This window comes from Arthrobacter sp. BI5, from assembly GCF_056680065.1.
The window spans coordinates 2,901,157-2,956,735 of sequence record NZ_CM155264.1 but is presented as its reverse complement, the minus strand read 5'-3'; the positions used below and the strand labels follow the sequence as shown (position 1 = coordinate 2,956,735).

Here is a 55,579-nt window from a genome sequence, read left to right as displayed (position 1 = left end):
CATAAACGCCAGTATCTGACAGTTCCATTCAGCTGCCCTGTGAAACTCCGAATTATTGCCAGATACTTACCGCATTCAATGGTGAATATTCATAAGGAGTACGGTGCTTTCTCAAGACTCGCTGGCGGTCCACGCCGGCCGGAACGGCCTCACGGAACTCGGCGTCCACGCCGTCCCGATCGACCTCTCCACCACGGCACCGCTGCCCTCGGTCCATGACGGCGGCCTCGCCTACGAGCAGATGGCCACCGGCGGCCCGCACCTGGACGGGCAGAGCACGGTCTACCAGCGGCTCTGGAACCCCACCGTCGCCCGCTTCGAGGAGGGCGTTGCCGTGCTCGAAGGCACCGAAGAATCGGTGGCCTTCGCCACCGGGATGGCCGCCCTGAGCGCGGTGCTGCTCGCCGTCGTCGCTGCCGGGAAGAAGCACGTGGTGGCGGTCCGTCCGCTGTACGGCGGCAGCGACCACCTGCTGGCATCCGGGGTGCTGGGCACCGAGGTCACCTTCACGACGCCGGAGGGCATCGGTGCCGCCCTGCGCGCCGACACCGGGCTGGTCATCCTGGAGACGCCGGCCAACCCGAGCCTGGAACTGGTCGACATCGCCGCCGCGGCGGCCGCGGCGGACGGCGTGCCGTTGCTGGTGGACAACACCTTCGCCACCCCGGTCCTGCAGCAGCCCTACCGGCACGGCGCGGCCCTGGTGCTGCACAGCGCCACCAAGTTCTTCGGCGGCCACGGCGACGCGATGGGAGGCGTTGTGGCGGCTGGCCCCGACTGGGCGGTCCGGCTGCGCCAGATCCGGGCCATCACCGGGGGCATCCTCACGCCCTGGCCGGCCTACCTGCTGCACCGCGGGCTGGCCACGCTGCCGGTGCGGGTCCGGGCGCAACAGGCCAGCGCGGAAAAGGTCGCGGCCGTTCTCTGCGGGCACGAGCTGATTCGGCGGGTGTACTACCCGGGCCTGCCGGAGTGCGATCCGCTGGGCCTGGTCGGAACCCAGATGGCGGGCCCCGGCTCGCTGCTGGCGTTCGAGCTTGCCAGCGCCGGGCACGCCGAGCGCGTCCCGGCGGCCGTCACCATGATCACGCACGCCGTCTCACTCGGCGGCATCGATACGCTCATCCAGCACCCGGCCGGTCTGACCCACCGGCCGGTGGCCGCGGAGGCCAAACCGCACGCGGGCCTGCTGCGGGTCTCCGTGGGCCTGGAGGACCCGGCGGACATCGCGGCGGACCTGGTGCAGGCCCTCGAGGCGACCCGCTAACGCACCGCTGCCCGCAGCGGGGCGGTGTTGTGGGCGGCGGCGTCCCCTGCACCTCCGGGATGCACGACGGCGGTGATCACCGCCGTCGTGCAGGCCAGCCCCATCACGGCGAGGGCGAGGGCTGTCCAGCCCAGCGACTGGAAGAGCAGCCCGCCGGACCAGCCGATGACACTGGAGCCCAGATAGTAGGCCAGGTTGTAGAGCGAGGCGGCCTGCGCACGTCCGGTGCTCGCGATCACGCCGGTCCAGCCGGAGCCAATGCTGTGGGCCGCGAAGAAGCCGCCGGTAAAGAGCAGCAGGCCGGCCAGGATCAGGGCCAGGAGCTGCGTCAGGGTCAGCGCGAGCCCGGCGACCATCAGGGCCGTGCCCGCCACCAGCACGTTGCGCCGGCCGAATCGCAGCGTCAGCCCGGCGGCCCAGCGGGCGGAGACAGTACCGGAGAGATAGGCCAGGAAAATCAGGCTGATCAGCGTGGCCGGCAGGCTGAAGGGCTCGCCGGAGAGCCGGAAGCCAAGGTAGTTGTAGACCGCTACGAAGCCGCCCATCAGCAGGAAAGCCTGGACGTAGATGGCGAGCAGCCGCGGGTTCCGACCGTGACCGGCGAGGGTGGCGAGGGCGCCGCGGAAGCCGCTGGCGGCCGCCGCGGTGAAATTCCGGGCCGGCGGCACCAGGACTAGGAACAGGACGGCAGCGGCCGTCGCCATCACGGACACCGCCAGCGCCGCGCTCCGCCACCCCCACAGGTCGCCGACCGGGCCGGCGACCAGCCGGCCGGCCAGGCCGCCCAGCGTGGTGCCGGCGACGTAGGTGCCGGCCGCCAGTGCGGCGTGGGCCTTGTTGACTTCCTCATTCAGGTAGGCGATCGCGATGGCCGGGATGCCGCCCAGGGCCATGCCCTCCACCATCCGCAGGCCCAGCAGGACCGGGAGGCTGGGTGCCAGCGGGGCCAGCAGGCCGAGCACGGTGGCCGCGGAGATGCCCCAGGCCATGGCGCGCACCCGGCCGATCCGGTCAGCCAAAAAGGACCACGGAAGCACCGTCACGGCCAGGCCCACCGTGGCCAGGGAGATGGTCAGGGCCGCCTCTGCGGCCGTCACCTGCAGGTCAGCCGCGATGAGCGGCAGCACGGCCTGGGTTGAATACAACTGGGCAAAGGTGGCGACGCCGGCAAAGGCCAGGCCGGCGAGGATCCGGCGGTAGGCCGCCGAGCCCTTGGCATGGCCGGCCGGTGCGGAAGTCCCGGCCTGTGCCGCTGCGGCCGGATCCGGGTCAGCGTTTCCGGAAGTCGCGGCCGCACCGGGGGTGGCAGGGAGTTCGTGGGGCGGTAGCTGCGGCATGCCCCCAGAATAGGCTTCCAAAAGCCATGCTTCCAATGCATGATTCTTATAGCATTCATAGCAAATTCGGAACGAATTAGGGGTGGGCCATGGACGTGGAGCACAAACAGCTGGTCCAGTTGCTGCCGTTGCTGCCCCTGTTGGCCGAACTCGGCCGCACCCAGCACATCACCGCGGCCGCCGAGGTGCTGGGGCTCCCCCAGTCGACGGTCAGCCGCGGAATCGCACGGGCCAGCAGCATCATCGGCACGGAACTGCTGATCCGAGACGGCCGCGGCGTGCGCCTCACGGCGGCGGCCAAGGCGCTGCTGCCGCACATCGAGGCCGCGCTCGGCGAGTTTCAAAGCGGCCTGGACCTGGTGCGGCACGAATCCGAGGTGGTGCGCGGGCGGATCGCGGTGTCCTTCCAGCACACCTTCGGTGAGGCCATGCTGCCGCTGCTGATCAGTGCTTTCCGGAGCCGGCATCCGCACCCGGCCTTCGATCTGAGACAGGGCGCGCGGGACGGCTGCCTGGCCGAACTGGCCGCAGGGGAGGCGGACCTGGCACTCACCGCCCCGATCGCGGCGCCTAGCCGGCTGATCTCCTCGGCCGCCCTGTACCGGGAACCGCTGCGGCTGGTGGTCCACCACCGGCACCCGCTCGCCAAGCGCCGCCGCGCCCGCCTCGCGGAGATCCGGCAGGACCCGTTCGTGGCGATGGGCCCCGGCTACGGCATGCGCTCGCTGACGGACGCTCTGTTCCGGGAAGCGGGCTTCCGGCCCCGCATCGCCTTCGAAAGCCAGGACTCCCATACCGCCCGGGGCCTCGTCTCGGCCGGGCTCGGGGTCAGCATCCTGCCGCCCGGCGGTCTGGCCCCCGGACGCCACACCCCGGCGCAGCCCAGTGACCTTGGCTGGGTGGAGCTCGCGCTGGATTCCGGCCTGGCGTTCCGCGAGATCGGCCTGGCCTGGCGGGAACGGCGCGGGGGAGCGGACGCCGAGCCGGACCCGGTGCGGCTGTTCCGGGAGCTGGTGCTCAGCGAAGGTCCGGCCCTCCTGGCCGGCTTCGTCCGCGGACGCTCCGGCAACTGACCCTGCCGCGCCGCCCCGGCACCCGGGCGGGCCCTGGTCCCCGGTCAGTCCAGTAGCCCCGCCAGGACCTCCGCCACCGACCCGGCCCGCGCCTGCTGCCAGCCGGTCCCGGCCCAGAGGTTCAACCGCTCCGCATCCCCGGCGGCGGCCGCGGCCGCGCGCAGCGGGGCGGTGAGGTGGTGCACGGCCGGGTAGGCCTCGGGTGCGTCCGGGTGGTCCCGGACGAATTCGTTGACCAGCGCCCGGGCGGTCCGGCCGGTGAAGGCCCTGGTGGGCGCGGTCTGCGTGAAGTGCGGACTGGCCAAGGCGTCCTTGTGCAACTGCCGGGCGCCGCTCTCTTCGGTGCGCAGAAGTGCCGTGCCCAGCTGGGTGGCCTGGGCTCCCGCAGCCAGCACCCGCCGCAGCCCGGCACCGTCCATAATCCCGCCGGCGGCCACGAGCGGGAGCCCGACGGCGGAACGCACCGCCGCGATCAGCTCCGCCGTCGAGCCGGGCACCGCGGGCCCCGCGGGGGAGTCCGGCAGGAACGCCGCGCTGTGGCCCCCGGCGCACCCATGCTGCACCACCAGGGCATCCACGCCCTGGTCCGCCGCAAGCGCCGCCTCGGCTGCGGTGGTGACTGTGGCCAGCACCGCTGACCCCGCCCGCTGCAGGGAGCGGACCACCTCCGCACCGGGGAGCCCGAAGGTGAAACTGACCAGCTCCACCGGATCCGCCAGCAGGGCCTCGACCTTGGCCTCCCACTCGTCGTCGTCATCGAGCCGCAGGGGCGGGACCTCCACTCCATAGCGCAGGGCGTCGGGGCGCAGCCGCAGCCTGTACTCCTCCAGCCCGGCCAAGGCAGCCGCGGATGGCGCCAGCTGGGCCGGATCCGGGACGAACAGATTCATGCCGAACCGCGCGCCGGCTTCCCGGACAGCGCGGATGTCCGCCTGCATCGCAGCAACGCTCTTGTAGCCGGCGGCCAGGAAGCCCAGGCCGCCGGCCTCATGCACGGCCGTAACGAAGGCCGGAGTAGACGTCCCGCCGGCCATCGGCGCGGCGATCACCCGGGTCCCGAAGATGTTGTGCGGCATTGCTCACTCCTGTCGGTGATTCAGTAGGCTGTTCCGGTGACTCATTCTGACATTCCCGCCCCGCCCGAGGCGGCGTCCGCCACCGCTGCCGGCGCCGTGATCGGACTCGATATTGGCGGCACCAAGACCCGCGGCGTCCGGTTCGAGGCCGGCACCCCCGTGGCCGACGAATCGGTGGGCAGCGCCAACGTCCAGAACGTCACCCCCGAAGAAGCAGCCCGCAACCTGGCCGAACTCTTCGCCCGGATCGGCGGGGGAAAGATCGCCCAGGTCTACGCCGGCGCCGGCGGCATCGACACCGACGACGACGCCGCGGCGCTCGCCGCGCTGATCGCCCCGCATGTGCCCGGCGCCAAAATCACCGTGGTCCACGATTCCCGGCTCCTGCTGGCGGCAGGCGGTGCCAGCACCGGCGTCGCCGTGATCGCCGGAACCGGCTCGGCCGCGTGGGGCAAGAACAGCCGCGGCGCCGAAGCGCGGGCCGGCGGCTGGGGCTACCTGCTGGGCGACGAAGGCAGCGGCTACTGGCTGGGCCGTGAAGCGGTCCGGCACAGCCTGCGCCGGATGAACCAGGGGCTGGAACCGGACGAACTCACCTGGGCGCTGCTGGACTCGTGCGGCACTGACCACCCGAACAAACTGATCGCGTTGTTCCACTCACCGTCAACCGGGCGCCGCTACTGGGCGCAGCGGGCGCGGCTCGTCGTGGAAGCGGCCGACGCCGGCCATGCGCCGAGCCAGGCCCTGATCGACCAGGCCGGCCGCGACCTCGCCGCCATGGCCGAGCAGACACTCCGGCAGCTCGGTATCGAGGGGCCGGTCATCCTGGGAAGCGGGCTCGGCATGAACGTATTGCGGCTGCAGGAATCGTTCCACGCGGCACTCGCGGCCGCCGGCATCACCGACGTTCGGGTGCTGCAGCAGGAACCCGTGTTCGGAGTGCTCCAGCTCGTCGCCGAGCAGGACTAGGCGGGATTCACTGCCGGCGCCGCGGCCGCAACGGCACCCCGGGCAGCGGTGGCGCCGGGATCCGCCCGGCCTCCGGTCCGGCGTCGGGACCGTGCCCGCGTACCAGACCGAACCGCGCCCGCGGGGCGTCCTCGTCGGGGAGCCCGGCCTGGGCCTCCCAGTCCAGGCGTGCCTGCGCCACTTCCTCATGGCTGCGGCCCACGAAGTTCCACCACATCAGCAGTTCCTCCTCGAACGGTTCACCGCCCAGCAGCACAAATCGGGTGCCCGGAGCCGCGTCCAGTTCCAGGCTGCCGCGCCCGGACCCGAGGTAACCCAGCGGCCCCGGCAGCACCTCCTGGCCGTCCAGCGCCAGGCCGCCGTCGAGCACCAGGACAGCGTGCTCGAAGTCCGGCTGCAGCGGGAGGCTGATCGGGCCGGAGCAACTGATGTCGGCCCCCACGATCGGGGAGTATATGGTGGCCGGCGAGGTGGTGCCCGCCAGCGTCCCCACCATGACGGTTGCGGTGAAGCCGTCGCCGCGGACCACGGGCAGCTCGCGGTGCTGTTCGAAGGCCGGTGCCCGGTGCCGTGCGGCGTCCGGCAGCGCCACCCATAACTGGAGCCCGCGCTGCAACGGCAGCTCCGGCGTCGGCCCGGCCGGATCCTCATTCGCCGGAAGCACCGCCACCGGAAGCACCGCGAATTCGGAGTGCGAAACGCCGCGGCCCGCGGTCATGATGTTCAGTTCGCCCGGGCGGACGATCACGTCGCTGCCTACACTGTCGCGGTGCCTGATGTTGCCGGCCAGCGGCCAGGTGACGGTCTGCAGCCCGGTGTGCGGGTGCGGCAGCACGGACATTGCCACCCGGTCCGGCCCGAAGCTGTCCAGGAAGCACCATGCGCCTACCGTCGGCAGTCCGCGCTGCGGAAGGGTCCGGGAGACGTTCATGGCACGGACCCCGCCCAGCGGGACCTCCCTGGCCGGCCACAATTGCAGGCACGGGCCGCTGGCGGTAGCCTCCACGCTGTGCGCGGCGGGGCAGACTTCTTCGGGTGGGAGGACTTCGAGGTTGGTCACCCTCAAACTCTAGGGCCGAACCGGGCGATCCGGCAGGGCTGATGCTGCGCCGTTACGCTGGATCAATGACGCTGCCATTCGACACCCGCCCGGCCGCTTACGGGCTTATTATCCGCGATGACCACTTGCTGCTGGCGTACTGGAAGCAGGGCGGACGCGAGGGCTGGACGCTGCCGGGCGGCGGCCTGGACCTCGCCGAGCACCCGGTGGACGGGTGCCGCCGGGAGATCTATGAGGAGACCGGTTACCACGCGGAGATCGGCGCGATGCTCGGCATCGACGTCGGGCACTGGCCCGCCGAGACCCGGCTCGACGGCGGCCAGCGGGATTTCCAGTCCCTGCGGCTGGTTTACGAAGCGAGCATCACCGGCGGTGAACTGCGGCACGAGGTGGGCGGCAGCACCACACACGCGGCCTGGATCCCCCTGGCCGAGGTGGCGGGCCTGAACCGGGTGTCGCTCGTGGACGCCGCGCTCCGGCTCCACCGCGAGCGGCCGCTGGACGGCAAGCTCCCCTGACGAATCCCTAGCCAGCCGGGCCGCGGGCGGTTACCCTAGAAAAACCGCGGCCCGAACGGCCGCCCGAAGAGCCAGCGGTGAGCCAAACAACCCGGGAGGTGGAAGCAATGAATGCAACGGTCTTGCGCGCGCAGCGCACAACTTCACGCCACATCATTATTCCTGCCCCGGCTCTCCGCATCTCCTGACCCCTTACAGCTGACCGGCCCCAGTGGCCGCAGCGGGCAATGCGCAGCCGGGGCCCAGCAAAGGGCTTCCATTGAATCTTCAGCGCAGTCAACATACCGGCCTCCTGGGGCCGGCCCGTTTCGGTTTTACCGACTCCGTGTCGGAACTTTTCTTCACCCATCCCGTGCCCGGCGGCACCAGCGCCGGACGGGTGGTCCGCGTGGACCGCAACCTCGTGCTGGTAGCCGGTGCCGACGGCCAGGCGCATCTGCCCTATCCGCGGACCGGGCCCGTTCCGGCTACCGGAGACTGGGTCTGGATCGGCAGCAACCCGGTCGGCGAACCCGCCATTCTGGGCGTGCTGCCGCGCCGGTCGGAGCTGAGCCGCAAGCGCGCCTTTGACGCGTCATCCGACGCGCAGGTACTCGGCGCCAACATGGACATCGTCGGCGTGGTGGTGCCGGTGGACCGGCCGCTGACGCACAACAGGCTGGAACGGACGCTCGTCGCGGCCTGGGATTCCGGCGCTACTCCGCTGGTGGTCATCACCAAGGCGGACCTCGCCGCGGTGGCAGACGACGTCGTCGGGCAGGTCATCGTGCAGGCCGCCGGTGTTGACGTGGTCACCACCTCCGCCGAGCAGGGCGACGGCCTCGACGAGCTGCTGGGGCACCTCCCGCCGGGCGGGACGATCGTGCTGCTGGGTCCCTCCGGTGCCGGCAAATCCACCCTGATCAACGCCCTCGTCGGGTTTGAGGCCCAGGAGACCGGTGCGGTCCGGGCCGGTGACGGCAAGGGCCGGCACACCACGACATCCCGTGAGCTGGTTCCGTTGCCCGGCGGCTCGGTGCTGATGGACACACCCGGGGTCCGCGGCTTCGGATTGTTCGATGCTGACGACGGTATGGACGAGGTGTTCGGCGACCTTGAGGAGCTCTTCACCCGGTGCCGGTTTGCCGACTGCGCGCACAGCCGGGAACCAGGCTGCGCGGTGCAGGCCGCGCTCGCCGAGGGTTCGCTGGATGAACGCCGCTGGGCGAGCTACCTCAAGATGCAGCGCGAACTGGCGGCCCTGGCCCGGCGCCATGACGCTGCCGCCCGGCGGGCGTACCAGCGGGAGTGGCACCAGAAGGTGGCGGTGGCCAGCCGGAGCCAGCGGGCGGCCGAGCGGCTCAGGAACGAGCCGCCCCCGAAGGGGAACGGCAAGCGAAACGGCAAGGGCAAGGCGCGGTGACGCCGGCCGGTCCCGCTCCTGGGGCCGGGCGGGACCGGCCGCGAATCCGGCACCCATCCAAAAGCGCTGCCGTGCCGAATGCCCCAGGGTGGCCCCGGCGCCGCTGCCATTCCCGGGCCCGATTCTTCGATGCGGTGCTCCGGGATGGTCGGGGGTGGCAGCTACGCTGGGTCATACCCGCTTTACAGCCAAAAATCAGCATGCATATGATCAGTTGGCTGGACCGTCCCATGTTGCCGCCAACAGTTAGGTAAGCCCGGAATGGCAGAGGCCATGATCGAGTTCCAGAGCGTCACCAAGCAGTACCAGGGCGGCCAGGCCGCCGTCGACGATCTGAGCATGTCCATCGACAAGGGCGCCATCACGGTCTTCGTCGGACCGTCGGGCTGCGGCAAAACCACCTCGCTGCGGATGATCAACCGTATGGTCGAGCCGACCTCGGGCACCATCACCGTGGACGGGCAGGATGTCACCTCTGTCCCGGCCGCGCAGCTGCGCCGGTCCATGGGCTACGTCATGCAGTCCTCCGGGCTGATGCCGCACCGCTCCGTGCTGGACAACATCGCCACCGTCCCGCGGCTGAACGGCGTGTCCAAGGCCGCGTCCCGCAAGCGCGCGCAAGAGCTGCTCGACGTCGTCGGCCTCGCCTCCGGGCTCGGCCGGCGCTATCCCTCGCAGCTTTCCGGTGGCCAGCAGCAGCGCGTGGGCGTGGCGCGGGCCCTCGCCGCGGACCCGCCCGTCCTGCTGATGGATGAACCCTTCAGCGCCGTGGACCCCGTGGTGCGGGACGAACTCCAGAAGGAACTGCTCCGCCTGCAGCGCGACCTGGCCAAAACCATCGTGTTTGTCACCCACGACATCGATGAGGCCACGGTGCTGGGGGACAAGGTGGCAGTTTTCGTCGGCGGCGGGAAGCTGGCGCAGTACGCGACGCCGGAAGAGATCCTGCGCGCCCCCGCGAATGACTTCGTCGCCTCCTTTGTGGGCCGCGACCGCGGCTTCCGGCACCTGGCCTTCAGCCCCTCGGACGGTGTGACGATCCATCCGGCGAACACCGTCCGGACCGGCGAACTCGATCCGAGCGCGGGCCCCGGGGCGGGCGAGTGGCAGCTTGTGGTCGACGCCGACCGGCGTCCGCTGGGCTGGAGCGCGCCCGGCGCAGGCCCCGCGACCGTCCCGGGCGGTTCGCTCTTCCGCAAGGGCGAAACCCTGCGCCGTGCGCTGGACGCGGCCCTGTCCTCCCCGTCCGGACTCGGCGTCGCCGTCGACGCCGACGGTCGCGTGGCCGGTGTGATCACGGCCGAAGAGGTGCTCGCCGTCATCGAAGCGGACCGCCGGGCCCGGCAGGGCGTGCGCTGATGGAATGGTTCCTGGCCAACAGCGGGTACGTCTTTGGCCTGGCCGGCCAGCACCTGGTCCTGGCGATCCTGCCGATGGTCTTCGGGCTGCTGATCTCCATCCCGCTGGCCCAGCTGGCCAGGCGGAACCGGACCCTGCGCGCCGTCGTCCTGACCGCATCCTCGCTGCTTTACACCATCCCGTCGCTGGCGCTCTTCATCATCCTGCCCACGATCCTTGGAACCAGGATCCTGGACCCCGCCAACGTCGTGGTGGCGTTGACCATCTACGCGGTTGCGCTCCTGGTCCGCGCCGCCCTGGACGCGTTTGACTCGGTGGACGAGGACCTCCAGCAGGCCGCCGTCGCCATGGGCTTCAAGCCCCTGGCCCGGTTCCTGCAGATCGACCTGCCGCTGTCCCTGCCGGTGCTGTTCGCCGGGCTCCGCGTCGTCTCGGTCAGCAACATCTCGCTGGTCAGCGTCGCCGCCCTGCTCGGCATCGGCAACCTCGGCATGCTCTTCACCGCCGGACTCCAGCGCGATTTCGTCACCGAAGTGCTGGTGGGCATCGTGGCCATCCTGGTGCTGGCACTGCTGATGGACGCGGTCCTTGTCCTGCTTGAACGGCTGCTGACACCCTGGACCCGGGCCGCTGCGGGGGCGTCCGGCGAACCGGCCGCCCGGCAATCCTCCGATTCAACGGCGGTGGCACAGGCATGAGCAACGTCGTTACCGACACCTTCGCCTGGCTCGCGGATCCGGAGAACTGGGCCGGCAGCACGGGCATCCCGGTCCGCCTTGCCGAGCACCTGCAGTACACCGGCCTCGTGATGCTGATTGCGACGGCCATCGCCGTCCCCATCGGCCTCTATGTCGGGCACACCGGACGCGGCCGTGTGGCCGTCGTGGCCCTCGCCGGTGCGCTGCGTGCCCTGCCGACCCTGGGCCTGCTGACGCTCTTCGTCCTGCTGGCCGGTATCGGGCTAATGCCGCCGGTCTGGGCGCTGGTGATCCTCACCGTGCCGCCGCTGCTGGCCGGAACCTACGCCGGAATCTCCAGCGTCGACCGCAACGTCGTGGATGCCGCCCGGGCCATGGGCATGACCGAACTCCAGGTGCTCTTCCGCGCCGAATTCCCGAATGCCCTGACAGTCATGTTCGGCGGGTTCCGCACCGGCGTCCTGCAGGTGATCGCCACTGTCTCGGTCGTCGCGTACATCAACCTGGGCGGCCTGGGCCGCTATCTTTTTGACGGCCTGGTGCTCTCCGACTTCCCCCAGATGCTCGGCGGCTCGCTGCTCATCGCCGGGCTCGCCATCGCCGTCGACCTGGTCCTCGTCCTGTTCCAGCGGCTCTTCCTGACCCGGGGAGCCGCCCGCAAACCAAACCGGGGCCAGCAGGCCGCGGTTGATCTCACAGACCCCGCGACCGCGGAGACTGTTGTCCAAGGAGGTACGTCATGAAGGAAATCCGCCAACGAGCACTCGGCAGGCGCGCATTCGGCGGCCTGGCCGCCGGCGTCGGCCTGGCCCTGGCCCTGTCCGCGTGCGGAGGCTCGTCCAACCCCCTGTCCTCGGCACCCGCCAGCGGCGGTTCCTCCGGCGGAGCCGGCGGGGCGCTCGTGATCGGCTCCGCCGACTTCACCGAGAGCCAGATCATCGCCGAACTGTACGCCGGGGCGCTCAACGGCGCCGGCGTCACGGCGACCACCAAGCCGAACATCGGTTCCCGTGAGGTTTACTTCAAGGCCGTGCAGGACGGCTCGGTCGACGTGATCCCGGACTACAGCGGAAACCTGCTGTTGCACGTCAACAAGGACGCCACCGAGATCTCCGCCGACGACATCGCCAAGGCATTGCCGGGCAAGCTTCCCGAGGGCCTCGCCGTGTTGGACGCTGCCAAGGCCGAGGACAAGGATGCCATGGTGGTCACCAAGGCAACCGCGGAGAAGTACAAGCTGAAGTCCATCGAGGACCTGGCCAAGGTCTGCAGCGAGATCGTGGTCGGCGCGCCGGCGACGTTCGCCGAGCGTGCCTACGGCCTGCCGGGCCTGAAGAAGAACTACAACTGCGAGCCCAAGAAGCTGGAACCGTTCAGCGACGGCGGCGGACCGGTCACGGTCAAGGCCCTGCTCTCGGACCAGGTCCAGGTGGCGGACATCTACACCACCACCCCGGCCATCGCGGACAACGACCTGGTGGTGCTGGAAGACCCGAAGAACAACTTCATCGCCCAGCAGGTCCTGCCGTTGTACAACAAGGCCAAAATGACCGACAAGGCGAAAGAGGCGCTCAACGCCGTCTCCAAGCTGCTCACCACCGAGGACCTCATCAACCTCAACCGTGCGGTCGGCGGCAGCGAGAAGCAGAACCCGAAGGATGCCGCGGCAGCGTGGCTCAAGGAAAAGGGCCTGGTCAAATAAACCAGAGGCCTTGATTGTTCGACGGCGGCTGCCGGCCCGGGTTTTCCCGGGCCGGCAGCCGCCGCCGTTCTGTCGCCGTTCCATCCTGCGGCGGCCCGGCCGGCCCGGCGGGCGGCCGTATGACGCGGACTTCCGCTGTGAGACAAGTCTCAGGGGAAGTACATCCGCCATATGGCATATTTGATGAATGGCAGAATTCAAGCAGTCCACCAAGCTTAATAATGTCCTCTACGACATCCGTGGACCGATTCTTCAGGCCGCCCAGCAGATGGAGGCAGAGGGTCACCGGATCCTCAAACTGAACATCGGAAACCCGGCCCCCTTCGGGTTTGAAGCGCCGGACGCCATCCTGGTGGACATGATCCGCCACCTGCCGCACGCCCAGGGCTACAGCGATTCGCGGGGTATTTTCTCCGCCCGCACCGCCGTCTCGCAGTATTACCAGACGCGCGGGATCCAGAACATCCACGTCGACGACATCTACCTGGGCAACGGCGTCAGCGAGCTCATCACCATGTCGCTGATGGCCCTGCTGGACGACGGAGACGAGGTCCTCATCCCCACCCCGGACTACCCGCTCTGGACGGCGTCGGTGGCCCTGGCCAGCGGGAAGCCGGTGCATTACCTCTGCGACGAGGAATCCGGCTGGCAGCCCGACCTGGACGACCTCGAAGCGAAAATTACGCCGCGGACCAAGGGCATCGTGGTGATCAACCCCAACAATCCCACCGGCGCCGTGTACCCGGAGGAAACGCTCAAGAAGATCGTGGCGCTGGCCGAAAAGCACGGCCTGGTGCTGTTCGCCGACGAGATCTACGAGAAGATCCTGTACGAGGACGCCGTCCACGTGAATATGGCCAGCCTCACCGGCGACGACGTGCTGTGCCTGACCTTCAGCGGGCTCTCCAAGGCCTACCGGGTCTGCGGCTACCGGGCCGGCTGGATGGCCATCTCGGGTCCGAAGAAAGACGCCGCGGACTACCTTGAAGGCATCAACCTGCTCGCCAACATGCGGCTGTGCGCCAACGTGCCGGCGCAGCATGCCATCCAGACGGCACTGGGCGGTTATCAGAGCATCAATGACCTGATCCTCCCCGGCGGCCGCCTGTTGGAACAGCGGAACAAGGCCTACGACATGCTGAACGCGATCCCTGGCGTCAGCACCCAGCAGGCCCGCGGCGCCATGTACCTGTTCCCGCGCCTGGACCCCGAGGTTTACCACATCCGCGACGACGAGAAGTTCGTCCTGGACCTGCTGCGCCAGCAGAAAATCCTGGTCTCCCACGGCCGCGCGTTCAACTGGGTCCGGCCGGACCACTTCCGCATGGTGACCCTCCCGAACGTCAAGGACCTGGAGGAAGCAATCAACCGCATGGCGGACTTCCTGAGCCGGTACCAGGGCAACTAGGATTCGGGACAGCAGCGCCGCGGGTCGAACGGCACGCCGGCAGGCTGCCCGAACCGGAAAGAGGCTGTCATGGCAGACGTCGTGGACTTCGACAAACACCCCTCCGAGACCCTGCGGGCAGGGAAGAAGTTCAGTCTCCGCGACCTCGACCCGGGCTCGACGCCGGGTTACGCCGGTGACAAGGCTGCCGGCGAGACGCTGCTCAGCGAGCTCGACGGCAAGCTCACGCGACTGCAGGAGCAGCTCTTTGCGGAGTCCAGGACCGGCGGCAAGAAGCGCGTCCTGCTGGTCCTGCAGGCGATGGACACCGCGGGCAAGGGCGGGATCGTCAACCACGTCATGGGACAGATGAACCCGCAGGGCGTACAGCTGAAGTCGTTCAAGGCGCCCACGCCCGAGGAACAGTCCTACGACTTCCTCTGGCGGATCGAGAAGGAAGTGCCCGCGGCCGGAATGGTGGGGGTCTTCGACCGTTCCCACTATGAGGACGTCCTGATCCACCGGGTGCACCGGTGGGCGGACGCCGAGGAACTGGACCGCCGCTACCGTGCCATCAACGAATTCGAGGCCCGACAGACGGCCGCCGGAACGAAGGTCGTCAAGGTCATGCTGCACATCAGCCGCGACGAGCAGCAGGAACGGCTGCTCGCCCGGCTGGACGACCCGGAAAAACGCTGGAAGTACAGCAGCAACGACCTCAAGGAGCGGGCCTTCTGGGAAGACTACATGGACGCTTACCAGACCGCTTTTGAACAGACCAGCTCCGAGCACGCGCCCTGGCATGTGGTCCCGGCGAACAAAAAATGGTACGCCCGGATCGCGGTCCAGCAGCTGCTGCTGGACGCCCTGGAGTCACTGGCGCTGGAGTGGCCCGTCCCGGAGCTTGATGTGGACATGGAGCGCGAGCTGGTGCGGCGCTCCTAGCCGGCCGGTTTAGCTCAGCTGTCCTGGCCGGCCTGGTCCCGGGCCGCGGCAAGGCGCTTGCGGGCTCCTTCGAGCCACTGCTCGCAGCGCTTGGCGAGGGCTTCGCCGCGTTCCCAGAGGGCGAGGGACTCCTCGAGGCTGGCGCCGCCGGCTTCAAGCCTGCCCACCACACCCACGAGCTGTTCGCGGGCTTCCTCGTAGCTGAGTCCGTCAATGTCGGTGTTCGGCGCGGGGGCTGCCGCGTTTTCTGCTGCCATGCTGATTGCTCCTTGGATGAGTGCGGTATTAAAACCGCTGTTGGTGGCCGCCGCTGCGGTCCGGGGAAGTGGGGAGTGGCCGGGACTGCCGGGGAGGGTCAGGCCCCGGCGGTCTCCTGGCCGCCGGTGGACTGTGCCGTGAACCTGCCGCCGGCCACCCGGACGGCCAGCGCTGTGCCGGCAGGCACCTGGTCCGGGTGCCGCACCACCTCGTGGCGGGTTCCCGGAACGGTGTTGCCGTCGTCGAGCTGGACGACGGCGTAGCCGCGGTCCAGCGTTTTCTGCGGCGACAGGGCGCGCACCTGGGCCTTGAGGTGGACCAACTGGTCGGCGGCCCGCATGACGGCGGTGTTAATCGCGGCGTGCGAGCGGCCCTTGAGCCGTTCGACGTCGTCGTGCCGTGCGGTGACCATGCCCTCCGGCGCCGCCAGCACCGGGCGGGAGCGGAGCGAGGCGAGCCGGTCCGTTTCCCGCTCGACGAGGCGGGTGGCCCCGCGGCGCAGCTGGTCGCGGGCCTGCCGGACCCGGGCCAGTTCCTCCACCACGTCGGGCACTATCCGCTTGGCCGCGTCGGTGGGCGTCGAGGCGCGCAGGTCTGCGACGTCGTCGAGGATGGGCCGGTCCGCCTCATGGCCGATCGCGCTGACGACCGGCGTCGCCGCGGCGGCGACCGCACGGATGAGGTCTTCACTGCTGAACGGGAGGAGGTCTTCCAGGGCGCCGCCGCCGCGGGCGATCACAATTACGTCCACGTCCGGACGGGTGTCCAGTTCCTGCAGGGCGCCGATGACCTGGGCCACGGCGGTGTTGCCCTGCACGGCGACCTCGCGGATTTCGAATTCGACGGCGGGCCAGCGCAATGCCGCGTTGCGCAGGACGTCCTTCTTCGCATCCGAGTCGCGTCCGGTGATCAGGCCGATCCGGTGGGGGAGCAGGGGCAGGCGTCTCTTGCGGGAGTCAGCGAAGAGCCCCTCCGCGGCAAGGGCCTGGCGCAGCCGCTCAATTCTGGCCAGCAGGTCACCGAGCCCCACCGGCCGAATGTCTTTGACCGACATGTTCAGCCGGCCCGTCTTCAGCCAGAATTCGGCCTTGATCAGCGCCACGACCCGGGAGCCGCGCTCCAGCGGGGTGGCCTGCCGGTCCAGGACGTTGGTCCAGACGGACGCGGGCAGTGAGATCTCCGCGTCAACGTCCCGCAGCGTGAGGTAGGCGTTGGTGCCGCGGCGGTTGAGTTCGATCACCTGGCCCTCGATCCAGGCCGAGGGTGCGCGGTCGATATGCATCTTGAGCTTCTGCGAGAGCAGCTGTAGCGGCCAGGGGTTGTCCGGGCTGGTGTCTGCCGCGGTAGCCGGCAGGGTGCTGGTGGCGGCGGTGTCTTCAGCCATGCCGGTGGCCGCCGGCGGGGAGTGCCTGGTGCTGGTGCATGTGGGGAGAAGTCCTTTGGTGGATACGGGTCTGCTTCAACTCTATCCATAGCTCTATCAGCGGGCCCGGACGTTTTGGGCCGCTGCTTTCGGGTTCGCCGTTACCCCACCGTAGGATGGCTCTACTCCCAACCCTCCTAGGAGACTTTCGTGCGCACTTTTGTCTCGGCCGTTGCCGTGCTGATCGGCCTTGCCATGGCGGCTGTAGCCGTCCCGGCCATGTGGGTGGACCGGAATATCGTCCAGGAGGACGGATTCGTGGCCCTCTCCGCACCGCTCGGCAAGGACCCCGCCTTCCAGCGGCGGCTGGCCACGGCTGCTGTGAACGGCATCGCCTTTGGCGACCAGCAGATCCCCGACGCGCTGGCTGCTGTGGTCAAGCCGATCCTGCAGGACGCCGCCCAGTCACTGACGTCGATGCCCGGGTATTCAGATGCCTGGGCGGAGACGCTGCGCAAGAGCCACCGGCTGAGCTTCGCCGACCCCCGCACCCTTCCGGCGGACGCGAACGGCACCACCTCCCTGACCCTCGACGTCGCCCCGCTGGTGGGGCTGGTGGTCAAACGGATCTCGGAGGCCTCGCCTGTGCCGTTGAAGGCCCCGGCGGAGGTGCGGATCGCCATCGGCCAGTCCGACCAGCGGCAGCTGATCGAACGTGTCTCCGCCTACGCACCGATGGGCTCCGCCGTCGCCGTGGGCTCGGCCATCGCCTTCCTTCTCGCTTTGGTCGCCGCCCGGCGTAAGTGGACGGTCCTGGCTGGAATCGGCGTCGGTGCCCTCATCCTGGCAGGGGTGTGGAAACTGGGTGCAGATACCGCGGGAACGATTCTCCAGGGCGCCGGCAGCGGGAACGACGTGGCGGAAATCTTCAAGCGGGAGTTCGTGACGGCCTCCACCGCGGGCTTCGGGCAGTGGATTGTCGCGGCACTCGTGGCAGGGGTGCTGCTCCTGGTTTCGGGGCTGGTGCTCCGGGTGGCCGGTGCCCGCCGGACCGCGGCACGAAACCGGTATTAGCGAACACCGGTAGCATTGGGGCATGACCACCACCGCTGTCTCCATACCGATGCCCTCCGTTCCGCGCCGGCGGCGAACGCCGGAAGACGTGCTGGCGGCGGCACCGGTAACCGGGCCCAAAAAGGTGCTGCTGGCGGCCCCCCGCGGCTACTGCGCCGGCGTCGACCGTGCCGTGATCGCGGTGGAAAAAGCCCTTGAGCACTACGGCCCGCCCGTCTACGTCCGCAAGCAGATCGTGCACAACGTCCACGTGGTCAGCTCCCTGGAGGAAAAGGGTGCGATTTTCGTCGACGAAACCGATGAGGTCCCCGAGGGCGCCCTGGTGATCTTCTCGGCGCACGGTGTTTCGCCGGCGGTCGTGCAGTCCGCGGAGGACCGAGGCCTGCGGACCATTGACGCCACCTGCCCGCTGGTGACCAAGGTGCACAAAGAGGCGGTCCGCTTCGCTAAGGACGACTTCGACATCCTGCTGATCGGCCACGACGGCCACGAGGAAGTCGAAGGGACGGCCGGTGAGGCGCCCGAGCACATCCAGATCATCAACGGCCCGCACGAGGTGGACAAAGTCACCGTCCGCGACCCGGAGAAAGTCATCTGGCTCTCGCAGACCACCCTCAGCGTGGACGAGACCATGGAAACGGTCCGCCTCCTGAAGGAGCGTTTCCCCACCCTGCAGGATCCGCCCAGCGACGACATCTGCTACGCCACCACCAACCGGCAGGTGGCCATCAAGAAGATCTCGCCGCAGGCCGACCTCGTGATCGTGGTTGGATCCGCGAACTCCTCGAACTCGGTGCGCCTGGTGGAAGTGGCGCTGGAGTACGGCGCGAAGGCCTCCTACCGGGTCGACTTCGCCAACGAGGTGGACGAGTCATGGTTCGAGGGCGTGGCCACGGTCGGCGTGACCTCGGGGGCTTCCGTGCCGGAGGTGCTCGTCAAGGACGTGCTCCGGCTGCTGGCCGACTACGGCTACGGTGCCGTCGAGGAAGTCGTCACGGCGGAGGAGGACCTGCTGTTCTCGCTGCCGAAGGAGCTGCGGGCCACGCTCAAGCAGGCCGGGGACGTCTCCCGCGCCCTCGGCGGCCGCAGCGCCCGTTCCGCGGAAAAGTCCTAAGCTCCCGGCCACACCGCCCTAGGCGGCGGATTCTTCCGACTCCCCGCGGTCACCGGGCTGTCCCGCGGCAGCTTCCGCGGAACCGATTGCCTGTTGCAGTTCCGGGGCTGCCACGGAGCGCGGCGTCGCCTCGACGGTGACCGGCGTCGCCAGGCCCGCGCCGTCCATGGCGTTAAGCTTCCGCGCGGTGGGCAGCACCCTGGCTTCCAGCGTGCCGACCAACGAGTTGTAACGGTCCACCGACGTCTTCAGCGATGAGCCCAGCTTGGAGACGTTGTCGCCCAGGGTGCCCATCCGTTCATAAAGCTGCTGCGCCAGCTCGAAAAGCTCCCGCGCGCTGTCCGTCAACACGTCCTGCCGCCAGGTGAACGCCACGGATTTGAGCACCGCCAACAGCGTCCCGGGCGAGGCGAGGACGACGTTCCTGGACAGCGCATAGTCCAGCAGCGCCGGATCTGCCGTGAGGGCGGCGGCCAGGATCGACTCCGCGGGCAGGAAACACACCACCAGTTCCGGAGCGTTGCCGGGGATGTCCCAGTACTTCTTGTTGCTCAGGGCATCCACGTGGGCCTTCAGCGCCTTGGCATGGGCTGCCAGCAGCGACTGCTGGCCGTTGAGTGTTCCCGCTCCGGGGGCCCGGCCGCCGGCGGGCGAGCCGAGTTCCTGCGCCTCCAGGTAGGCCGTCAGCGGCACCTTGGCATCCACCACGAGCTGCTTGTCGCCCGGGAGCTGAACCACGAGGTCGGGCCGGACGGTGGCCTCGGACCCCGAGCCTGAACTGTGCAGCTGCTCGTGGAAGTCGACGTGCCGGAGCATCCCGGCCGCTTCCACCACGCGGCGCAGCTGGACTTCGCCCCACTGGCCGCGCGCGCTGTTGGACCGCAGGGCCGACTCCAGCGCGTGCGTTGACCGCAGCAGCTGCTCGTCCGAGAGCCGGGCCTCCTGCAGCTGCTGGGCGAGCTGGCCGTACTGTTCCAGCCGGTCCCGCTCCAGCAGCGAGACCTGTTGCTGGACGGCGGTGAGCTTCTCGGCCACGGGTGCCAGCGCGCGGAGCACGCTGCCGTCCTGCGTCCGCGCGTCGCCCAGCTCCCGGTTCTGCGCCGCGAGCAGGCGGCGTTCGGCGTCGGCGGCGGCGAACTGGGCACTGACCTCGGAGAGCCGGGCGGAGATGCCGTCGAAGTCGTGTTCGAGGGCGGCGCTGCGGCGCCGGGACACCACGAAGGTGAAAGCGGCGCCGGCCACGGCTCCGATGAGCAGCATCAGCAGGGCAAGAATGAGTGCGAAAGCGTCCATGCCTTCACTCTGGCACGCAGCCCTGACACTTTTTGCCAGGGACGCACGGGACGCCTGATCCGCGAGCGCCGGCCGCCCGGGGCAACGCCGACGGCGAACGGCGCCCCGCCGCCGCAGGGGGAGGAGGCGTTTACCGGTAGAATCAATACTCGTGGCTCTTACTATTGGCATCGTCGGACTGCCCAACGTCGGCAAATCAACCCTTTTCAACGCACTGACCCGCAACCAGGTGCTCGCGGCGAACTACCCGTTCGCCACGATCGAGCCCAACGTCGGCGTCGTGAACCTGCCGGACCCGCGGCTCGAGAAGCTGGCCGCCATCTTCGGCTCCGCACGCCTGCTCCCGGCTGCCGTGTCCTTTGTGGACATCGCCGGCATCGTCAAGGGCGCCTCCGAGGGTGAGGGCCTAGGCAACCAGTTCCTCGCGAACATCCGGGAGGCCGAGGCGATCGCCCAGGTCGTCCGCGTGTTCGATGACCCCGACGTCATCCACGTCGACGGCAGGGTCGATCCCCGCTCGGACATGGAGACCATCAACACCGAGTTGATCCTGGCCGACCTCCAGACCATCGAGAAGGCCGTCCCGCGGATCGAAAAAGAAGTCAAGATCAAGAAGCGCGAAGCCGCCGAGCTGGCCGCCGTCAAGGCTGCCCAGGCGGTGCTGGAGCGCGGCGACACCATCTTCTCCTCGATCAAGAGCGACAAGCTGGAAATGGAACACCTCAAGGAACTCGGCCTGCTCACGGCTAAGCCCTTCATCTACGTCTTCAACGCGGACGAGGGCATCCTGGGCAGCCCGGAGAAGCAGGAAGAGCTGCGCGCCCTGGTGGCCCCGGCCGACTGCATCTTCCTCGACGCCAAGCTGGAATCAGACCTCGTCGAACTGGACGAGGAAGAAGCCCGCGAAATGCTGGAAATGAACGGCCAGGACGAGTCCGGCCTGGACCAGCTGGCCCGCGTCGGCTTCCACACGCTGGGCCTGCAGACCTACCTGACCGCCGGCCCCAAAGAGACCCGCGCCTGGACCATCCACCAGGGCGACACGGCTCCCCAGGCTGCCGGTGTCATCCACTCCGACTTCCAGCGAGGCTTCATCAAGGCCGAAGTCGTCTCCTTCGACGACCTGATCGAGGCCGGTTCCATGGCCGAGGCGAAGGCCCGCGGCAAGGTCCGGATCGAAGGCAAGGAATACGTTATGGCCGACGGCGACGTGGTTGAATTTAGATTCAATGTGTAGATTCTTCGCCTGAATCAGTAGAAATGCCGCCCTCCGTGAAAACGTACGAGGGCGGCATTTCTTCTAACAGAATTGATAGTCGTAGCATCAAAAACCTTCGGACGGAGTCCCGGTGCATAGGAAATTTCGGGCTTTTTCCTCGGATACCCAATGACCTGCGACTCCAACGCGAGGCGATGCGGGTCTTTCCCTTGCCAGCGCTCACGAGTCATTTCACAGCTAACCCCTTGATACCGACCGGGGAGGGGGCCATCTCGGTCGTTTCCTTATGGCCCGAGTCCGTCGGAGGCAGATCCGGTACGCTCCGTGGACCTGCAGTCCACTCCCGGTCCAGTATTCCGAAGACGAACTCACTTCCCCACGTACCTTTGAAAAAGACGTTTTCGTGGAAGTGGGCTTCCCTCCGCATTCCCACCCTGTCAAGAAGCCGGGCCGCAGAATCGTTGAGCGCGTCGGTGACAGCTAGTATGCGGTGGAGATGCAACTGCTCGAAGGCGTAGCCGAGGAGCCCCAGAACCGCCTCACGGCCATACCCGTGCCCCTGGTGCTCGGGCGCTAGCGTAAATCCCAATTCCGCCTCGCTCTTTTCAGTGTCGTTCACCTTTAATGCAACATCGCCGATGAGAATGCCGTCGGCACGTCTTTCGAGGGCGAACTGGTACCACTCTCCCGGTATGCCGGGCTGGATGTTTTGCATCGAGTTGATGAGGGTGCGACCTTGTTCAAGGGTGTAATTGCTCCAGCTTTGGTACCGCTCGACCTGGGGCTGGGCGCGATAGGCGGCAAAGGCTTCTGCATCTGCCGGATGGAATGGGCGGGCGTGAAGGCGCGGTGTTTCGAAATGGGCGACAACGGGTCCTGTTTCGGGGCTGTTGAAAGTCGGCATTTCGTTTATTCTCCTTGTCGGAACTTTGGATTTGTTTCGGGAGAGCTGCGGCCCGTCCGCACGGTGGTGAAGCCTGCTGGCTGCCATGGAAGGGCTGCGGATGCCGGACGCGGCTTCGCCGCCGCGACGGACGGCTCGGTGCGGCACTGTTCGGCCACAGCTGTCGCGCTCGGGAGTATATCAGCGGAGCGCTATCCGGAGCGCGATACGGAGCACCCGTGCCCGGGCCTGCGCCGGGTTCGCCGGAAGCGTGCCGGTTCGCCGTCCGTGGCGGAGAATCACGGCGATGACTCCAATGAACGGGCTCTGCCTTCACTATTGGCCGGGGACCTTTCACAGTGAGAACTGCAATCTAGACGTCTCATTCGGGCAAACGCCGGCTTGCCTTGTCTGCCTCCAGACGCTGGCGTGCGGTGTTGAGTCCTGCTCCGACCGGGACGTGGCCGGTAGCTGATGCCAGCCCGAAGACCGGCATGTCGCTGTACATGCTTTCCCTGCCACCCGGGATCGTCTCGTAGGTCTCGTGCCACACCCCGACGTCGCCAGTGCCAGCTGATTCGCGCATGAACCGGCGCCAGGGCTCAAGGTGCGGCGCGGACCGGTCCGCCGCGAACCGCTGCAGATGCTCCGGGCTCTTCCAGTAGGTGACCATGATGGTGGTCCGGCCGAACCATTGCTGGTAGCCCAGCAACCCTGCATCCGGCGTCTTGGCCAGGTAGGCAAGCATCTTGGGCATGGACGCCCCCACCTGTGCCACCTTCCCGAATTTCCACCAGCGGTTCGCGCGCATCCCAATCAGGAAGACTGTCACCGGTCCTCCGGGAGCGGCAGTGAAACGCCCTGTGTGAACTTGGTCAGCCATTTCTTTTCCTTTCATAACAGTGTTACAGAACAGTGTTATGGAATACTTGCTGTATGGCAAGACCCGTAGTCCACGACGAAAACCTGCGCCGCAGGCTGCTCGACGCCGCAGCCTCCCTGATCGCCCGCGACGGCGCCGCCGTCGTATCGCTGCGCGGCCTTGCCGCTTCCGCGGGGACGTCGACGACGGCGGTGTATTCACTCTTCGGGGGGAAAGCGGAACTGCTGAGTGCCGTGCTCGACGACGGCTTCGCGTCCTTTGCTGCCTCCCAGCAGGACGCAGCCGATGGCGGGGTCGAAGCATTGGGGCTGGCCTACCGAGCCTGGGCCCTGGAGCATCCGGTTCTCTACGGCCTGATGTTCAGTGGTTCGCTGGCCAGCCAAGTACCCTGCCGGCCGACACCGGGAGCCGCTGAACCAGCAATAGGGCCGCTGTTCGCCGCAGTTGCCGCAGCGATGCCAGGAGCGCCGGAGGATGAGATCGCCTCGATGGTCGGCGTGGTGTGGGGCCAAGTCCACGGGATGGTGTCACTGGAACTTGCCGGGGCGCCAGCGGCTGGCTGGACGTGGGAAGCGGCCTATGATGCCGGCCTTCGGCAGATTGGCCGCTCGCTGGGACGCCAGGGAAGGACTTTGACCCCAAGCGAAGGGAGATCAGAAGTGGAGGTCTGACGGCCGTCGGTCCGGATCCGCAAGTCGTCCACATACGGCAGGATTCTGATCCGCACAGCCTGCTGTCCGTTCAGTATTGGTCCCATGGGAATCCGATACTACGCCTACGCATTTGACAGTGATCAGGCCGGGAAAGCACTTGCTGATCCACGCACCATGATCGGCCCCGACCCGCTCGCGGATGCGTTCGGCCTTGAGCCTGGCTTTGTTCAGGGCGTCACAGACCTCCGGCAATCTCTCCCGGAGCGTGACCTCCTCTACCTCGACAAAGCATGGCCGTATTTGCAGCGGCTCACTGCTCCGCGCTCGTCGGGTTCTGCAGCCAGAGCTTCCTACCGGATGTTCGAAGGGCATGTGACACATGCCGACGATGGTTTCACCTGGCAGCCGTGGGTGCGCGCACTTCCGCCGCACGAGGTCGCACTGATTGCCCGGGACCTTGAGGCGATCGACGACCACGACATCAACGCCGTCCTGGGCGGGTCCCGCTCGTCCGGCCAGTCGCTGGAGTCCGAGGTGGCCTATGCCGCCGCTTTCCTTGATAGAGCGAAAGATTTCGTCCGCGCGGCGGCCTCGAACGGGCGCGGATTTGCTTACATGATCGGTTGACAGAGGTTCAGCAGCAACGGGCCGACGTTAGAGGTGACCATGACGGCGTTCGGCGGGCGAGTGCCAACACGTTATTCCGAGACGGAACGTGGTTGAGTTCCGGTTTAACGGTTAGCCCACAGAATTTTGAGACGGCCCCAGATGCTTCCGCATCTGGGGCCGTCTCCGTTGGCGCGGTGGGAGCCTCGGTGGGTTCTGGGTGCCGAGTGTGCAATAGCCGGTGTCTCGGATGGCCGCCAATGGCGGTTCCCAAGAGTGCGCAGGAATCCGACCCGCGCTGGGCTACCTGCAGCACGTGGCCTAGGATCTACCCATGACGACTCTTCAGGGTGCAGTTGTTCTGGTAGTCGGCGCCACCGGCGGACTCGGTTCGCGCATCGCCGCTCAGCTGGAGAGCAACGGGGCCGTCGTCGTCCGATCGTCAAAGTCTGGTGGGCATGATCTGCGCATACGCTCCGTGATCCAGAAGGTGCTGGATGACACGAATGCGCAGTACGGACGTCTCGACGGGCTAGTGGTTGCATCCGGGGTCGTCGCCTTCGGCGCCGCATCAGACCTTGAACCGGCCACGGTGGACGAACTCTTTGCTGTGAACACGACCAGTTCGATCCAGCTCATTACCCAGAGCCAGCCCTACCTCGCGGCCTCGGCACGTGAGGGCCGGGAGCCCTTCGTGGTCACACTGAGCGGTGTTGTCGCCGAGGCACCCGTCGCCGGTCTGGCGGCATACTCGGCGTCGAAGGCTGGGCTCGCGGCCTTTGTTGTCGCAGCGGCGCGTGAGTATCGCCGCGCGGGCATCCGAATCGTGGACGCCCGCCCAGGCCACACCGGCACCGCGCTGTCCAAGCATCCGATCGCCGGGTCAGCGCCGCGATTCGGAGCGGGGCTGGATCCGGACATGGTTGCAGCGCGGATTATCACCGCGATTGTCAACGGCGAGAAAGATCTGCCCGGCACTGCCTTCTAGACTCGGTCAGATGTTCATTTGCAGGGCCCATGGGCATCAGCCAGAGGGCCGGCCGATTGTGTAGTGCTGACGATCCGCGGTGATCCCGGCCGGCAAGCGCGTCATGCGATAGTTGGAAAAGTCCGCCACCGGCATCTCCGGCCCGTTAGCAATACACAGAGGAACACCCATGGTGAACGTCCAGACCGAAATACTGATCGGACGGCCCCGCGACATCGTGGCCAGTTATGCTTCCGACCCGGACAACGCGCCAGCTTGGTACGTGAACATACGATCTGCACAATGGCAGACTCCGCGGCCCTTGGCGGTCGGATCCCGGGTTGCCTTCACCGCGCGATTCCTGGGCCGAAATCTGGATTATGTCTACGAAATAAGCGAGCTGGTCCCTGGCTGCAAGCTCACTATGCGGACCAGTCAAGGTCCTTTCCCGATGCGGTCCAGCTACAGCTGGTCCGATGAGAACGGCGCGACCCGCATGACCCTCCGCAACACAGGTGAACCCTCCGGATTCTCAGCACTTGCCGCCACCTTCATGGCCCCAATGATGCGCAGGGCCATGCGCAAGGACCTGGAGAACCTCAAAAATATCCTCGAAGCCCACTAATCCACCAGGGCCCTCGCGCTTCCCGCGCCAGTGCGGCCCCTCGCTCGATCCGGAGCAGAGAACACGTGGGCCGAGGCACCCTTTTCGTCCTCCCGATCGGCGTCTTTCAGCGGCGCATCTCTGGAGTTGGCTGGACGTCTGTTTCCCTGGTCTGTACACGAATACCGACTCACGGGAGACTGGCGCCATGCGGAAATTGACCTTCGGCATGAACCTGAGCCTGGACGGCTACGTCGCCGCGCCCGGCGGCGACATCGGCTGGAGTGTACCGAGCGATGAGCTGTTCCAATGGTGGTCCGACCGGGTGGCGGCGACCGGGCTGGCGCTGTACGGGCGCAGATTGTGGGAGACGATGAGCTCCCACTGGCCGGCTGCCGACCAGCAGCCTGGCGCCACAACGGCTCAGAAAGAGTTCGCCCGCCGCTGGCGGGACATGCCAAAGGTGGTGTTCTCCTCGACGATCAGCACGGTGGATTGGAATACCCGTCTGGTCGCCGGCGACGCGGTCGCCGAGATCACCAGGCTCAAGGCCGACGGCGGCGCCTCGATGGACATCGGCGGTGCCACACTCGCCGCGGCGGCCATGCAGGCCGGGCTGATCGATGAGTACGCAATCGTCACCCATCCGGTGCTGGTGGGCGGGGGCACGCCGTTCTTCACAGCCCTGGACAACCGCGTGGACCTGAGCTTGCTGGAGACCCGGATGTTTCCCGGCGGTGTGGTTCTTAACAGGTACGAGACCCGGCACTGAGTGCCCGCCGACACGGCGGAATGCGAACCCTGGCCACTATCGCTTCTCTAGAACAGCGGCCAGGGCACCGCCGGCATCTCACCTCGCGGAGCCGGAAACCGCCCTGCCAGGCGCAAGCGGGCGCAGCGCGAGGCGAGCGCTGCGATTTCGTCGGCGCTGAGCAAGTCCGCCAGGTCTCGGCCCAGCCCACCGTGCAGTCCTTCGCTGACACGGTCGAGGCCGTCGCGTTCCTCGGCGGTCAGCGCGTCTCCCAGCCATCCCCACAGCACCGTGCGCAGCTTGTGATCAGGGTGAAAGGTGAGCCCATGGTCCACGCCGTGCCGGTGTCCGTCCGTCATGGCAAGAATATGGTCGCCTTTGCGGTCGGCGTTGTTGACGATGATGTCGAACACCGCCATGCGCCTGAGCGCCGGCGAGTCTTCGTGAACGAGGGTCACCATTCGTCCGTTCTCATCTCGTCCCTCGAGGACGTGTTTCCAGCCCGTCTCCGGCACCCGGTCCGTCGCGACCAGGTCCACGGCGCTTTGGGCGGGGTCCCTCTCCTGCCAGAGCTGCACCATTCCCTCGCCCATCGGACCATCGCGTAGCCAAGTGTGCGGCACAACGTCCCAGCCGAAGACCTGGGAGACCAGGTACGCGGCCACTTCCCGGTGAGCCAGGGTGCCGTGGGGAAAATCCCACAGCGGCTTTTCGCCTGCTATCGGCTTGTAGACGACCGCCAGGTCACCGATGCTGCCCAGGAATGTGGCGTTCGAAGCAGTCGTGATGCGGCCGGTAAGCGTCAGCTCGGCGGTCACCAGGTCCGTCGCCGGCATCAGGCCTCGGGGAGGGTGCAGATGTGCCCGTCGGCGTCGATGGGGTAACCGCAGAGCGGGCACGTCGGACGCCCGGCGCCCACTATCTCACGGGTGCGTTTGGCGAATGCGCGGGCGGTGCCGACCGGTATTCGCACCAGCAGCATTTCGGGTTCCGCAGTGTCGTCCTCTGCAAGCAATGGGTCGTTGTCATCGGCGTCGACGTCGGTGATGGGGTAGGCCTCAATGACGACCTGGGCCGTGGTGGGGTCCCAGCCCAAGCTCATGGCCCCGGTGCGGAACTGCTCCTGCACCGCCTCGAGCTGGTCATTGTCGACAAGTTCAATGGGAGTGCCGGTGGGAACGCTGAAGGGGTTGCCCTCGACTGTGAGGAGCTGGTCGAGAATTTCGTCGACCTTCTCCGCGAGCAGAGCAGCCTGCTGCTTCTCCAAGGCAATACTCACGATCTGCTTCCCTGCGCGCACCTGCAGATAGAACGTACGTGCCCCCGGACGGCCAATGGTGCCAACGACGACCCGATCAGGCCAGGCAAACTCGTGAACACGTGTAGGCATGTCAGTATTTTAGGCACATGAGGTTCATGGCGTCGCCTGCCCTGCACCGCCGCCCACCGGCGCATCGCCGGAGTGGATGCCGTTCGACAGCCACGACAGATCACCCGCATCGGTGTTGGTCGCGTAGACGCTCGGCCGACTGGCGCCGTAGCGCACGATCGATATGGAGGCGGGGCCCACATTAATACGCTGGAACAGGTCGAGGTGCATGCCGAGCGCGTCGGCGAGGACCGACTTGATGATGTCACCGTGACTCACCGCCACCCACACGGCCCCTGGCCCGAACTCGGCTTCGAAGGCTGCATCGTGGCGTCGAATCGCTGCCACGGACCGGGCCTGCATCCCTGCCATCGATTCACCGCCGGGAAAGACGACGGCGGACGGTTGCGACTGCACGACCGGCCACAATTCCTCGGCCGCGAGATCACTGAGCGTACGGCCCTGCCACTGGCCGTAGTCGCACTCGGTGAGAGCCGGATCGACCGGCGCATACGGCGTGCCAGCCTGGCGATCGAGGATGAGCTGGGCAGTCTGTTGGCAACGCTCGAGAGGACTGGATACCACCCCAACTAAGGGCACGGCCGCGAGCCGGTCTCCGGTCAGAGCCGCCTGGTCCCGCCCGATCTGGTCCAGGCTGACGCCGAAGGCCCGCCCGGCCAGCAGTCCGGTGGCATTCGCGGTGGTGCGGCCGTGCCGCACGAGGATAACTGTCGCCATCCACCCAGCCTAACCACCCGGTCGATGGCGGATCGCACCGAACCGGGCCGCGTCGAACGGGCAAACGATGCACTGTACGCATGACGTCGTTGATGGAACACTGCGGGATGAACATCTTTGAGTGGTGGCCCCTGGTCGATGCGGAAACACGCGGCTGGCTCATTTTGCACAACGGTGAGTCGCTGCCGCCGCGTGTGTTCTCCAACATCATGGCGGTCACCGGCGGCACGGCCGATTCCGACTGGTGGGCTGGCGAAACTGCAGACGGTCCCCAGCTTTCCGATGAGGCTGTGGACTGGATCGAGGCTGCCGCCAACGATGAAGAGCCGTAACGCAGGCGGGACAGGCGCCCCGGTGCCGAGTAGGCGGCCGGGTTGTTAGGATCGGGCCGACCGTCCTGACCGTATGCGTCTTTCCGAAAGCGGGGATCCGTGAAAGCCGACCATTATGACAATTTTGCCGAGAGCTACTCGGCGGAGAACGAATCCAGCCTCCTCAACGCCTACTACGAGCGGCCGGCAATGATCGGCCTCGCCGGCGACGTGACCGGCCGCCGGATCCTGGACGCCGGGTGCGGCTCCGGGCCCCTGTCCGCGGCGCTGAGCGCTAAAGGCGCGATCATAACGGGCTTCGATTCCAGTCCAGCGATGCTCGACCTGGCAAGACAGCGACTGGGCGCAACCGCTGACCTGCACGTGGCAGACCTCGGCAAACCGCTGCCTTTCGCGGATGGCTCGTTCGACGACGTCGTCTCGTCCCTGGTTCTGCACTACCTCGAAGACTGGTCGGCACCGCTTTCCGAACTGCGGCGCGTGCTGAAGCCGGGCGGTCGCCTGATCCTGTCGGTCAACCACCCCACGGTCACCGTGGTCACCCAACCAGCCGAGGACTACTTCGCCCTCCGGCAGTACTCGGAGGATTACGAGTTCGACGGCGAGCCTGCGGTCCTGACTTTCTGGCACCGGCCACTCCACGCGATGATCAACGCCTTCATCTCGGCCGGATACCGCGTAGCCGCCGTGAGCGAACCGGAGCCATCTCCGGATACACCGCCTGAACTGCTTCCGCCGCGCATCCTCAGCGGCGAGAAGACAGCGTTCCTGTCCTTCATCTTCTTCGTCCTCGAAGCCGACTGAGTGTAGAAGTGGGATGTGGGCCCATGAGCCGACGCGAGGGATGGGGTGCGGCGCTCCTGGCGGCGGCAGCGCTGGCCGGGTGGGGCGGAAGTGCAGTGTCGGAGGCCGCCAAGGTTGCCGCCAGTTCGCATCTCGTCCTTTTCGTCGCTGTGCCAGCCGAATGTATTGGCGCGTGGCTCGTGGCTACGGCTCTAATAGCGGCCGTTGCCGCGGTGATCCTTCTGGTGCCGCCAATGATCAGAAGGATCCGCCCCCGCAAGCTGAGTCTTGCAGCCGCGTGGACCGCTGGTCTGGCTGCGGCCGCTGCGGTGCCCTACCTTGCACTCCTGTTGTTCTTCGCCGTCCTCACAGCTGTCGTGTCTGCTGACTATGTGAGGCTTGAAGCCGCTGACGGCCAGTCGGTGCTCATCACCCAGGACCAGTTCGACGGCGAGGCAGTCGACATCTATGTTCGGCACGACGACACCCACTACCGGTGGAGCCGCAGCGCGCCCGAGCTTGCCGGCTGGCCGCGCGTAAAGGATCAGAACTGCAGGCTCGACCCGGTCGGCGGCGGGCTTCAACTGGTCTGTAACTCCGGCACCCTGGCAATCGGTCAGAACCTATAACCTCGGTCGACGCGCCGTCGCTGGGCCCCCGCCGGGCCGGTAATGGCCGATTAACTCGAAAAGCCCCGATTCGCATGAATCCGGCCTTTTTGATGCGTTTCGTCCCTATCTTGCGGTGTCCCATCCGTCAATGAATTTCGACAAAATTTACTTAACGGCCCCGCCAATTGTTGCAGCTCGATAACGAACTATACCGAGGGTCAACTTTCGTGCCCTTCTGACCCGTCGCGGGTTTACGCTTCATGCCATGTGAGACGCGCCACACTGCCGCTGGGGGAGTGTGGACGTCTGGCGGGTGCCTACGGCGCCGGTCTCATCCACACCACAGAAACAAGGAGGCGGAATGCGCTTCGGTCGTATTTCCAAAGCAGTGGGGGTCGCGGCGGCAGCGGCGCTCGCACTGAGCGCCTGTGCAGGCAACAGCGGCGGGTCAACCCCCTCGACTGCTGCTGCGGCAGGCAAGTCAGGCGGATCGGCAACGGTCGTCGAGGTTAACGCGTTCAACACGTTCAACCCGAATACCGCGGACGGCAACACTGACATCAACTCGAAAGTCAGCTACGCCACCCACTCCGGGTTCTTCTACATCGACAACAAGCTGAACGTTGTGCGCAACGAAAAGTTCGGCAAGATGGAAAAGGTCTCAGACAACCCACTCACCGTGAAGTACACCATCAACGACGGTGTTAAGTGGTCCGACGGCACCCCCGTCACGGCAGCCGACCTGGTCCTCCAGTGGGCCGCATTCTCCGGCTACTACAACGACGCAGACGCCGAAGGCAAAAAGGGAACCACCTACTTCTCCTACGCCGGTGACCCGACCGGTATCGCGCTGACCGATTTCCCGGAACTCGGCGACGACAACCGTTCCATGACCATCAAGTACTCGAAGCCGTTCGCTGACTGGGAAATCGCCCTCGGCGGCCCGGGCATCGACATCCCGGCCCACGTCCTGGCCAAGAAGGCGGGCCTGGCCGACGCCAAGGCCTTCGTCGACATGATCAAGGAAATGCCCCGCGGCGACGCCAAGAACCCGAAACCCGCCAACAAGCAGCTCAAGGCCATGGCTGACATGTGGAACACCGGCTTCGACACCAAGACGCTGCCGGCCGATCCCAGCCTCTTCCTCTCCAACGGCCCCTACGTCGTGAAGGCGATGAACCAGGACCAGTCCCTGACCATGGTCAAGAACAAGGACTACACCTGGGGCCCGGAGGCCAAGCTGGACGAAATCACCGTCCGCTACATCGGTGAGGCTCCGGCCCAGGTCCAGGCGCTGAAGAACGGCGAGGCCGACATCATCGCCCCGCAGGCTTCCGCCGACACGGTGGAGCAGCTCAAGGCCCTCGAAAGCCAGGGCGTCACGGTGGAGGTGGGCAACCAGCTCTCCTACGACCACATCGACCTGAATTACAGCGGCCCGTTCGCCGACAAGAATGTCCGTGAAGCCTTCATGAAGACGGTTCCGCGCAAGGACATCGTGGACAAGATCGTCAAGAAGCTTGACGACAAGGCCGCCCCGCTGGATTCCCAGCTCTTCGTCCCGGATCAGGCCAAATACGCCGACTCCGTCAAGGACAACGGCTCCTCCGCGTACCAGGACGTTGACATCGAAGGTGCAAAGAAGCTGCTGAACGGTGCCACGCCGTCGGTCCGCATCATGTACAACAAGGACAACCCCAACCGTGTTGACGCCTTCTCCCTGATCCGCGAGTCCGCCGGCAAGGCAGGCTTCAAGGTCGTCGACGGCGGCCTCGGCAAGTCTGACTGGGGCAAGGCCCTCGGCGACGGCAGCTACGACGCCACCATCTTCGGTTGGATCAACTCGGGCGTCGGCGTTTCCGGTGTTCCGCAGATCTTCAAGTCCGGAAACGACTCGAACTTCAACAAGTTCAGCGATCCCGAGGCCGACAAGCTGATGGACGAACTGATCGTCACCACCGACAAGGCCAAGCAGGATGACCTCATCCAGCAGATCGACAAGAAGATCTGGGCCTCGGCCTACGGCCTGCCGCTCTTCCAGGCGGTCGGCGTGGACGCATACAGCGACCGCCTCACCGGTGTGAAGTACATGCCGAACCAGACCGGTGTCTGGTGGAACTTCTGGGAGTGGGCACAGAAGTAGCCCGCAACCGCAAGTGACACTTGCTAGCTGAAGGCGTCGGGACCACGGCTTTACGGTCCCGACGCCTTTCTAGCGACCCTCCCCGGCGATGTCTCGGCGCTAGGCCGCATCTTCCGGGGAATCCGGCCTAACTCTGCGACCGGTCCGGGCGATCCCTGGGCCCGAATACCGAGGTTCTATTCCCCATGGTGACCTACATAGTCCGGCGGCTCATGACTGCCGCCCTCATTCTTCTCGGTGCATCCTTCCTGGTGTATCTCCTGACAGCGGCGTCAGGGGATCCCCTTGAGGAATACCGGGCCATCAACGCAGCGAACAAGCAGCAACTGATGGACGCCCGCACCGAACTCCTGCAGCTGGACGTCCCGCCGCCGCTGCGCTACTTCAAGTGGCTCGGCGGTGCGGCCCAGTGCCTCATCCCCTTCGCCGGCTCCTGCGACCTGGGCAAGAACATCGTCGGCCAGCCCGTCACCGACGCCCTGGGACACGCCCTGGTCCAGACCCTGACGCTGGTCACCGGCGCCACAGTGCTGGCCATTTTGATCGGCATCACGCTGGGCATTGTCACGGCCCTGCGCCAGTACAGCGCGTTGGACTACGGCGTGACGTTCATGGCATTCCTGTTCTTCTCGCTGCCGATCTTCTGGGTCGCCGTCCTGCTCAAGGAATTCGGCGCCATCGGCTTCAACAACTTCCTGCGCAATCCCGAAATCCCGATTCCGACTGCCATCGCCATCGGCGTGGTCTTCGGTGCCGTGATCGCGGTGGCCGTGGGCGGCGAGCTCAAGCGGCGGGTGCTCACGGGCGGCGTCGTCTTCCTCTTTGTCACCGCCATCCTGGTCTACTTCTCCGCCACCGAATGGTTCAAGACCCCGGGCCTGGGGCCGGTGCTGATCGCGATCGCCGGCGTCGGCCTGGCCTTCGCCGTCACCCTGCTCACCGCCGGCCTGAAAAACCGCAAGGCCCTGCAGTCCGCGCTGATCAGCGTCGGCGTCGGCGTCGTGCTGTACTTCGTGGTCGAGCCCCTGCTGGACCAGGCCACCTTCCTGATGATCGTGCTGCTGGGTGTCGCCACCGTCCTGGTCGGCCTGGGCATCGGCTACCTCGTGGGCGGCTACGACCGCGGGCAGTCGATGCGCGCGGCCGCCATCACCTCGTTCCTGGTGGGATTCCTGATCCTGCTGGACCGGTTTATGCAGGCCTGGCCGACGTACTTCAACAACAGCCGGGTCCGCGGGCGCCCCATCGCCACCATCGGGGCGAGCACCCCGAACATTGAAGGCGATTTCTGGGTGCTGGGCCTGGACTCCTTCACCCACCTGATCCTGCCGACCCTGGCCCTGATCCTGATCTCCCTGGCCAGCTACACCCGGTTCACCCGGGCCTCGATGCTGGAAATCATGAACATGGACTACATCCGGACCGCCCGGGCCAAGGGCCTGACCGAACGGACCGTGGTGATGCGCCACGCCTTCCGCAACGCGCTGATCCCGATCGCCACCATCGTGGCCTTCGACATCGGCGGGTTGATCGGCGGCGCCGTCATCACCGAATCGGTGTTCTCCGTCCGTGGCATGGGTTTCCTCTTCCTGGACGGCATCTCGCACGTGGACCCGAACCCTGTCATGGGTGTCTTCCTGTGCGTCGCCATCACAGCCATGGTGTTCAACCTCATCGCGGACCTCGCCTACTCCGCACTTGATCCGCGCGTAAGGGTAAAAGCATGAGCCAGCCAAGCCAGCAGGACGAAATCATGGCCGAAGAGGCCGCACTGCAGCCCACGCCCGCGGCCGGCATCGAGCCCGTCCTCGAGGCGAAGGGACTAAGCCAGGGCCAGATTGTCCGCAAGCGTTTCCTCGGCCACTCCGGCGCCATCATCGGCCTGGTGGTCTTCGCCTTCATCTTCATCCTCGCGTTCACCTCCGTCGGTTACTGGGGCATCCCGGGCTGGTGGAAATACAACCACGAGCAGGTCTCACCGCTGGTCAACGACGGCGCGCCGACCTCCTCGCTCTGGCCGCTGGCCTGGGGCGAGCACCCCTTCGGGCAGGACCGGATCGGCCGCGACCTGTTTGCCATGACCATGCGCGGGGCGCAGCAGTCCATCACGGTCATGTTCGTCATCGGCCTGATCGCCGGCCTGATCGGCGTGGTGGTCGGGGCCGTCTCGGGCTACTTCCGCGGCTGGGCCGAAGCAATCCTGATGCGGCTGACCGACGTCATCATCATCGTTCCGGCGCTGCTGCTGGCCGCCGTGATGGCACAGATGGCCGGCCGGCGTGACTCGGGCAGCTGGTTCTCCGCCTTCGCCAGCACCAACGGCGTCCTGGCCCTGGGAATCTTCCTCGGGCTGATCAGCTGGGTGAGCCTGGCCCGCCTGATGCGCGGCGAGTTCCTGTCCCTGCGAGAGCGCGAGTTCGTCGACGCGGCCCGGATCTCCGGGGCGAGCAACGCCCGGATCATCTTCAAGCACATCCTGCCGAACGCCGTCGGCGTGCTGATCGTCAACGTCACGCTGACCATGTCTGCGGCGATCCTCACCGAGACGGCGCTGAGCTTCCTCGGCGTCGGCGTCAAGGCCCCGGATACCTCGCTGGGCCTGCTCATCTCGCAGAACCAGCAGGCCTTCTCCACCCGGCCCTGGCTGTTCTGGTTCCCGGGCCTGTTCATCGTGCTGATCTGCCTCAGCATCAACTTCATCGGCGACGGCCTGCGGGATGCGTTCGATCCGCGGCAGAAGAAATTCAATGCCAAGAAAGCGCAGGACACGGCCGGCCGGGCCCCTGAGGCCACGCCGGTGACCGCCCTTGACGGACCCAAGGACCACTAGATGCGCGGCAGCTCCTTCGCCGCCGGCGGCAAGCTACTGGGCGGCCACCGCCCAGTAGCTTGCAGCGAGCAGCAGCACGACGCCGGCGATCGGCGCCCAGCGCGGCGTGACGGTCACAGCCGCCGCGTCGGCGTCGCCTGCGGCGAGGGCACCGCTTTCCACCAGCTCCCGCCAGCGGGTCCGCACCAGGCGTGCTGCCTGGCCGGAGTCGGTGGTCTTGAGGTCGCCGGGCCGGACCGACTGTCCGGGGCCGTAGCTGGTGTCCGGCAGCCCGCGCAGGTCCTCGGGGCGGGCATTGCGTCCGCCCCAGATGCCGGGGGCCGGTGCGGCCCAGGCCGCATAGCTCTTGTCCGCCGTCACGAGGGTGAGGGCGTAGCGGGTGTCCACGTGCACCAGGGCCACCCACGGCACCAGCACGGTGCGGAACGGGTTCTCCAGGGTGACGCCGCCGTCGTGCACCACGACGGCGGGCATCCAGAAGAACTGCCAGCCCAGCAACGCGACCAGCAGCAACGGCGCCGTGGTGGGCAGCGCCGCGGGGCCGGACGAGGAGACCGTCACCACCAGGCCGACGACCGCCACGGTCCAGGCCAGCCAGGCGAACCATTTATTCGTCCGGGCCTTGAAGACTTCAACGTTTCCGGCAGAGGGCACAGTGCTCATGCCCCCCATAATTCAGTATTCCGAGTTCCAGCACTAATCACCGGTGCGGCGGCGGCTCGGGTGGAAGGAAAAACCCATCATGACTGACTTCATCACCCTGGATCCGGCCCCGGCTCCCGCGCCCGGCAAAGGTGGCATGGTCCTGGAGGTCCGGGACCTCAGCGTCGACTTCGGCGTGGACAAAAAATGGGTTCCCGCCGCGATCGGCCTGAACTACGAGGTGCGCGCCGGCGAGGTCCTGGCGATCGTGGGGGAGTCCGGCTCCGGCAAGAGCGCCAGTTCGATGGCGCTCCTGGGCCTGCTGCCGAGCAACAGCCGGGTCAGCGGCAGCGTGAAGCTCGCCGGTAAGGAACTGCTCGGCGGCAACGAGGCGAACATCCGCAACGTCCGCGGCAAGGACGTCGCGGTCATCTTCCAGGAGCCCATGACCGCCCTGAACCCGGTCTACACCGTGGGTGCGCAGATCGTGGAAACCATCCGGCTGCACAACGAGGTCTCACCGGACCAGGCCAAGGAGCGTGCCGTGCGGATGCTCGAACTGGTGGAACTGCCGGACCCGGAAAAGGCCTTCAAGTCCTACCCGCACCAGCTCTCCGGCGGGCAGCGGCAGCGCGCCATGATCGCCCAGTCGCTCTCCTGCGACCCCAAGCTGCTGATCGCGGACGAACCCACCACCGCCCTGGACGTCACCGTCCAGGCCGAAATCCTGGACCTCATGCGCAACCTGCGCAACAAGCTGGACAGTGCGATTGTGCTGATCACCCATGACATGGGCGTCGTCGCGGACCTCGCGGACCGGATCGCCGTGATGCGCCGAGGGCTGATCGTGGAGACGGGCACCGCCGAGGAGATTTTCCACAACCCGCAGCACGAGTACACCAAGGCCCTGCTCGCGGCCGTCCCGCACCTGGGGCAGGGCGGCACGGCCACCGACGACGTCGACGTCACGGCCGCCCTCGCCGCGGCAACGCACGCCGAGCTCGACGCGGTCCCACGGACGGAGCTGCTCCGGCGCGAACGCGAAAACGCCGCCGCGCTGGCCGCCGCCGCGGCCGGACCGGCGACGCCGCTGGGCGAACCGGTGCTGGAACTCACCGACGTCGCGATCGAGTACCCCAAGCAGGGTCGGGTGCCGGCCTTCCGCGCCGTCGAGGGCGCCAACCTCGCCATCTACCCGGGCCAGGTCGTCGGCCTGGTGGGCGAGTCCGGGTCCGGTAAGACGACGATCGGCCGGGCCGCCGTCGGCCTGCTGCCCGTCGCCGCGGGCACCATGAAGGTCGTGGGACAGGACATCTCCGCCGCCAAGAAGAACGGCCGGCAGCTGCACGAGATGCGCCGGCACGTCGGTATGGTCTTCCAGGACCCGTCGTCCTCGCTGAACCCGCGGCTGCCGATCGGCGAAAGCATCGGCGAACCGATGTTCCTCGCCAAGGTGGCCAAGGGCGCCGAACTCCAGGCCCGGATCGAGGCGCTGCTGGACCAGGTCGAGCTGCCGCGGGACTACCGCAACCGCTACCCGCACGAGCTCTCCGGCGGCCAGAAGCAGCGCGTCGGCATCGCCCGGGCGCTGTCGCTGAAGCCGAAGCTGATGGTGGCGGACGAACCCACCTCGGCCCTGGACGTGTCGGTCCAGGCCAAGGTCCTGGAACTCTTCCAAAACCTGCAGAAGGAGCTTGGCTTCGCCTGCCTGTTCGTCACCCACGACCTGGCCGTGGTGGATGTCCTGGCCGACCGCATCTGCGTGATGCAGCGGGGCCGGATCGTTGAGCAGGGCACCCGCGACCAGATCCTCCGGAACCCGCAGGAGCCCTACACGCAGCGGCTCCTGGCCGCCGTTCCGCTGCCGGATCCGGAGAAGCAGCGCGAGCGGAGGGAACTGCGCGCCCAGCTGCTTTCGGGCGCGAGCTAGGGGGCCGCGGGGGAGGGTTTCGGTTAACGGACCGTAACCCGGTGCCGTGCGGAAGGCGTATGCTACCAGCGAGTAGTCTGTGACTTGAAATACGTTTCGATTGACGCTAGCCGTCATGAAGTTGTCGAGTCACGGTTTGGCAACGGAGTTCCACCATTCGGACTTCTTGCGGTTAGGCTACTTGCATATGTAGGCCACGTCACAGGGATATCCCTGTGCCCGGGCCTGCCGGGAAGCACAAGTCTCTCCCGCACGAACTCCCACAACTCTTAGGAGGCGGAATGCGTTTTTCGCGCACTTCCAAAGCACTGGGCATGGTGGCGATCGCCGCTCTGGCCCTGACCGGTTGCGGCGGCGGCGGTTCCAACACCGCCGGCGGCAGCACCGGTGGCGACACCAGCAAGGTCATCATCGCCGACGGCTCGGAGCCGCAGCGCCCGCTGATGCCGGCCGACACCAACGAGGTTGGCGGCGGCAAGGTCATCGACATGATCTTCGCCGGCCTGGTCAGCTACGACCCCAGCGGCAAGCCCGTGAACGAACTCGCCGAGTCCATTGAGGGCAAGGACGGCCAGAACTTCACCATCAAGATCAAGAAGGACCAGAAGTTCACGAACGGCGAGGCCATCACGGCCAAGACCTTCGTCGATTCCTGGAACTTCGGTGCAGCCGCGAAGAACGCCCAGCTCAGCGGCAGCTTCTTCGAAAGCATCAAGGGTTACGACGAGGCCAGCGCCGAGGGCTCCAAGGTTGAGACCATGTCCGGCCTGAAGGTCGTCGACGACCAGACCTTCACCGTCCAGCTCAAGCAGCCGGAATCCGACTGGCCGCTGCGCCTCGGCTACAGCGCCTTCGTGCCGGTTCCCTCCGGCGCGCTGAAGGACCCGAAGGGCTTCGGCGAGAAGCCGGTCGGCAACGGCCCGTACAAGCTGGCCGACGGCGGCTGGCAGCACAACGTGCAGATCCAGCTGGTTCCGAACCCGGAATACAACGGCCCGCGCAAGGCCAAGAACGCAGGCGTGACGTTCAAGATCTTCCAGAACGACGACGCCGCGTACCAGGACCTGCTGTCCAACAACCTGGACATCCTGCAGACCATCCCCACGAGCGCCCTGAAGAACTTCAAGTCCGACCTGGGTGAGCGCACCATCAACAAGCCGTACGCCGGCAACCAGACCATCGCGATCCCGGAATACCTCCCGGAGTGGAGCGGTGAAGCCGGCAAGCTTCGCCGCCAGGCCCTCTCCATGGCCATCAACCGCGACGAAATCACCAAGGTCATCTTCAGCGGCGCCCGCCAGCCCGCCAAGGACTTCACCGCCCCCGTCCTGGACGGCTACAGCGACTCGATCCCGGGTTCCGAGAACCTGAAGTTCGACGCCGAGAAGGCCAAGGCCACCTGGGCCAAGGCTGACGCCATCCAGAAGTGGGACGCGAACAAGACCTTCACCATCGCCTACAACGCCGACAAGGGCGGCCACAAGGCATGGGTCGAGGCTGTTGTGAACCAGCTCAAGAACACCCTCGGCATCAAGGTTGAAGGCAAGCCGTACGCCACCTTCAAGGAAGCCCGCAACGACGCCACCGCAGGCACGCTGACCGGTTCGATCCGCGCCGGCTGGCAGGCCGACTACCCGTCGCTGTACAACTTCCTCGGCCCGATCTACAAGACCGGCGCCGGTTCCAACGACGCCCGCTACGCCAACCCGGCGTTCGACAAGGCCATCTCTGAAGGTCTTGCCGCTTCCTCGGTCAGCGAAGGCAACAAGGCCATGAACAAGGCCCAGGAAATCCTCCTGACCGACCTTCCGGCCATCCCGCTGTGGTACCAGGTCGCCCAGGGTGGCTGGAGCGACAAGGTCACCAACGTTGACTACGGCTGGAACGGCGTTCCGCTGTACTACAACATCACCGGTAAGTAATAACTGAACGACGGCGGGGGCAGCCAGGATGGGGCCCCCGCCGTTGTTTTGCTTCCACCCAATTTCTAAGCACCGGCTCCGGCCGGTGTACTTCGCAGCCGGGCCTGCGTGATCCGCACCGGCAACGGCTGCACCCTTAGTGAAAAGGTTCTTCGATGAACAACTCCGCCGCATCCTTGGACAGGATGCCTGCTGACGGGGGTGTCGTTCGCTGATGGCGACTTACATCCTCAAGCGTTTCCTGCAGCTGATCCCGGTCTTCCTGGGCGCCACGCTGCTCGTCTACTTCCTGGTGTTCAGCCTGCCCGGGGACCCCATCGTGGCCCTCTTCGGCGACAAGCCGGTCAACGAGGCCGTCGCGGCGCGGCTCCGGGAGCAGTACCACCTGGACCAGCCCTTCTGGATCCAATACCTGCTCTACCTCAAGGGGATCTTCACCTTTGACCTGGGCCAGGACTTCTCCGGACGCCCGATCGCCGCCGTGCTGGGCGAGGTCTTCCCCGTCACGGCCCGGCTGGCCGTCATGGCCCTGATCTTCGAAGCCGTCTTCGGCATCATCTTCGGCCTCATCGCGGGCCTGCGCAAGGGCAAGTTCTTCGACGCGACCGTCCTGATCGCCTCCCTGATCGTGATCGGCATCCCGATCTTCGTGCTCGGCTTCCTGCTGCAGTTCACCATCGGCGTCCAGCTTGGCTGGGCCAAACCGACGGTCAGCTCGGCCGCCACCGTCCAGGATCTGATCCTGCCGGCGATCGTCCTCGGCCTGGGCTCCTTCGCCTACGTCCTGCGCCTGACCCGGACCAGCGTGATCGAAAACATGAACGCCGACTACGTCCGCACCGCGACTGCCAAGGGGCTGTCCCGGTTCCGCGTCGTCCGCGTGCACATCCTGCGCAACTCGCTGATCCCGGTGATCACCTTCCTCGGCGCCGACCTCGGCGCCCTGATGGGCGGCGCCATCGTCACCGAAGGCATCTTCAACGTGCCCGGCGTCGGCAACCGGCTCTACCGCGCCGTCACGCAGGGTGAAGGCCCCACGGTCGTCTCGATCGTCACGGTGCTCGTGCTGATCTATGTCGTATCCAACCTGCTTGTAGACCTGCTGTACGCCTGGCTTGACCCGAGGATCCGCTATGACGCCTGAGAACATGACCCCCGAGACGCGCATCGCGTCGCCGGCCAAGCGGCACGTCGAACACTTCGTCGCCGATTTCGCCGAGACACCGCTGCAGGCCACCGACAAGGTCAAGGAAGACCAGGCCCCGCTGAGCCTTTGGGGCGAGGCCTGGAAGAACCTGCGCCGGCAGCCGCTCTTCCTGATCTCCGCCTTCCTGATCCTCGTCGTCGTCGCCGTCTCCCTTTTCCCGTCGCTTTTCTCCGGAATCGACCCGGCGTCGGAGGCGTGCCAGCTGGCCAACTCCGACGCCGGACCGGCGGCCGGGCACCCGCTCGGCTTCACCCAGCAGGGCTGTGACGTGTACGCCCGCGTCATCTTCGGCACGCGATCCTCGGTCACCGTGGGCCTCTTCACCACCCTTGGCGTGCTGCTGATCGGCGGCGTCATGGGCGCCCTCGCCGGCTACTACGGCGGCTGGGTGGACGCCATCCTGGCCCGCATCAACGACATCTTCTTCGCGCTGCCGCTGATCCTCGGCGCCATCGTGATGATGCAGCTGCCGGTGTTCCGTGCCAACCGCACGGCCTGGACGCTGGTGCTGATCCTGGTCACCTTCGGCTGGCCGCAGATCGCCCGCATCACCCGCGGCGCCGTGATCGAGGTCCGCAACGCGGACTTCGTGACGGCGGCCCGGTCCCTGGGTGTTTCCAAGTTCGGCGCGCTCATGCGCCACGTCATGCCGAACTCGCTCGCGCCGATCATCGTGGTGGCCACCATTTCGCTGGGCACCTTCATCGTCGCGGAATCCACCCTGTCCTTCCTTGGCATCGGCCTGCCGCCGAGCGTCATGTCGTGGGGCAACGACATCCAGGCCGCGCAGGCGTCCCTGCGGTCCAACCCGATGCCGCTGCTCTGGCCGGCCATCGCGCTGTCCATCACCGTCCTGAGCTTCATCATGCTGGGCGATGCCCTGCGTGATGCGCTCGATCCCAAAGCGCGCAAGCGATGAAAGGGGACGCCATGAACGCCTCTGTCGAAATCCACGAAGCCGGTGCTCCCGCCGGTCGGCCGCTCCTTGAAATCAAGGATCTGGCGATCAGCTTCACCACCAGCAATGGCGAGGTCAACGCGGTCCGCAATGCGCACCTCACGGTGATGCCGGGCGAGACCGTCGCCATCGTCGGCGAGTCCGGATCGGGCAAATCGACGACGGCGCTGGCCGCCATCGGCCTGCTGCCCGGCAACGGCCGGGTGGCCGCCGGCCAGGTGATCTTTGACGGCGAGGACATTGCCCGCGCCTCGGAGAAGCGCATGATCGAGCTGCGCGGCAACAGCATCGGCATGGTGCCGCAGGACCCGATGTCCAACCTCAATCCGGTCTGGAAGATCGGCTACCAGGTGCGGGAAACCCTCAAGGCGAACGGACTGCCCAGCGGGCCGGACGACGTCGCGAAGGTGCTCTCCGAAGCCGGGCTGCCGGACGCTGCCCGACGCGCCGGCCAGTACCCGCACGAATTCTCCGGCGGCATGCGCCAGCGCGCCCTGATCGCCATCGGCCTGTCCTGCCAGCCGCGCCTGCTCATCGCCGATGAGCCGACGTCGGCCCTGGACGTGACCGTGCAGCGCCAGATCCTGGACCACCTGGACAAGATGACCACCGAACTCGGCACGGCCGTCCTGCTGATCACCCACGACCTGGGCCTGGCAGCCGAACGCGCCGACAAGGTCGTGGTGATGTACCGGGGACAGGTCGTCGAAGCCGGCCCGTCCCTGGAGCTGCTGCAGAACCCACAGCACCCGTACACCCAGCGGCTGGTCGCCTCGGCTCCCTCGCTGGCGTCGCGGCGGATCCAGGCGGCCAAGGAACTGGGCGTCGAGTCGGACGACCTGCTGGCACCCGCCGAGGACGTCGTCGTCGCATCCAGCATGCCCGACGAGGTACTGCAGATCGAGAACCTGAGCAAGGTCTTCAAGCTGCGCTCCGGCTTCGGCCGTTCCACCGACTTCACCGCGGTGGACAACGTCTCCTTCAGCGTCAAGCGCGGAACCACGACGGCGATCGTGGGGGAGTCGGGTTCCGGCAAGTCCACGGTGGCGCAGATGGTGCTCAACCTGCTGCAGCCCACCTCGGGCAAAATCGTGTTCGACGGCGTCGACACCTCCACGCTGAACAGCAAGGAGATCTTCGCCTTCCGCCGCCGCGTGCAGCCGATCTTCCAGGACCCCTACGGTTCCCTCGACCCGATGTACAACATCTTCCGGACCATCGAGGAGCCGCTGCGGACCCACAAGATCGGGGACAAGGCCAGCCGCGAGAAGAAGGTCCGGGAACTGCTGGACCAGGTGGCGCTGCCGCAGTCCACCATGCAGCGCTACCCGAACGAGCTCTCCGGCGGCCAGCGCCAGCGCGTCGCCATCGCGCGGGCCCTGGCGCTGGACCCGGAGGTGATCATCTGCGACGAGGCCGTCTCGGCACTCGACGTGCTGGTCCAGGCGCAGGTGCTGAACCTGCTCGCGGATCTGCAGTCCAGACTGGGTCTGACCTACCTGTTCATCACCCATGACCTCGCGGTGGTCCGGCAGATCGCCGACCACGTGTGCGTGATGGAGAAGGGCAAACTGGTCGAAACCGGCTCCACCGACGAGGTCTTCGACTCGCCGCGGCAGGACTACACCAAGGCCCTGCTGAACGCGATTCCCGGTGCCAAGCTGATGCTTCCGCCCGAGGCGGCCACGGCCTAGCACCCGGCTGCCGCGCCGGCACTGAAGCGTCTGCACCGCCGCTTAACGAGCGAGCCGGCGTCCACCTGTTGGTGGGCGCCGGCTCGCTTTGCTGTCCGGGGCCTTGCGCTGCTCTGGTTTTGCGATGCTTGTTGTGCGCTCCGGGAGCCGTCCGGTCCCTAGATGAGGCCGAGGGCCTCGAATCGCTTCTCCAGCTCGACCGCCGCCACCTCGTGGCCGTCCGGGTCCAGGTGCCGGTCATCAGCCAGATGCTCGGCGAGGCCGTAACGGGTCAGCCAGTCGCCCACGCTGACGAAGGAGAGCCCGTACTCTTTGGCGACCGCGCCGAGCAGCGAGTCCACCTCAGTCCGGCGTCCGCCTCCTGCCTGCGCGCCCCGCGCGAGCGTCCCGACCATCACGACGTCGGCCGTGGGGTACCGGTGTTCGACGGCATCGATCAGGCGTTCGGCGTTCTCCGCGATCTCGGTATCCGAGGCACCCTTGGTCGCATCGTTTCCGCCGCCCTCGATCACGACCACCGGTGGCGAGCCGTAAGGCAGGTGCCAGTCACCGTTTTCCAGCGCGTCGATGTAGTTGCCGCGGACGCCGTTGCTGGCCACAAAGCCGGTGCCGCCCCCGCCGCAGAAGACGACGTCGTAGCCCAGCCGCCCAAGGGCCAGCCTGGGCCAGCTCCCCTCGGGCTCGGACTGGGAATCGCCGATCAGCACCGCAGTGTGCTCGATGTCCTCCACGATGATTTCGTCCCTGCCACTGGCCGGGTTCCGGTACAGCGAGCCGGCGGGCAGGCTGTGCGGGTCGACGGCGGTTTTCCTGCGGACGGACCCCGCCGCGGCAGGCTGGCCGGGACCTGCCGCTGCGGCCGCCGGGACAGCCTTCACCCGGTCCGAAGTGTTGGGCGGCGCCGCCGATTGCAGGGCCGGTGCACACCCGCCAAGGGCGAGTGCCGCGGCGAGCACGGGCGGGATGATACGGGCCATCATCGGGGCATTTAGCATCTGGGACTCCCCGCGCGCTCGTAGTTACTCCAGCAATAGTGGGGCATCCCCGCACGGAATGCCAGTGACTTTGGTCACATCTTGGCCCGGCGGGTTCACGATTCGGTAACAGGGCGGGGGAGGGGCGCTTCCGGATTTTAGGCCAATAAATGCCCTAGCGTCTAGAATGGATGAAGGCGCCCTGTGTCAAAGGGCCTTGTCCGTCGTGCGTTCCGGTTGGAAATGTCGCGATACAACAGCTGACTTCACCACTGAATCGAGCAATAACGCATGTCTGAAACCACCACCAACACTGCGGTAGCCACTGCATCGCGCAGTGACCTGCGCAACGTCGCGATCGTGGCCCACGTTGACCACGGCAAGACCACTCTGGTCGACGCCATGCTCAAGCAGACCAACTCCTTTGCCGAGCACAACCACCTCGAAGACCGCGTCATGGACTCCGGTGACCTGGAACGCGAAAAGGGCATCACCATCCTGGCCAAGAACACCACGGTGGCCTACAACGGTCCGTCCTCGCACGGCGAGACCATCACCATCAACGTGATCGACACCCCCGGCCACGCCGACTTCGGCGGTGAGGTCGAGCGCGGCCTGTCCATGGTCGACGGCGTCGTCCTGCTTGTCGATGCCTCCGAGGGTCCGCTGCCGCAGACCCGCTTCGTGCTGCGCAAGGCTCTCGCCGCGCACCTCCCGGTGATCCTGCTGGTCAACAAGACCGACCGCCCTGACGCCCGGATCGAAGAAGTCGTGCACGAGTCGATGGACCTGCTCCTGGGCCTGGCCTCCGACCTCGCGGACGAAGTTCCGGACCTGGACCTGGACAAGATCCTGAACGTTCCGGTTGTCTATGCCGCCGCCAAGGTCGGCCGCGCTTCCCTCGAACAGCCCGCCGACGGCACCGCCCCGGAGAACGAGGACCTGGAGCCGCTGTTCCAGACCATCATCGATCACATCCCGGCCCCGACGTACAACCCGAACGGTGTGCTGCAGGCCCACGTCACCAACCTCGACGCCTCGCCGTTCCTCGGCCGCCTGGCCCTGCTGCGTATCTACAACGGCACCCTGCGCAAGGGCCAGACCGTTGCCTGGGCGCGCGCCAACGGCGAGCTCAAGAACGTCAAGATCACCGAACTGCTTGCCACCAAGGCGCTGGACCGCGTCCCGGCCGAGTCCGCGGGCCCGGGCGAGATCGTCGCCGTCGCCGGCATCGAGGAAATCACCATTGGTGAGACCCTGACCGACGCCGAGAACCCGCAGCCGCTGCCGCTGATCACGGTGGATGATCCCGCGATCTCCATGACCATCGGTATCAACACCTCGCCGCTGGCCGGCAAGGTCAAGGGCGCGAAGGTTACGGCCCGCCAGGTCAAGGACCGTCTGGACAAGGAACTGATCGGTAACGTCTCCATCAAGGTGCTCCCCACCGAGCGTCCGGACGCCTGGGAAGTCCAGGGCCGTGGCGAACTGGCGCTGGCCATCCTGGTCGAGCAGATGCGCCGCGAAGGCTTCGAGCTGACCGTCGGCAAGCCGCAGGTTGTCACCAAGACCATCGACGGCAAGGTCCACGAGCCGATGGAGCACATGACCATCGACGTGCCGGAAGAGTACCTCGGCGCCGTCACGCAGCTTATGGCCGCCCGCAAGGGCCGCATGACCAACATGGCCAACCACGGCACCGGCTGGTGCCGCATGGAGTTCATCGTTCCGGCCCGTGGCCTGATCGGCTTCCGCACCAAGTTCCTCACGGACACCCGCGGCGCCGGCATCGCAGCGTCCATCTCCGAAGGCTACGAGCCGTGGGCCGGCCCGATCGAATACCGCACCAACGGTTCGATGATCGCCGACCGCGCCGGTGTGGTGACCCCGTTCGCCATGATCAACCTGCAGGAACGCGGCTCCTTCTTCGTCAAGCCCACCTCCGAGGTCTACGAGGGCATGATCGTCGGCGAGAACTCCCGCGCCGACGACATGGACGTCAACATCACCAAGGAAAAGAAGCTCACCAACATGCGTGCCGCTTCCTCGGACACCTTCGAGAACCTGACGCCGCCGCGCGACCTGACCCTCGAAGAGTCCCTCGAATTCGCCCGCGAAGACGAGTGCGTCGAGGTGACCCCGGATGCGATCCGCATCCGCAAGGTCATCCTGGACACCAACGAGCGTGCCAAGGCCAACCGCGCCCGCGCCAAGGTCTAATACGGGTCCCCGGGCTTCGGCTGAGACGTGACTAAGAGAGCTGCCGGCAGGGCAGGCGGTATTGCCGCCGCCCGGCCGGCAGCTCTTTTTGTTGCCCTGGCCGGCACCGCGCTGCACCGGCAGCGACTTCCGGTGGGCGGCGTCGAGCTCCCTTGGGGCATTGTGGCCGCGCTGCTGTTGCTGGCGTCGGTGGAGCTGCTGCTGGGGGCGGCGTTCCGTTCGCTGCTCCCGACGGCGGTGTGCGGCGCCGGCTGCTACGCACTTACCGGCTGGTGGGCCACCCTGGATCCGGGCAAGCGGCTGATCCTCGGGGACCCCGCCGGGTACGTCTGGATGTTCGGCATCGCCGCGGTCTCCGTGGCCATGCTCGCCTGGTGCCGCCGCTACACCGGGCGAAAGGCCCAGCCGTAACCCGCCCCCGCCGAGGGACATGCTCATTTTTCGCAACCCCCGTGGGACATGCTCAGTCTTCGCGACATAGCGTGAACATATTGGCACCATGTCCACCGCTCAAGCCCGGCACCGGACATGTCCGGTCCTGAGCGATGGGTATGTCCATCCCGGACACCCTGGGCCTGCACTTGTGCACATAGCGCAGGCTCAGGGTGTACGGGCCTGGCACGGATCCGGACCATAGGCGCATGGTCAAAGTCAGTGAAGTAATTGCCAACTACGAGGGCGTGGCCCGCGCCAAGCATCTCGCGGCTGCGGGGGTGTCAGACTTCCAGCTTAGGGAGGCCCTTGCCAGCGGCGTTGTCGCCCGGGTGGCCCGCGGCGTCTACTCAACACCCAACGCGGATCCGCAGCTTGTTGCCATCCGTTCCTTGCCCGCCGAGCCCGCCTGCGTCAGTGCGGCCCAGTTTGCCGGGCTCTGGGTGCTTGGCACGGCCGAACAGCCGCACGTTGCGGTGACCCATAGCCGCAGCTACCCCGGTTATGTCTGTCATCGCATGGCGGCCCCGCCGACCCTGTTGGACACCGTGGTCCAGAGCCTGCGCTGCCTGCCGGAGCTGGACGGCCTCGTGATTGCCGAATCCGCCGTCGTCCTCAAGGGCCTTCCACTGTCAGCCCTCCGACAGCGCCTGGCCGGCAGAAGCGACGCACGCGAACGGCGAATCGCCGCAGCCATCGTTCCGCAGTCGCAGTCGGCCATTGAATGCATGGCGCGGTTTCTGCTCCGGCGGGCGGGCTTCCATGTCGAGTCGCAGGTGAACATACCCGGAATGGGCCATCTGGACCTCATGGTGGACGGCCGGCTTGGAATCGAGGCCGACGGGGCCGGTTTCCATATGGACCGGGCGAGTTTCGAAGAAGACCGACGGCGGTGGAACGTCACCACGCGGCTTGGCGTGCCCACGCTGGTCGTAACTTACGCGCTGCTCAAATACCGCCCGCACGAATTCATCGCCATTGTCCGAGAGGCGTTGAACCGGATTTCTGCGGCCGCCTGAGGACGGGTATCCAGGCGTTGGAGCCGCCGTTAGAGGCCGCGCGAGAGTCGGTGTCTAGCCGGCGTCTGTATCGCTGGTCATGCGCCGTCCCTGCACCCTCCAAGGGGCATGTGCCGAGTACGCCGCCAACGATGGACATGCTCCGCGGCCGGGCCCAGCGGGGAGGGAGCATGCCCCGCCCGTGCGGCCAAGGTTGGACATAGGGGCACTATGTCCATTGCTCAAGGCTCAGGGAGGGCATGTCCCGCGGGGCGGGCTAGGGGAGGGCATGTCCCGCGCAGGGGGATCTCCGCCCGGGATGCCGCCCGCCAACGATGGACATGCTCCGCGGCCGGGCCCGGCGGGGAGGGAGCATGCCCCGCCCGTGCGGCCAAGGTTGGACATAGGGGCACTATGTCCATTGCTCAAGGCTCAGGGAGGGCATGTCCCGCGGGACGGCGCGGCGGGGCGGGCGGCACCGCCTTGGCCGCCACCACCAGCCGCAGCGGGATGACGACGTCGGCGCGGCGGGTGCGGACGGTGCAGCCGCCGTCGGCCCTGTCCACGAGTTCGCCGAGCGCATCCGTGAGGAGGCCGCCCTCGATCCGGTAGCGCACCACCACACGGGTTCCCAGCGGGGCGTCGGAGAGGAACTGGTGCGGCTGCGGGATCAATGAACTCACCAATTCATAGTAGGACGCGCGGGCTCTGTGACGCCCGGCTAGGTTCGCGGGATCAGACTGGGAGATAATAGGCTCGGAAGTCAGCAGCCCGGCGCTCAGGCCGGGAGCAAGAACCGGCGGGATGCCGGAACCAACGTGGAGAGGCCAGGGACGTGACGTACGTAATCGCGCAGCCGTGTGTAGATGTCAAAGACAAGGCATGTATTGAAGAGTGCCCCGTCGATTGCATCTACGAAGGTGAGCGCTCCCTGTACATCCACCCGGACGAGTGCGTCGACTGCGGCGCCTGTGAGCCGGTCTGCCCGGTGGAGGCCATCTACTACGAGGATGACACCCCCGAGGAATGGGCCGACTACTACAAGGCCAACGTCGAGTTCTTCGATGTGCTCGGCTCCCCGGGTGGCGCCGCCAAGATCGGCAACACCCACACGGACCACCCCATGATCGCTGCGCTGCCGCCGCAGAACCAAGACGCCTAGGACGGCGCCCCAGTGACATCCGCGCTGCGCAGCTTCGGCCTCAGCCTGCCCGACTACCCGTGGGAAGCCATGGCCCCGTACCTTGCGCGGGCCGCGGAGCACCCCGGGGGAGTGGCCAACCTCTCCATCGGCACCCCGGTTGACGACACCCCGGCGCTGGTGCAGGAAGCGCTGAAGGCTGCCGCGAACGCCCCCGGCTACCCGACGGTGCACGGCACCCCGGCGCTCCGGGAAGCCATCGCGGCCTGGTTCGGACGCCGACGCGGCGTCCCCGGCCTGGACCCGCAGAACGTGATGCCCACGGTCGGGTCCAAGGAACTGGTGGCGTGGTTGCCCTTCCTGCTGGGCCTCAAAGCCGGCGACGTCGTCGTCCGCCCGACCGTCGCATACCCCACCTACGACATCGGGGCCACCTTCGCCGGGGCCGAGCACGTCGCCGCGGACGACCTGGATGAGCTCGACGCCGGAACCCGGTCGCGCGTGCGGCTCGTGTGGGTTAACTCGCCGGCCAATCCCACCGGCAGCGTCCGCGACGCCGCGTCGCTGCAGCGGATTGTCCGCCAGGCCCGGGAACTCGGAGCGGTCGTCGCCTCGGACGAGTGCTATGCCGAACTCGGCTGGGGCGAATGGGACGTCCAGCGCGGCGGCGCGCCGGTCCCCAGCGTCCTCGACCCGCAGGTCGCGGAAGGCTCCCACGAGGGCCTGCTGGCGGTCTACTCGCTGAGCAAGCAGTCCAACCTCGCCGGCTACCGGGCCGCCTTCGTCGCCGGTGACCCGGCCCTCATGGCGAACCTGGTGAACAGCCGCAAACACGCCGGCATGATCGTGCCCTACCCGGTCCAGGAGGCCATGCGGGTTGCCCTCGGCGACGACAACCATGTGGCGGCGCAGAAGGACCTGTACCGCGGACGCCGGGAACGGATCGTCCCGGCCCTGGAGCGGTTCGGACTGGACATCCACGAGTCCCGCGCCGGGCTGTACCTGTGGGCCACCGCGGGCGAGGCGACCTGGGACACGGTCGGCAGGCTCGCCGACCGAGGCATCGTCGTCGGCCCCGGCGTCTTTTACGGCGACGCCGGCAACGGTTTCATCCGGGTGGCGCTGACGGCCAGCGACGAACGGATCGACGCCGCCGTCGAGCGGCTGGCTACGGGACCGTAACAAAGCTGTGATGCGGGCCACAAGATGCGGGATTTGGTCCCTTTGGAGACCCTCCGGATTAGTGCCACCCGCGAACTGGCGGTAGTTTTTAACTGACTATCAATGGTGGCTTTCCACAAGAAGGCAGCGCAGCCGTTGGAATCCGTGTCCAGATACAGGTTCCGTGGGCGGCCTCACCAGATGTTGGATCAAGCTTTCAACAGGGGCCCCGATGCCTCATGAGGAGAATCCATGACTGAGACCACCAGCGCAACCCTGCGTCATGCGGGCGGCGAGCTCGAGCTCCCGCGCATCAAGGTTGTTGAGGGAAACGAAGGCTACGACGTTTCCAAGCTGCTGAAGCAGACCGGCGCCGTTGCCTTTGACCCCGGGTTCATGAACACCGCGGCCACCACCTCGGCCATCACCTACATCGATGGCGACGCCGGCATCCTGCGCTACCGGGGCTACCCGATCGAGCAGCTCGCCGAGCACTCCAGCTTCCTGGAAGTTTCCTACCTGCTGATCTACGGCAACCTGCCGACGCCGGCCGAACTGGAAGCATTCGACCAGCGGATCCGGCACCACACCCTGCTGCACGAAGAGCTCAAGGGCTTCTTCAGCGGCTTCCCCCGCGACGCGCACCCGATGCCGGTGCTCTCCTCGGCCGTGTCCGCCCTGTCGACGTTCTACCAGGACTCGCTGGACCCGTTCAACGCCGAGCAGGTTGAGGTGTCCACCTACCGCCTGCTGGCCAAGATGCCGGTCATCGCCGCGTACGCGCTGAAGAAGTCCGTCGGCCAGCCGATGCTGTACCCGGATAACTCCCACAACCTGGTGGAGAACTTCCTGCGCCTGAGCTTCGGCCTTCCGGCCGAGCAGTACGAGGTGGACCCGGTGGTCGCGAAGGCCCTGGACCTGCTGCTGATCCTGCACGCGGACCACGAGCAGAACTGCTCCACCTCCACGGTGCGGCTGGTCGGTTCCTCCAACGCCAACCTCTTTGCCTCCGTCTCGGCCGGCATCAACGCGCTCTTTGGCCCCGCCCACGGCGGCGCCAACGAGGCCGTGCTCAAGATGCTCCGCCAGATCCAGGCCGACGGCATCAAGCCCGAGGATTACATGGAGAAGGTCAAGAACAAGGAAGACGGCGTCCGCCTGATGGGCTTCGGGCACCGGGTGTACAAGAACTACGACCCGCGCGCCAAGATCGTCAAGGCCACCGCGCATGAGATCCTCAGCAAGCTCGGCGGCAACGACGAGCTGCTGGACATCGCGCTCCGCCTCGAGGAAAAGGCCCTGCAGGATGACTACTTCATCCAGCGCAGGCTCTACCCGAACGTGGACTTCTACACCGGCCTGATCTACAAGGCGATGGGCTTCCCGGAGAAGATGTTCACCGTGCTCTTCGCGATCGGCCGGCTGCCGGGCTGGATCGCGCAGTGGCGCGAAATGATCAGCGACCCGAACACCAAGATCGGCCGCCCGCGCCAGCTCTACACCGGGGAACCGGAACGGAATTACCCCGCGCTTTAAGGCATAACGTACGACGCCGGCCGCGCACCTCACGCTCGAGGTGCGCGGCCGGCGTCGTTCATGCCAAAGTCTCCGGTGCGGGCGTCTCCGGTGCCGGCGTTGGTGGTGCTGGAGTTGCGCGTGGGACCGGCGTGGAGCGCCGGCAGAGGGACACATCCGTGCTAAAAAGGAGCAATGCCCAAATTTGTCGACGCCGCTTTGCGGCGCCAGGAAGTTGTTGAAGCCGTCTTCAGGATCGTTGCGGCAGACGGGCTTGAACGGGCCTCGCTGCGCGAAGTGGCCGACGAAGCCGCGCTGGCGGTGGGTTCCGTGCGGCACTACTTTGCCAGCAGCGACGAGCTCCTGGCCCATTCGTTCGGCGTCGTGGTGGACCGGGTGGCCGGCCGCCTGGAGGCCGCGGAGGCGCGGCTGGCGGGGACGGCCCCGGGGTCGGCCGAGCACCGCCGCGGCGTGTTAACCCTGCTGGGGGAATTCCTGCCGCTGGACGAGGAGCGGGCTGTTGATGCCTGCGTCTGGATGGCCTTCAAAAACGCAGCCCGGACCAGGCCGTTCCTTGCCGCGGAGGCCGACCGCAGCCACCGCACCGTGGCCGCCGTCGTAGGCCGGCTGATGATGGCCCTCGCGGACGACGGCGGGGCCGCGGACGGCGCCGGGCAGCAGCAACTGGTCACCGAGGCCGAGCGGCTGCTGGCCACGCTGGACGGATTGACCATGCACGCGCTGCTGCAGCCGGAATGGATGACGGCGCAAATGTGCCACGATGTACTGGAAGCCCATCTGGCGAGCCTGGGCAGCCGCGCTGGCAGCCATTAACGTGCGCTACCTTCAGGAATAGACTGGACAAGTACGTCATGCCAAGGGAGGCAAATCGGATGCACCACACAGGCGGTCCCGGCTGGCGAATCACCATGGACACCTCAGGTCCAATGCTCATAGCGCTCTACGTCCGCGACGCCGCCGGTTTGGACACCGCGGGCCACCCGGCCCTTTGCCACGTGGCCCCGAAGATCCGGTCCTCCGACCACACCCACCTCATCGACGAGGTCGGCGGCATGCCGGCCCTGAAGACCGAGTGGGAGGCGTGGTGGGCGCAACTGCTCAAGGCCCACCCGGAGATGGAGCCCGAGCTGGGCCCTCCCGGGTTCCACGCCTTCGGCAACTCCCCGGCCCTCCGGCGCGTGCTTCAGGCCCACTTCGGCGCCGCCCTCAGCTGGGCCCGGGAACGCCGCGGCGAGTACCTGGCGCTCGAGGCGGAGCGGGATGCCAGCGGCGCCACGCAGCTGCTCGCCGACATGGTGGATGACCGGTTGCTGGAAGTCGGGCGGGCCGCACGCGACTTCGAGCTGACCATCATCGAGCTTCCCCTCGCCGAGCCGCGGGCCTGGTACCTGGAGCCGGACAAGATCATCATGAGCTCGGCCCTGCTGTCCGAGCCGGAGCTGTTCCGCAGCTACGTCCAGCCGGTCGTCGACCTGCTGGTCTGACCCCGGGCCCCTGACCCCGGGCCCCTGATCCCGCGGCAGCGGCTAGGGCGCCGGGGTGTCGGCGACCGTGATGCTGACCTGCCCCGCCGGCACGTCCGTTGCCTGCCAGCCGTCGTGCGAGAGCCGCGACCAGTGCTGCCCGTCCACCCGGACCTCGGTGATGGACAGGGCCTTCGCATTGGCCACCGCCCACTGCGCCACCGCCCACGCCCGGGTGTCCTGGGCCTGGACCGTCACCGTCCGGCCGGCCGCCGTCGCCGGGAGGGCGCCGAACGCGGCCGCCAGCCGCTGCCGGACCTGGCCGGCGTCCCCGGCAGCCTCCGGCTTGCGCAAGGAGCAGTCCACCCCCTGGGCGGTCTGGCCCGTCAGAGCCGACGCGAAGGCACGGGCCATGGGCTCGTGCTGGGCGTAGGCGCCCGGATACGCCGAACGCTGGACCCGTTGCGCGGCCTCGGTGATGGGAATGACCTGGTAACCCGGGACCTTTTCGAGCGCATCGTAAAACGCGTTGGTGGCGTGGTACGGATCCATCACCTGCGCCTCGGTGCCCCAGCCCTGCGAGGGACGCTGCTGGAACAGGCCGCGCGAATCCGGGCCCGCCTGGTCGCCGTGGTCGATATTGCGCAGCTTCGATTCCTGCGTGGACGTGGCCAGGGCGATGCTCGCCGCGCGCGCGGGCAACCCGCGCCGGACCGCGATGGCGCTGATGAGTGCAGCGTTCGCGGCCTGGTCGGTGGCCAGGTCCTCGCCGCCGGCGCCCACCGCGGTGCAGTGCTCGGTGATCAGCGTTTCGGAGCGCTGCAGGAACCCCACCGCCGTGTAGATGGCGCCCGCCACCATGGCCATGGCCAGCAACAGCACGATCCGACGGCGCCAGCCACCTCTGCGTGCCACGTAACTACTCCCTCGGGCCCGCCAGGGCCGGTCCATGCTTTAGCCGGTCGGTTGTCCGCCGGTGCCTAGTTGGCGTGCAGAGCCTCGTTGAGCTCAACGGTCTGTCCCCGGCGCGGGAGTACTTCCACTTCGCCGGTGGAGGAGTTGCGGCGGAAGAGCAGGTTCGGGACGCCGGAGAGCTCCACGGCCTTGACGATCCGGCTGGTGTCCTCGCCGTCGGCGTCTTTCGGCCCCGCCACCCGCACCCGGGTGCCGGCCGTGACGTACAGGCCGGCCTCGACAACGGAGTCGTCGCCGATGCTGATGCCCACGCCGGAGTTGGCGCCGAGCAGGACCCGCTCGCCCAGGGAGATCTTCTCCTTGCCGCCGCCGGAGAGGGTTCCCATAATGGAGGCGCCGCCGCCAACGTCGGAGCCGTCCCCGGCCACGACGCCCGCGGAGATGCGGCCCTCAACCATGGACGTGCCGAGCGTGCCGGCGTTGAAGTTCACGAATCCTTCGTGCATGACCGTGGTGCCTTCGGCCAGGTGCGCGCCGAGGCGGACCCGGTCGGCGTCGGCGATCCGGACGCCGGAGGGGATGACGTAGTCGACCATCCGCGGGAACTTGTCCACGCCGTAAACGGTGACGGCGCCGCGCTTGCGCAGCCGGGCGCGGGTGAGCTCGAAGTCCTCGACGGCTGCAGGGCCGAAGTTGGTCCAGACGACGTTGGGCAGCTTCCCGAAGATGCCGTCCAGGTTGATGCTGTTCGGCTTGACCAGGCGGTGCGAGAGCAGGTGCAGGCGCAGGTACGCGTCCGCGGTGTCGGCCGGGGCCTCGTCGAGGTGGATCTGGGCGAAAACGACCTTCTGTTCGGTGCCGCGGTCCGCGTCGGCGCCATGGGCGGCGATGTCCAGCAGCGACTGGTCCGCGTTGGCGACGTCGCGCAGGTTTTCCGCCGCGGTTCCGAGCGCCGGCGCCGGGAACCAGACGTCCAGCACGGTGGCCCCACCGTTACGGGTGGCGATGGTCGCGACCCCGTATCCGTAGGCGGAGCGGGCGTCGGCGGGCACGGCAGCAGAAGCGGTTTCAGTCATGCGTCAAGTCTATAGACGGCCCCCGCGCTCCCTGAAACCGGTG

The 55,579-nt window shown here is 67.1% G+C and carries 54 protein-coding genes; 38 read left to right on the top strand and 16 right to left on the bottom strand.

What is annotated here, in order from left to right; genetic code table 11:
* Positions 1 to 103: 103 nt before the first annotated feature.
* The gene (locus AC1MED_RS13570) at positions 104 to 1,267 is read left to right on the top strand and encodes a trans-sulfuration enzyme family protein (RefSeq protein WP_346960242.1); all 1,164 of its coding nucleotides are present in this window, start codon (positions 104 to 106) and stop codon (positions 1,265 to 1,267) included.
* On the opposite strand, the gene AC1MED_RS13565 is transcribed toward AC1MED_RS13570, so the two are convergent.
* Positions 1,264 to 2,604: an MFS transporter gene (locus AC1MED_RS13565; RefSeq protein WP_479783781.1), complete on the bottom strand. Its 1,341-nt coding sequence runs from the start codon at positions 2,602 to 2,604 to the stop codon at positions 1,264 to 1,266. The genes AC1MED_RS13570 and AC1MED_RS13565 overlap by 4 nt on opposite strands.
* Before the next feature lie 89 nt (positions 2,605 to 2,693).
* Between AC1MED_RS13565 and AC1MED_RS13560 the strand changes: the two genes are divergently transcribed.
* Entirely contained in the window at positions 2,694 to 3,677 is a 984-nt protein-coding gene (locus tag AC1MED_RS13560; protein ID WP_479783780.1) for a LysR family transcriptional regulator, read from the top strand.
* 44 nt (positions 3,678 to 3,721) lie between these two features.
* On the opposite strand, the gene AC1MED_RS13555 is transcribed toward AC1MED_RS13560, so the two are convergent.
* On the bottom strand, positions 3,722 to 4,753 hold the full coding sequence (locus AC1MED_RS13555; protein ID WP_479783779.1) for a nitronate monooxygenase: 1,032 nt from the start codon (positions 4,751 to 4,753) through the stop codon (positions 3,722 to 3,724).
* A 36-nt stretch (positions 4,754 to 4,789) separates the two neighbouring features.
* On the opposite strand from AC1MED_RS13555, the gene AC1MED_RS13550 reads away from it, so the two are divergent.
* On the top strand, positions 4,790 to 5,722 hold the full coding sequence (locus tag AC1MED_RS13550) for an N-acetylglucosamine kinase (protein ID WP_479783778.1): 933 nt from the start codon (positions 4,790 to 4,792) through the stop codon (positions 5,720 to 5,722).
* A 7-nt stretch (positions 5,723 to 5,729) separates the two neighbouring features.
* Here AC1MED_RS13550 and AC1MED_RS13545 read toward each other — a convergent pair whose 3' ends face one another.
* Positions 5,730 to 6,782 carry a pirin family protein gene (locus AC1MED_RS13545; RefSeq protein WP_479783777.1) on the bottom strand — a complete coding sequence of 351 codons (1,053 nt, stop codon included), beginning with the start codon at positions 6,780 to 6,782 and terminating at the stop codon, positions 5,730 to 5,732.
* A gap of 65 nt (positions 6,783 to 6,847) precedes the next feature.
* On the opposite strand from AC1MED_RS13545, the gene AC1MED_RS13540 reads away from it, so the two are divergent.
* The 8 genes from AC1MED_RS13540 to AC1MED_RS13505 all read left to right on the top strand — a co-directional run bounded on the left by AC1MED_RS13540 (position 6,848) and on the right by AC1MED_RS13505 (position 14,793).
* The gene (locus tag AC1MED_RS13540) at positions 6,848 to 7,300 is read left to right on the top strand and encodes an NUDIX hydrolase (protein WP_479783776.1); all 453 of its coding nucleotides are present in this window, start codon (positions 6,848 to 6,850) and stop codon (positions 7,298 to 7,300) included.
* A gap of 259 nt (positions 7,301 to 7,559) precedes the next feature.
* A complete protein-coding gene (rsgA, locus tag AC1MED_RS13535) occupies positions 7,560 to 8,702 on the top strand; it encodes a ribosome small subunit-dependent GTPase A (protein ID WP_479783775.1) in 1,143 nt (380 codons plus the stop codon).
* Between the two features lie 261 nt (positions 8,703 to 8,963).
* On the top strand, positions 8,964 to 10,061 hold the full coding sequence (locus AC1MED_RS13530; RefSeq protein WP_479783774.1) for an ABC transporter ATP-binding protein: 1,098 nt from the start codon (positions 8,964 to 8,966) through the stop codon (positions 10,059 to 10,061).
* The gene (locus AC1MED_RS13525; protein WP_479783773.1) at positions 10,061 to 10,759 is read left to right on the top strand and encodes an ABC transporter permease; all 699 of its coding nucleotides are present in this window, start codon (positions 10,061 to 10,063) and stop codon (positions 10,757 to 10,759) included. The genes AC1MED_RS13530 and AC1MED_RS13525 overlap by 1 nt, the downstream gene beginning before the upstream one ends.
* On the top strand, positions 10,756 to 11,502 hold the full coding sequence (locus tag AC1MED_RS13520) for an ABC transporter permease (protein WP_346960232.1): 747 nt from the start codon (positions 10,756 to 10,758) through the stop codon (positions 11,500 to 11,502). The genes AC1MED_RS13525 and AC1MED_RS13520 overlap by 4 nt, the downstream gene beginning before the upstream one ends.
* Positions 11,499 to 12,461: an ABC transporter substrate-binding protein gene (locus AC1MED_RS13515; RefSeq protein ID WP_479783772.1), complete on the top strand. Its 963-nt coding sequence runs from the start codon at positions 11,499 to 11,501 to the stop codon at positions 12,459 to 12,461. Before AC1MED_RS13520 ends, AC1MED_RS13515 begins: the two co-directional genes overlap by 4 nt.
* A gap of 187 nt (positions 12,462 to 12,648) precedes the next feature.
* Complete coding sequence (locus AC1MED_RS13510; protein WP_479783771.1) at positions 12,649 to 13,869, top strand: pyridoxal phosphate-dependent aminotransferase; 1,221 nt, start codon at positions 12,649 to 12,651, stop codon at positions 13,867 to 13,869.
* A gap of 69 nt (positions 13,870 to 13,938) precedes the next feature.
* Positions 13,939 to 14,793, top strand: a complete 855-nt coding sequence (locus AC1MED_RS13505; RefSeq protein ID WP_479783770.1) for a polyphosphate kinase 2 family protein — start codon at positions 13,939 to 13,941, stop codon at positions 14,791 to 14,793.
* Between the two features lie 14 nt (positions 14,794 to 14,807).
* Here AC1MED_RS13505 and AC1MED_RS13500 read toward each other — a convergent pair whose 3' ends face one another.
* Both AC1MED_RS13500 and xseA read right to left on the bottom strand, forming a co-directional pair.
* Positions 14,808 to 15,050: an exodeoxyribonuclease VII small subunit gene (locus tag AC1MED_RS13500; RefSeq protein ID WP_479783769.1), complete on the bottom strand. Its 243-nt coding sequence runs from the start codon at positions 15,048 to 15,050 to the stop codon at positions 14,808 to 14,810.
* Between the two features lie 98 nt (positions 15,051 to 15,148).
* Complete coding sequence (xseA, locus tag AC1MED_RS13495) at positions 15,149 to 16,435, bottom strand: exodeoxyribonuclease VII large subunit (RefSeq protein ID WP_479783768.1); 1,287 nt, start codon at positions 16,433 to 16,435, stop codon at positions 15,149 to 15,151.
* 189 nt (positions 16,436 to 16,624) lie between these two features.
* On the opposite strand from xseA, the gene AC1MED_RS13490 reads away from it, so the two are divergent.
* Together AC1MED_RS13490 and AC1MED_RS13485 are read left to right on the top strand one after the other, a co-directional pair.
* Complete coding sequence (locus AC1MED_RS13490; RefSeq protein ID WP_346960227.1) at positions 16,625 to 17,488, top strand: cation diffusion facilitator family transporter; 864 nt, start codon at positions 16,625 to 16,627, stop codon at positions 17,486 to 17,488.
* A 22-nt stretch (positions 17,489 to 17,510) separates the two neighbouring features.
* Complete coding sequence (locus AC1MED_RS13485; protein ID WP_346960226.1) at positions 17,511 to 18,602, top strand: 4-hydroxy-3-methylbut-2-enyl diphosphate reductase; 1,092 nt, start codon at positions 17,511 to 17,513, stop codon at positions 18,600 to 18,602.
* Between the two features lie 18 nt (positions 18,603 to 18,620).
* Here AC1MED_RS13485 and AC1MED_RS13480 read toward each other — a convergent pair whose 3' ends face one another.
* Complete coding sequence (locus AC1MED_RS13480) at positions 18,621 to 19,895, bottom strand: DNA recombination protein RmuC (RefSeq protein WP_479783767.1); 1,275 nt, start codon at positions 19,893 to 19,895, stop codon at positions 18,621 to 18,623.
* Between the two features lie 151 nt (positions 19,896 to 20,046).
* On the opposite strand from AC1MED_RS13480, the gene ychF reads away from it, so the two are divergent.
* Positions 20,047 to 21,132, top strand: a complete 1,086-nt coding sequence (gene ychF / locus AC1MED_RS13475; RefSeq protein WP_479783766.1) for a redox-regulated ATPase YchF — start codon at positions 20,047 to 20,049, stop codon at positions 21,130 to 21,132.
* A 208-nt stretch (positions 21,133 to 21,340) separates the two neighbouring features.
* Here ychF and AC1MED_RS13470 read toward each other — a convergent pair whose 3' ends face one another.
* The gene (locus AC1MED_RS13470; RefSeq protein WP_479783765.1) at positions 21,341 to 22,018 is read right to left on the bottom strand and encodes a GNAT family N-acetyltransferase; all 678 of its coding nucleotides are present in this window, start codon (positions 22,016 to 22,018) and stop codon (positions 21,341 to 21,343) included.
* 361 nt (positions 22,019 to 22,379) lie between these two features.
* Entirely contained in the window at positions 22,380 to 22,880 is a 501-nt protein-coding gene (locus AC1MED_RS13465) for a DUF4188 domain-containing protein (protein ID WP_479783764.1), read from the bottom strand.
* 53 nt (positions 22,881 to 22,933) lie between these two features.
* On the opposite strand from AC1MED_RS13465, the gene AC1MED_RS13460 reads away from it, so the two are divergent.
* From AC1MED_RS13460 to AC1MED_RS13440, 5 genes are all read left to right on the top strand, one after another.
* Positions 22,934 to 23,551 (top strand): TetR/AcrR family transcriptional regulator, encoded by a 618-nt coding sequence (locus AC1MED_RS13460; protein WP_479783763.1) that lies wholly within the window; start codon positions 22,934 to 22,936, stop codon positions 23,549 to 23,551.
* A gap of 84 nt (positions 23,552 to 23,635) precedes the next feature.
* Entirely contained in the window at positions 23,636 to 24,160 is a 525-nt protein-coding gene (locus AC1MED_RS13455) for a hypothetical protein (protein WP_479783762.1), read from the top strand.
* Positions 24,161 to 24,473: 313 nt separating this feature from the next.
* Complete coding sequence (locus tag AC1MED_RS13450) at positions 24,474 to 25,127, top strand: SDR family NAD(P)-dependent oxidoreductase (RefSeq protein ID WP_479783761.1); 654 nt, start codon at positions 24,474 to 24,476, stop codon at positions 25,125 to 25,127.
* A gap of 169 nt (positions 25,128 to 25,296) precedes the next feature.
* Positions 25,297 to 25,731, top strand: coding sequence for an SRPBCC family protein (locus tag AC1MED_RS13445; protein ID WP_479783760.1), 435 nt, complete (start codon positions 25,297 to 25,299; stop codon positions 25,729 to 25,731).
* Between the two features lie 187 nt (positions 25,732 to 25,918).
* Positions 25,919 to 26,482 (top strand): dihydrofolate reductase family protein, encoded by a 564-nt coding sequence (locus AC1MED_RS13440; protein ID WP_479783759.1) that lies wholly within the window; start codon positions 25,919 to 25,921, stop codon positions 26,480 to 26,482.
* Between the two features lie 47 nt (positions 26,483 to 26,529).
* Here AC1MED_RS13440 and AC1MED_RS13435 read toward each other — a convergent pair whose 3' ends face one another.
* The 3 genes from AC1MED_RS13435 to AC1MED_RS13425 are packed head-to-tail and all read right to left on the bottom strand — an operon-like array spanning position 26,530 to position 28,568.
* A complete protein-coding gene (locus AC1MED_RS13435; protein WP_479783758.1) occupies positions 26,530 to 27,297 on the bottom strand; it encodes an SCO1664 family protein in 768 nt (255 codons plus the stop codon).
* Entirely contained in the window at positions 27,297 to 27,851 is a 555-nt protein-coding gene (locus AC1MED_RS13430; protein WP_479783757.1) for a DUF3090 domain-containing protein, read from the bottom strand. Before AC1MED_RS13430 ends, AC1MED_RS13435 begins: the two co-directional genes overlap by 1 nt.
* 24 nt (positions 27,852 to 27,875) lie before the next feature.
* Positions 27,876 to 28,568, bottom strand: coding sequence for a histidine phosphatase family protein (locus AC1MED_RS13425; protein ID WP_479783756.1), 693 nt, complete (start codon positions 28,566 to 28,568; stop codon positions 27,876 to 27,878).
* Positions 28,569 to 28,648: 80 nt separating this feature from the next.
* On the opposite strand from AC1MED_RS13425, the gene AC1MED_RS13420 reads away from it, so the two are divergent.
* The 6 genes from AC1MED_RS13420 to AC1MED_RS13395 all read left to right on the top strand — a co-directional run bounded on the left by AC1MED_RS13420 (position 28,649) and on the right by AC1MED_RS13395 (position 35,267).
* Positions 28,649 to 28,900, top strand: a complete 252-nt coding sequence (locus AC1MED_RS13420) for a hypothetical protein (RefSeq protein WP_479783755.1) — start codon at positions 28,649 to 28,651, stop codon at positions 28,898 to 28,900.
* A 99-nt stretch (positions 28,901 to 28,999) separates the two neighbouring features.
* On the top strand, positions 29,000 to 29,704 hold the full coding sequence (locus tag AC1MED_RS13415; protein WP_479783754.1) for a class I SAM-dependent methyltransferase: 705 nt from the start codon (positions 29,000 to 29,002) through the stop codon (positions 29,702 to 29,704).
* A 23-nt stretch (positions 29,705 to 29,727) separates the two neighbouring features.
* A complete protein-coding gene (locus tag AC1MED_RS13410) occupies positions 29,728 to 30,312 on the top strand; it encodes a hypothetical protein (protein ID WP_479783753.1) in 585 nt (194 codons plus the stop codon).
* A 343-nt stretch (positions 30,313 to 30,655) separates the two neighbouring features.
* Positions 30,656 to 32,437 carry an ABC transporter family substrate-binding protein gene (locus AC1MED_RS13405; RefSeq protein WP_479783752.1) on the top strand — a complete coding sequence of 594 codons (1,782 nt, stop codon included), beginning with the start codon at positions 30,656 to 30,658 and terminating at the stop codon, positions 32,435 to 32,437.
* A 185-nt stretch (positions 32,438 to 32,622) separates the two neighbouring features.
* Positions 32,623 to 34,164: an ABC transporter permease gene (locus tag AC1MED_RS13400; RefSeq protein WP_479783751.1), complete on the top strand. Its 1,542-nt coding sequence runs from the start codon at positions 32,623 to 32,625 to the stop codon at positions 34,162 to 34,164.
* The gene (locus AC1MED_RS13395; protein WP_479781185.1) at positions 34,161 to 35,267 is read left to right on the top strand and encodes an ABC transporter permease; all 1,107 of its coding nucleotides are present in this window, start codon (positions 34,161 to 34,163) and stop codon (positions 35,265 to 35,267) included. The genes AC1MED_RS13400 and AC1MED_RS13395 overlap by 4 nt, the downstream gene beginning before the upstream one ends.
* Positions 35,268 to 35,300: 33 nt before the next feature.
* Here AC1MED_RS13395 and AC1MED_RS13390 read toward each other — a convergent pair whose 3' ends face one another.
* The gene (locus AC1MED_RS13390) at positions 35,301 to 35,930 is read right to left on the bottom strand and encodes a PH domain-containing protein (RefSeq protein WP_479783750.1); all 630 of its coding nucleotides are present in this window, start codon (positions 35,928 to 35,930) and stop codon (positions 35,301 to 35,303) included.
* A gap of 79 nt (positions 35,931 to 36,009) precedes the next feature.
* Here AC1MED_RS13390 and AC1MED_RS13385 point away from each other — a divergent pair, with 79 nt between their 5' ends.
* From AC1MED_RS13385 to AC1MED_RS13365, 5 genes are all read left to right on the top strand, one after another.
* The gene (locus AC1MED_RS13385) at positions 36,010 to 37,839 is read left to right on the top strand and encodes an ABC transporter ATP-binding protein (RefSeq protein ID WP_479783749.1); all 1,830 of its coding nucleotides are present in this window, start codon (positions 36,010 to 36,012) and stop codon (positions 37,837 to 37,839) included.
* A gap of 281 nt (positions 37,840 to 38,120) precedes the next feature.
* On the top strand, positions 38,121 to 39,761 hold the full coding sequence (locus tag AC1MED_RS13380) for a peptide ABC transporter substrate-binding protein (RefSeq protein ID WP_346959620.1): 1,641 nt from the start codon (positions 38,121 to 38,123) through the stop codon (positions 39,759 to 39,761).
* A gap of 214 nt (positions 39,762 to 39,975) precedes the next feature.
* Entirely contained in the window at positions 39,976 to 40,905 is a 930-nt protein-coding gene (locus AC1MED_RS13375; protein WP_175321298.1) for an ABC transporter permease, read from the top strand.
* Positions 40,895 to 41,887, top strand: coding sequence for an ABC transporter permease (locus tag AC1MED_RS13370; protein ID WP_479783748.1), 993 nt, complete (start codon positions 40,895 to 40,897; stop codon positions 41,885 to 41,887). The genes AC1MED_RS13375 and AC1MED_RS13370 overlap by 11 nt, the downstream gene beginning before the upstream one ends.
* 11 nt (positions 41,888 to 41,898) lie before the next feature.
* Positions 41,899 to 43,620: a dipeptide ABC transporter ATP-binding protein gene (locus AC1MED_RS13365; protein ID WP_479783747.1), complete on the top strand. Its 1,722-nt coding sequence runs from the start codon at positions 41,899 to 41,901 to the stop codon at positions 43,618 to 43,620.
* Positions 43,621 to 43,778: 158 nt separating this feature from the next.
* Here AC1MED_RS13365 and AC1MED_RS13360 read toward each other — a convergent pair whose 3' ends face one another.
* A complete protein-coding gene (locus tag AC1MED_RS13360) occupies positions 43,779 to 44,600 on the bottom strand; it encodes an SGNH/GDSL hydrolase family protein (RefSeq protein WP_479783746.1) in 822 nt (273 codons plus the stop codon).
* Positions 44,601 to 44,885: 285 nt separating this feature from the next.
* Between AC1MED_RS13360 and typA the strand changes: the two genes are divergently transcribed.
* The 3 genes from typA to AC1MED_RS13345 all read left to right on the top strand — a co-directional run bounded on the left by typA (position 44,886) and on the right by AC1MED_RS13345 (position 48,265).
* Complete coding sequence (typA, locus tag AC1MED_RS13355) at positions 44,886 to 46,814, top strand: translational GTPase TypA (protein WP_175321302.1); 1,929 nt, start codon at positions 44,886 to 44,888, stop codon at positions 46,812 to 46,814.
* Between the two features lie 27 nt (positions 46,815 to 46,841).
* Positions 46,842 to 47,225, top strand: a complete 384-nt coding sequence (locus AC1MED_RS13350; protein WP_479783745.1) for a hypothetical protein — start codon at positions 46,842 to 46,844, stop codon at positions 47,223 to 47,225.
* A 230-nt stretch (positions 47,226 to 47,455) separates the two neighbouring features.
* A complete protein-coding gene (locus tag AC1MED_RS13345; RefSeq protein ID WP_479783744.1) occupies positions 47,456 to 48,265 on the top strand; it encodes a type IV toxin-antitoxin system AbiEi family antitoxin domain-containing protein in 810 nt (269 codons plus the stop codon).
* A 404-nt stretch (positions 48,266 to 48,669) separates the two neighbouring features.
* Here AC1MED_RS13345 and AC1MED_RS13340 read toward each other — a convergent pair whose 3' ends face one another.
* Positions 48,670 to 48,927: a putative acetyltransferase gene (locus AC1MED_RS13340; RefSeq protein WP_479783743.1), complete on the bottom strand. Its 258-nt coding sequence runs from the start codon at positions 48,925 to 48,927 to the stop codon at positions 48,670 to 48,672.
* A 152-nt stretch (positions 48,928 to 49,079) separates the two neighbouring features.
* On the opposite strand from AC1MED_RS13340, the gene fdxA reads away from it, so the two are divergent.
* From fdxA to AC1MED_RS13315, 5 genes are all read left to right on the top strand, one after another.
* Positions 49,080 to 49,406, top strand: coding sequence for a ferredoxin (fdxA, locus tag AC1MED_RS13335; RefSeq protein WP_346959614.1), 327 nt, complete (start codon positions 49,080 to 49,082; stop codon positions 49,404 to 49,406).
* A gap of 12 nt (positions 49,407 to 49,418) precedes the next feature.
* Positions 49,419 to 50,567 carry a succinyldiaminopimelate transaminase gene (dapC, locus tag AC1MED_RS13330; RefSeq protein WP_479783742.1) on the top strand — a complete coding sequence of 383 codons (1,149 nt, stop codon included), beginning with the start codon at positions 49,419 to 49,421 and terminating at the stop codon, positions 50,565 to 50,567.
* Between the two features lie 231 nt (positions 50,568 to 50,798).
* A complete protein-coding gene (locus tag AC1MED_RS13325) occupies positions 50,799 to 52,082 on the top strand; it encodes a citrate synthase (protein WP_346959612.1) in 1,284 nt (427 codons plus the stop codon).
* A gap of 174 nt (positions 52,083 to 52,256) precedes the next feature.
* A complete protein-coding gene (locus AC1MED_RS13320; protein ID WP_479783741.1) occupies positions 52,257 to 52,895 on the top strand; it encodes a TetR/AcrR family transcriptional regulator in 639 nt (212 codons plus the stop codon).
* 59 nt (positions 52,896 to 52,954) lie between these two features.
* A complete protein-coding gene (locus AC1MED_RS13315) occupies positions 52,955 to 53,566 on the top strand; it encodes a hypothetical protein (RefSeq protein ID WP_346959610.1) in 612 nt (203 codons plus the stop codon).
* Between the two features lie 42 nt (positions 53,567 to 53,608).
* On the opposite strand, the gene AC1MED_RS13310 is transcribed toward AC1MED_RS13315, so the two are convergent.
* Positions 53,609 to 54,460 (bottom strand): hypothetical protein, encoded by an 852-nt coding sequence (locus tag AC1MED_RS13310; protein ID WP_479783740.1) that lies wholly within the window; start codon positions 54,458 to 54,460, stop codon positions 53,609 to 53,611.
* Positions 54,461 to 54,525: 65 nt separating this feature from the next.
* A complete protein-coding gene (dapD, locus tag AC1MED_RS13305) occupies positions 54,526 to 55,536 on the bottom strand; it encodes a 2,3,4,5-tetrahydropyridine-2,6-dicarboxylate N-succinyltransferase (RefSeq protein ID WP_479783739.1) in 1,011 nt (336 codons plus the stop codon).
* Positions 55,537 to 55,579: the final 43 nt, after the last annotated feature.

What these genes read in the sequence shown, in the direction of transcription:
- AC1MED_RS13315 (WP_346959610.1), top strand. Translation starts at nt 52,955, where the DNA reads ATGCACCACACAGGCGGTCCCGGCTGGCGAATCACCATGGACACCTCA.
- AC1MED_RS13560 (WP_479783780.1), top strand. Translation starts at nt 2,694, where the DNA reads ATGGACGTGGAGCACAAACAGCTGGTCCAGTTGCTGCCGTTGCTGCCC.
- AC1MED_RS13320 (WP_479783741.1), top strand. Translation starts at nt 52,257, where the DNA reads ATGCCCAAATTTGTCGACGCCGCTTTGCGGCGCCAGGAAGTTGTTGAA.
- AC1MED_RS13470 (WP_479783765.1), bottom strand. Translation starts at nt 22,018, where the DNA reads ATGCCGACTTTCAACAGCCCCGAAACAGGACCCGTTGTCGCCCATTTC.
- typA (WP_175321302.1), top strand. Translation starts at nt 44,886, where the DNA reads ATGTCTGAAACCACCACCAACACTGCGGTAGCCACTGCATCGCGCAGT.
- AC1MED_RS13480 (WP_479783767.1), bottom strand. Translation starts at nt 19,895, where the DNA reads ATGGACGCTTTCGCACTCATTCTTGCCCTGCTGATGCTGCTCATCGGA.
- AC1MED_RS13420 (WP_479783755.1), top strand. Translation starts at nt 28,649, where the DNA reads ATGACGTCGTTGATGGAACACTGCGGGATGAACATCTTTGAGTGGTGG.
- AC1MED_RS13465 (WP_479783764.1), bottom strand. Translation starts at nt 22,880, where the DNA reads ATGGCTGACCAAGTTCACACAGGGCGTTTCACTGCCGCTCCCGGAGGA.
- AC1MED_RS13530 (WP_479783774.1), top strand. Translation starts at nt 8,964, where the DNA reads ATGGCAGAGGCCATGATCGAGTTCCAGAGCGTCACCAAGCAGTACCAG.
- AC1MED_RS13385 (WP_479783749.1), top strand. Translation starts at nt 36,010, where the DNA reads ATGACTGACTTCATCACCCTGGATCCGGCCCCGGCTCCCGCGCCCGGC.
- AC1MED_RS13345 (WP_479783744.1), top strand. Translation starts at nt 47,456, where the DNA reads ATGGTCAAAGTCAGTGAAGTAATTGCCAACTACGAGGGCGTGGCCCGC.
- AC1MED_RS13365 (WP_479783747.1), top strand. Translation starts at nt 41,899, where the DNA reads ATGAACGCCTCTGTCGAAATCCACGAAGCCGGTGCTCCCGCCGGTCGG.
- AC1MED_RS13555 (WP_479783779.1), bottom strand. Translation starts at nt 4,753, where the DNA reads ATGCCGCACAACATCTTCGGGACCCGGGTGATCGCCGCGCCGATGGCC.
- AC1MED_RS13515 (WP_479783772.1), top strand. Translation starts at nt 11,499, where the DNA reads ATGAAGGAAATCCGCCAACGAGCACTCGGCAGGCGCGCATTCGGCGGC.
- AC1MED_RS13500 (WP_479783769.1), bottom strand. Translation starts at nt 15,050, where the DNA reads ATGGCAGCAGAAAACGCGGCAGCCCCCGCGCCGAACACCGACATTGAC.
- AC1MED_RS13360 (WP_479783746.1), bottom strand. Translation starts at nt 44,600, where the DNA reads ATGATGGCCCGTATCATCCCGCCCGTGCTCGCCGCGGCACTCGCCCTT.
- AC1MED_RS13435 (WP_479783758.1), bottom strand. Translation starts at nt 27,297, where the DNA reads ATGCCGGCGACGGACCTGGTGACCGCCGAGCTGACGCTTACCGGCCGC.
- AC1MED_RS13430 (WP_479783757.1), bottom strand. Translation starts at nt 27,851, where the DNA reads ATGCCTACACGTGTTCACGAGTTTGCCTGGCCTGATCGGGTCGTCGTT.
- AC1MED_RS13455 (WP_479783762.1), top strand. Translation starts at nt 23,636, where the DNA reads ATGGGAATCCGATACTACGCCTACGCATTTGACAGTGATCAGGCCGGG.
- AC1MED_RS13390 (WP_479783750.1), bottom strand. Translation starts at nt 35,930, where the DNA reads ATGAGCACTGTGCCCTCTGCCGGAAACGTTGAAGTCTTCAAGGCCCGG.
- AC1MED_RS13485 (WP_346960226.1), top strand. Translation starts at nt 17,511, where the DNA reads ATGACCACCACCGCTGTCTCCATACCGATGCCCTCCGTTCCGCGCCGG.
- AC1MED_RS13325 (WP_346959612.1), top strand. Translation starts at nt 50,799, where the DNA reads ATGACTGAGACCACCAGCGCAACCCTGCGTCATGCGGGCGGCGAGCTC.
- AC1MED_RS13505 (WP_479783770.1), top strand. Translation starts at nt 13,939, where the DNA reads ATGGCAGACGTCGTGGACTTCGACAAACACCCCTCCGAGACCCTGCGG.
- AC1MED_RS13370 (WP_479783748.1), top strand. Translation starts at nt 40,895, where the DNA reads ATGACGCCTGAGAACATGACCCCCGAGACGCGCATCGCGTCGCCGGCC.
- AC1MED_RS13565 (WP_479783781.1), bottom strand. Translation starts at nt 2,604, where the DNA reads ATGCCGCAGCTACCGCCCCACGAACTCCCTGCCACCCCCGGTGCGGCC.
- AC1MED_RS13520 (WP_346960232.1), top strand. Translation starts at nt 10,756, where the DNA reads ATGAGCAACGTCGTTACCGACACCTTCGCCTGGCTCGCGGATCCGGAG.
- AC1MED_RS13405 (WP_479783752.1), top strand. Translation starts at nt 30,656, where the DNA reads ATGCGCTTCGGTCGTATTTCCAAAGCAGTGGGGGTCGCGGCGGCAGCG.
- AC1MED_RS13525 (WP_479783773.1), top strand. Translation starts at nt 10,061, where the DNA reads ATGGAATGGTTCCTGGCCAACAGCGGGTACGTCTTTGGCCTGGCCGGC.
- AC1MED_RS13445 (WP_479783760.1), top strand. Translation starts at nt 25,297, where the DNA reads ATGGTGAACGTCCAGACCGAAATACTGATCGGACGGCCCCGCGACATC.
- AC1MED_RS13410 (WP_479783753.1), top strand. Translation starts at nt 29,728, where the DNA reads ATGAGCCGACGCGAGGGATGGGGTGCGGCGCTCCTGGCGGCGGCAGCG.
- AC1MED_RS13460 (WP_479783763.1), top strand. Translation starts at nt 22,934, where the DNA reads ATGGCAAGACCCGTAGTCCACGACGAAAACCTGCGCCGCAGGCTGCTC.
- xseA (WP_479783768.1), bottom strand. Translation starts at nt 16,435, where the DNA reads ATGGCTGAAGACACCGCCGCCACCAGCACCCTGCCGGCTACCGCGGCA.
- dapD (WP_479783739.1), bottom strand. Translation starts at nt 55,536, where the DNA reads ATGACTGAAACCGCTTCTGCTGCCGTGCCCGCCGACGCCCGCTCCGCC.
- AC1MED_RS13510 (WP_479783771.1), top strand. Translation starts at nt 12,649, where the DNA reads ATGGCAGAATTCAAGCAGTCCACCAAGCTTAATAATGTCCTCTACGAC.
- AC1MED_RS13450 (WP_479783761.1), top strand. Translation starts at nt 24,474, where the DNA reads ATGACGACTCTTCAGGGTGCAGTTGTTCTGGTAGTCGGCGCCACCGGC.
- AC1MED_RS13395 (WP_479781185.1), top strand. Translation starts at nt 34,161, where the DNA reads ATGAGCCAGCCAAGCCAGCAGGACGAAATCATGGCCGAAGAGGCCGCA.
- AC1MED_RS13425 (WP_479783756.1), bottom strand. Translation starts at nt 28,568, where the DNA reads ATGGCGACAGTTATCCTCGTGCGGCACGGCCGCACCACCGCGAATGCC.
- AC1MED_RS13440 (WP_479783759.1), top strand. Translation starts at nt 25,919, where the DNA reads ATGCGGAAATTGACCTTCGGCATGAACCTGAGCCTGGACGGCTACGTC.
- AC1MED_RS13400 (WP_479783751.1), top strand. Translation starts at nt 32,623, where the DNA reads ATGGTGACCTACATAGTCCGGCGGCTCATGACTGCCGCCCTCATTCTT.
- AC1MED_RS13540 (WP_479783776.1), top strand. Translation starts at nt 6,848, where the DNA reads ATGACGCTGCCATTCGACACCCGCCCGGCCGCTTACGGGCTTATTATC.
- AC1MED_RS13380 (WP_346959620.1), top strand. Translation starts at nt 38,121, where the DNA reads ATGCGTTTTTCGCGCACTTCCAAAGCACTGGGCATGGTGGCGATCGCC.
- AC1MED_RS13375 (WP_175321298.1), top strand. Translation starts at nt 39,976, where the DNA reads ATGGCGACTTACATCCTCAAGCGTTTCCTGCAGCTGATCCCGGTCTTC.